This is a genomic window from Paenibacillus sp. J22P90 (assembly GCF_059692195.1).
The window spans coordinates 173,014-215,508 of record NZ_JCAUAY010000010.1 but is presented as its reverse complement, the minus strand read 5'-3'; the positions used below and the strand labels follow the sequence as shown (position 1 = coordinate 215,508).

At 45.2% G+C, this 42,495-nt stretch carries 37 protein-coding genes and 1 other annotated feature (1 of these 38 only partly in view); of the genes, 11 read left to right on the top strand and 26 right to left on the bottom strand.

The annotated features are described in order from the left end of the window. Positions 1-216: 216 nt before the first annotated feature. From AC58UX_RS27400 to AC58UX_RS27355, 10 genes are all read right to left on the bottom strand, one after another. Entirely contained in the window at positions 217-672 is a 456-nt protein-coding gene (locus AC58UX_RS27400) for a hypothetical protein (protein WP_497258658.1), read from the bottom strand. A 207-nt stretch (positions 673-879) separates the two neighbouring features. Further along, on the bottom strand, positions 880-1,161 hold the full coding sequence (locus tag AC58UX_RS27395) for a YciI family protein (RefSeq protein WP_497258656.1): 282 nt from the start codon (positions 1,159-1,161) through the stop codon (positions 880-882). Positions 1,162-1,295: 134 nt separating this feature from the next. Beyond that, the gene (locus tag AC58UX_RS27390; protein WP_497258654.1) at positions 1,296-1,751 is read right to left on the bottom strand and encodes a hypothetical protein; all 456 of its coding nucleotides are present in this window, start codon (positions 1,749-1,751) and stop codon (positions 1,296-1,298) included. Between the two features lie 142 nt (positions 1,752-1,893). Further along, a complete protein-coding gene (locus AC58UX_RS27385; RefSeq protein ID WP_497258652.1) occupies positions 1,894-3,435 on the bottom strand; it encodes a lytic polysaccharide monooxygenase in 1,542 nt (513 codons plus the stop codon). Positions 3,436-3,882: 447 nt separating this feature from the next. Continuing rightward, positions 3,883-6,963 (bottom strand): isoleucine--tRNA ligase, encoded by a 3,081-nt coding sequence (gene ileS, locus AC58UX_RS27380; RefSeq protein WP_497258650.1) that lies wholly within the window; start codon positions 6,961-6,963, stop codon positions 3,883-3,885. Between the two features lie 81 nt (positions 6,964-7,044). Next, positions 7,045-7,299, bottom strand: a binding site (T-box leader). Between the two features lie 151 nt (positions 7,300-7,450). Beyond that, positions 7,451-7,612, bottom strand: coding sequence for a hypothetical protein (locus AC58UX_RS27375; protein ID WP_497258648.1), 162 nt, complete (start codon positions 7,610-7,612; stop codon positions 7,451-7,453). A 277-nt stretch (positions 7,613-7,889) separates the two neighbouring features. Beyond that, a complete protein-coding gene (locus AC58UX_RS27370; protein ID WP_497258646.1) occupies positions 7,890-9,230 on the bottom strand; it encodes an LLM class flavin-dependent oxidoreductase in 1,341 nt (446 codons plus the stop codon). Further along, positions 9,227-10,228 (bottom strand): aldo/keto reductase, encoded by a 1,002-nt coding sequence (locus AC58UX_RS27365; RefSeq protein ID WP_497258644.1) that lies wholly within the window; start codon positions 10,226-10,228, stop codon positions 9,227-9,229. The genes AC58UX_RS27370 and AC58UX_RS27365 overlap by 4 nt, the downstream gene beginning before the upstream one ends. Before the next feature lie 36 nt (positions 10,229-10,264). Next, on the bottom strand, positions 10,265-11,143 hold the full coding sequence (locus AC58UX_RS27360) for an ABC transporter permease (protein ID WP_497258642.1): 879 nt from the start codon (positions 11,141-11,143) through the stop codon (positions 10,265-10,267). A 28-nt stretch (positions 11,144-11,171) separates the two neighbouring features. Continuing rightward, positions 11,172-11,951 (bottom strand): ABC transporter ATP-binding protein, encoded by a 780-nt coding sequence (locus AC58UX_RS27355; RefSeq protein WP_497258640.1) that lies wholly within the window; start codon positions 11,949-11,951, stop codon positions 11,172-11,174. A 383-nt stretch (positions 11,952-12,334) separates the two neighbouring features. Here AC58UX_RS27355 and AC58UX_RS27350 point away from each other — a divergent pair, with 383 nt between their 5' ends. From AC58UX_RS27350 to AC58UX_RS27335, 4 genes are all read left to right on the top strand, one after another. Beyond that, positions 12,335-13,690, top strand: a complete 1,356-nt coding sequence (locus AC58UX_RS27350) for an LLM class flavin-dependent oxidoreductase (RefSeq protein ID WP_497258638.1) — start codon at positions 12,335-12,337, stop codon at positions 13,688-13,690. Positions 13,691-13,715: 25 nt separating this feature from the next. Continuing rightward, a complete protein-coding gene (locus tag AC58UX_RS27345; RefSeq protein ID WP_497258636.1) occupies positions 13,716-15,068 on the top strand; it encodes an LLM class flavin-dependent oxidoreductase in 1,353 nt (450 codons plus the stop codon). Positions 15,069-15,145: 77 nt separating this feature from the next. Next, the gene (locus tag AC58UX_RS27340) at positions 15,146-16,228 is read left to right on the top strand and encodes an aliphatic sulfonate ABC transporter substrate-binding protein (RefSeq protein WP_497258634.1); all 1,083 of its coding nucleotides are present in this window, start codon (positions 15,146-15,148) and stop codon (positions 16,226-16,228) included. Between the two features lie 378 nt (positions 16,229-16,606). Then, a complete protein-coding gene (locus AC58UX_RS27335; protein ID WP_497258632.1) occupies positions 16,607-17,299 on the top strand; it encodes a Dph6-related ATP pyrophosphatase in 693 nt (230 codons plus the stop codon). A 47-nt stretch (positions 17,300-17,346) separates the two neighbouring features. On the opposite strand, the gene AC58UX_RS27330 is transcribed toward AC58UX_RS27335, so the two are convergent. Both AC58UX_RS27330 and AC58UX_RS27325 read right to left on the bottom strand, forming a co-directional pair. Then, positions 17,347-17,745, bottom strand: a complete 399-nt coding sequence (locus AC58UX_RS27330) for a VOC family protein (RefSeq protein ID WP_497258630.1) — start codon at positions 17,743-17,745, stop codon at positions 17,347-17,349. A 17-nt stretch (positions 17,746-17,762) separates the two neighbouring features. Then, on the bottom strand, positions 17,763-18,206 hold the full coding sequence (locus tag AC58UX_RS27325; RefSeq protein WP_497258672.1) for a GyrI-like domain-containing protein: 444 nt from the start codon (positions 18,204-18,206) through the stop codon (positions 17,763-17,765). Positions 18,207-18,544: 338 nt separating this feature from the next. Between AC58UX_RS27325 and AC58UX_RS27320 the strand changes: the two genes are divergently transcribed. Then, the gene (locus tag AC58UX_RS27320; RefSeq protein ID WP_497258628.1) at positions 18,545-19,528 is read left to right on the top strand and encodes a methyltransferase; all 984 of its coding nucleotides are present in this window, start codon (positions 18,545-18,547) and stop codon (positions 19,526-19,528) included. A 59-nt stretch (positions 19,529-19,587) separates the two neighbouring features. Here AC58UX_RS27320 and AC58UX_RS27315 read toward each other — a convergent pair whose 3' ends face one another. From AC58UX_RS27315 to AC58UX_RS27300, 4 genes are all read right to left on the bottom strand, one after another. Then, complete coding sequence (locus AC58UX_RS27315; RefSeq protein WP_497258626.1) at positions 19,588-20,448, bottom strand: phosphotransferase; 861 nt, start codon at positions 20,446-20,448, stop codon at positions 19,588-19,590. Positions 20,449-20,645: 197 nt separating this feature from the next. Further along, the gene (locus AC58UX_RS27310) at positions 20,646-21,068 is read right to left on the bottom strand and encodes a VOC family protein (RefSeq protein ID WP_497258624.1); all 423 of its coding nucleotides are present in this window, start codon (positions 21,066-21,068) and stop codon (positions 20,646-20,648) included. 131 nt (positions 21,069-21,199) lie between these two features. Continuing rightward, positions 21,200-22,372 (bottom strand): MFS transporter, encoded by a 1,173-nt coding sequence (locus tag AC58UX_RS27305; RefSeq protein WP_497258622.1) that lies wholly within the window; start codon positions 22,370-22,372, stop codon positions 21,200-21,202. A gap of 39 nt (positions 22,373-22,411) precedes the next feature. After that, the gene (locus AC58UX_RS27300) at positions 22,412-22,750 is read right to left on the bottom strand and encodes a hypothetical protein (protein ID WP_497258620.1); all 339 of its coding nucleotides are present in this window, start codon (positions 22,748-22,750) and stop codon (positions 22,412-22,414) included. 213 nt (positions 22,751-22,963) lie between these two features. On the opposite strand from AC58UX_RS27300, the gene AC58UX_RS27295 reads away from it, so the two are divergent. Beyond that, entirely contained in the window at positions 22,964-23,830 is an 867-nt protein-coding gene (locus AC58UX_RS27295) for an AraC family transcriptional regulator (protein ID WP_497258618.1), read from the top strand. A 73-nt stretch (positions 23,831-23,903) separates the two neighbouring features. Here AC58UX_RS27295 and AC58UX_RS27290 read toward each other — a convergent pair whose 3' ends face one another. The 3 genes from AC58UX_RS27290 to AC58UX_RS27280 all read right to left on the bottom strand — a co-directional run bounded on the left by AC58UX_RS27290 (position 23,904) and on the right by AC58UX_RS27280 (position 28,517). Further along, positions 23,904-24,653, bottom strand: coding sequence for a class I SAM-dependent methyltransferase (locus AC58UX_RS27290; RefSeq protein WP_497258616.1), 750 nt, complete (start codon positions 24,651-24,653; stop codon positions 23,904-23,906). 18 nt (positions 24,654-24,671) lie between these two features. Continuing rightward, entirely contained in the window at positions 24,672-25,259 is a 588-nt protein-coding gene (locus tag AC58UX_RS27285) for a GNAT family N-acetyltransferase (RefSeq protein ID WP_497258614.1), read from the bottom strand. Between the two features lie 162 nt (positions 25,260-25,421). After that, on the bottom strand, positions 25,422-28,517 hold the full coding sequence (locus AC58UX_RS27280) for an S-layer homology domain-containing protein (RefSeq protein WP_497258612.1): 3,096 nt from the start codon (positions 28,515-28,517) through the stop codon (positions 25,422-25,424). A gap of 521 nt (positions 28,518-29,038) precedes the next feature. On the opposite strand from AC58UX_RS27280, the gene AC58UX_RS27275 reads away from it, so the two are divergent. Then, entirely contained in the window at positions 29,039-29,737 is a 699-nt protein-coding gene (locus tag AC58UX_RS27275; RefSeq protein ID WP_497258610.1) for a hypothetical protein, read from the top strand. Between the two features lie 257 nt (positions 29,738-29,994). Next, positions 29,995-30,717 (top strand): NPP1 family protein, encoded by a 723-nt coding sequence (locus tag AC58UX_RS27270; protein WP_497258608.1) that lies wholly within the window; start codon positions 29,995-29,997, stop codon positions 30,715-30,717. Between the two features lie 46 nt (positions 30,718-30,763). Here AC58UX_RS27270 and AC58UX_RS27265 read toward each other — a convergent pair whose 3' ends face one another. The 5 genes from AC58UX_RS27265 to AC58UX_RS27245 form a co-directional block, all read right to left on the bottom strand. After that, positions 30,764-33,022, bottom strand: coding sequence for a helix-turn-helix domain-containing protein (locus AC58UX_RS27265; protein WP_497258606.1), 2,259 nt, complete (start codon positions 33,020-33,022; stop codon positions 30,764-30,766). Positions 33,023-33,164: 142 nt separating this feature from the next. Continuing rightward, the gene (locus tag AC58UX_RS27260; protein ID WP_497258604.1) at positions 33,165-34,706 is read right to left on the bottom strand and encodes an extracellular solute-binding protein; all 1,542 of its coding nucleotides are present in this window, start codon (positions 34,704-34,706) and stop codon (positions 33,165-33,167) included. Positions 34,707-34,770: 64 nt separating this feature from the next. Continuing rightward, entirely contained in the window at positions 34,771-35,643 is an 873-nt protein-coding gene (locus tag AC58UX_RS27255) for a carbohydrate ABC transporter permease (protein WP_497258602.1), read from the bottom strand. 1 nt (position 35,644) lies between these two features. Further along, the gene (locus AC58UX_RS27250) at positions 35,645-36,502 is read right to left on the bottom strand and encodes an ABC transporter permease (protein ID WP_497258670.1); all 858 of its coding nucleotides are present in this window, start codon (positions 36,500-36,502) and stop codon (positions 35,645-35,647) included. A gap of 266 nt (positions 36,503-36,768) precedes the next feature. Further along, positions 36,769-38,781: an MGH1-like glycoside hydrolase domain-containing protein gene (locus AC58UX_RS27245; RefSeq protein WP_497258600.1), complete on the bottom strand. Its 2,013-nt coding sequence runs from the start codon at positions 38,779-38,781 to the stop codon at positions 36,769-36,771. A 719-nt stretch (positions 38,782-39,500) separates the two neighbouring features. Between AC58UX_RS27245 and AC58UX_RS27240 the strand changes: the two genes are divergently transcribed. Continuing rightward, positions 39,501-40,079 (top strand): hypothetical protein, encoded by a 579-nt coding sequence (locus AC58UX_RS27240; protein WP_497258598.1) that lies wholly within the window; start codon positions 39,501-39,503, stop codon positions 40,077-40,079. Positions 40,080-40,158: 79 nt separating this feature from the next. Continuing rightward, entirely contained in the window at positions 40,159-40,881 is a 723-nt protein-coding gene (locus AC58UX_RS27235; RefSeq protein ID WP_497258596.1) for a YheC/YheD family protein, read from the top strand. A 54-nt stretch (positions 40,882-40,935) separates the two neighbouring features. Here AC58UX_RS27235 and AC58UX_RS27230 read toward each other — a convergent pair whose 3' ends face one another. Further along, a complete protein-coding gene (locus tag AC58UX_RS27230) occupies positions 40,936-41,259 on the bottom strand; it encodes a hypothetical protein (RefSeq protein ID WP_497258594.1) in 324 nt (107 codons plus the stop codon). Positions 41,260-41,517: 258 nt separating this feature from the next. Between AC58UX_RS27230 and AC58UX_RS27225 the strand changes: the two genes are divergently transcribed. Further along, entirely contained in the window at positions 41,518-41,871 is a 354-nt protein-coding gene (locus AC58UX_RS27225; RefSeq protein ID WP_497258592.1) for a MoaF-related domain-containing protein, read from the top strand. A gap of 127 nt (positions 41,872-41,998) precedes the next feature. Here the strand turns inward: AC58UX_RS27225 and AC58UX_RS27220 are convergent, their stop codons facing one another. Next, on the bottom strand, positions 41,999-42,495 hold the end of the coding sequence (locus AC58UX_RS27220; protein WP_497258590.1) for an alpha-amylase family protein. 844 nt of this gene lie beyond the right edge of the window; only the last 497 of its 1,341 coding nucleotides appear in the window; the start codon falls outside the window, past its right edge; its stop codon occupies positions 41,999-42,001.

The window sequence follows — 42,495 nt, the reverse complement described above, 5'->3', positions numbered from 1 at the left end:
ATTAAGGATAATGAGTTTTTCCGCAGCTCCATATTTTTTAAACATGAAAAAGCTCCCCTTACAGCAACAGGTTTTATTATTTCACCTGTCTACCGTAAGGGGAGCATATCATTTCTGGGCTGCCGCTTTTTATTTAATATGAGGTTCTTTGAAAAAACTTGTTTCTTTAATTGATCCGGGGATGGGAGTATTTCCCAAAAATCCAAACTAAATCAGTTACTTGTTTTCTGCCACCTCACGGTTTTTTAAATCTATTAACAGCCCAATACAAGTAATAATAAATGTAACAAGCAATATAAGACCATAAGCGGGAACGACAAGGTAGCCGCCAACAACTTCTGTTTCTGGATTTAAACTATATGCGAAATAGTTAAACACCAAGGAACTAACAATAAAATCGATTACATATAAAACCCCAGTTGTCGTATTTCCAATGATATATAAAGCAAAACCCGCAAATGAGATTGGCACTAAAAAAATGACAAAAAAGAAAGTATACTCATCTGAGTTTCCAGCGTACAAAGGCAGTAAAGAACCAGCTAATAATGCTGCCCAGATCAAAAATATACAAGTATATTTGTAAAACTTAAATCTTCGTTTCCCATTTTCAGTTACTATTTTCTTAATTAGTCGATACATTAAATAGATGAATGCAAGTGAAATACCAACCAAAGTGATTATGAGGAGTGGAATAAGAGCGGCCTCCTTCCATTTCAGATTTAAAAGCTTTTATATTACGAATCTGATTAGCTAGTTAATTTAATATTCCATATTTCACCAAATATCTCCTTTTTTTATCGTCGTACTCCTGTCAATACAAAAGGCTGCCCCGCGGCAGCCTCTTAAAGTGGATTATTCAACTATAAACCTCAAATAGCGTTATCTAGGTAGTACTGCCTTCATTGGGTAAAATTCCGTTGTCATAATTCCCGCCATCGTTGCAGGGTCTTCTGCAATCAGTGCTGGGACTTGAGCTGCACTTTCAACTTCAATGATCGCAAGTCCATGTGGAGATGCCGGATTGAGAACGGGGCCGAACACTAGCGCAATCCCCTGATTCTGCTTTTCCGTCCAATAGGCGATGTGTTGCATCATAATGTTACGTTCTTCTTCGGTCATGTCCTGATGAAAAGTTGTTCTCGGTGGGGTGGACCACAACATGAAGTGCATTTTTCCTGAATTGTTAGAGATGGCTTCTGACACTGCGATTCACTCCATTTTCTTAAAATGTATTTCCAACTTCACTGCGCGTTATTAATTATGTCATTAATTCCATCTAATATTCAATAAACACGCTATATCCACGTTATAAAAGATTTACTTACTATCGTTACATTGTTGTTTTTCGCCCAATGATTTAAATCCGAAGTACCACTGTCTTCATCCTCTGAAAACCTAAAAGTCATCTTCATCGGAACGATGTTTTTTCCATACGGTTTTATTCCAATAACGGGTCTGAAATAGCCTTTGGTCAGAATCACCTTTATTTCGCTGGCTTGAATTGTACGTCCATTTACTATGATTTTATCATCGAGCAGGTGTAACTCCCCTTGGTTCTTTAACGTCCTGTACAAAATAACTAAAAACGCGACTAAACTCAAAAAGAGCCAAGCATATATGGCATATACTACGCCTACGCTTTCCCTATCAGCAATGGATCTAAGCAGAAGAGATGAAATAATCAAAACATGAGCAATCATGCTTAGAATCGTTCCGATCCCCGCAGGACTTTTAACGTAATGCTTTGCCAATTTGAATCCCCCCATCCCCTTTCATATTACCATAAAATGGTGTTTGTGGTTCGAGCATACGCAGCATCAACTAAAAAAAAAGAAAAGGCCGTCCCAAAAGTAGAACACTCTACTTTCAAGACAGCCTCTTGGCATCATGCTTTTACTCGACCAATGTCCATACCCCAGCTTTGCCTGGGATCTCGCCTTTGGTCCACCATTTCGCCTTATAAGTGTGCCCGGCATAAATGACTTTATCTCCGCCATTGTATGCCTTCAATTCGTTCCATGTCGGAAGGACATTTGTGGATACAGCTTTCCAAACATCAGAGACTGCAGGCTGTTCGCCCTTTGTCCACCAGCCGGCAACATACTCGATACCGCTATAAGTAACTTTGTCACCAGCTAGATAGATCTTGGAGCTATCCCATGCTGGAGCCGTTCCAGGTGTAGGCGTAATCGTCGCCGATTTCGTTGTAACTGTCAGCGCAGCACTAGCCGTGGAGCGGTTACCGGCTGCATCTAGCGCAGTAACGGTATATGCGTATGCTGTCGCAGCATTCAAACCGCTATCCGAAAAAGTTCGTGAAGTCGTTGTGCTAACCAGCTTACCGTCGCGATACACTTCATATTTCGTCACACCGACATTGTCCACGGCAGCCGCCCAACTGAGTGTAAGTGCCGATTCAGTTACGTTACTGGCGGCTAATCCCGTCGGTTGCTTTGGCGCCTCCGTATCTGGCGCTGGTGTTACCACTGGCAGGGTGCTTGCCGATACTGGTGTACTAGCTGCCGAACGGTTTCCAGCATTATCTACCGCTACTAACGTATACGCATATGTGGTGTTAGCTGGCAAACCGTTGTCGGTATACGCCGTTTGTGTTGTTGTACCGACCAGTTTACCATCGCGACTAACTTCATAATTCTTAATACCTGCGGATGCCGTTGATGCCGTTGATGCCGTCCATGAAATCGTAATGCTGCTCTCTGTATGCGTAGAGCACCAGATACCGATTGGCGCGTTTGGCAACACGACTGGCTCCGGATCAGGTGTAACCGTGCCGTCGCCTTGTGTCAGATTGACATCGATCGCCTGATAAAAGGCATTCCCCGTGTCACCAATCTCCCACACGCCTAGGATGATATAATAACCAGTCCGATCCGTCGGCACCTGACATTTATGAGTGACTGTCATTTCCGGTTTCACATTGCCGCCATCCACTGTGCAGAAAGGCTTCGACTCCAGTTGATCGCGAGTAAGCGGCTTATTCGGGTCCCAGCCTTTTTTAGTAATGTAATATTTCCATTCCTTCGTCACGTGATTGGCCGTAAACTTCCAGGTGAATGCATTTTCTCCACCTTTCATCTCAACCTTTTTCCAACGATTCGACGTTTGAGCATCCAGTTCAAAATACTTGGCTGCTCCCGCAATCTGACCGTCTGCCGGCCCCGATGCTGGGAATCCACCTTTACCTTCTACACTTTGCGGTTCATATTGAATAGCTCCACAATTCGTGTTAGCCCCTTGGTTACATAACAGTGAGCGACTACTTGGCGATTCTATGTACCCATGAGCTGAAGCTTTACTAGAGAAGGTAAATAGGCAAGCTAGTCCTACTACCATAAATCCAAGCAAAATCGCTAACTTAAATAGGCGGGTACCTGACGTCAGGCTCCCCCATTCCGAATGTTGCGTTGCTGTCATATCGATTCTCCTCGCATTTTGTAAAATAATCTCATTTCCAATCTTAGACATTTGCCAAATGCTTAGCTAGATTCAAAAGACCCAAGGGCATATGTACCTCGTGTCTTCGGTATCTATTAGCAAAAACAACATCTAAAGCGTGATATAAGACCCATATTTTTCTACTTTTTGTATGAGGAATCGATCATTGTTGTTCATTCGTCATCATTTGGGTCCTACTGCAACGTAGGCAGGAATCAGCTATGACATGAGGCTTGTATGAGTCAGATTTTCTATCTTTTCTACTTCTCTGGTTCCACGGTCCAGCTTATTTCCATGCCAATAGTCCTTTATTCCATTCGGAAAAAGGGGAGTTTTTTCTACATTTTCTGCTAAAATGAATGGCTGCGCCGTCATAAAAAAAGCTGCCCAACATACAGGCAGCCTGTTACTCACTTTGATTTCACACTACTCAATCAACAAACCTACATGATTTTCCCCGATCAACACCGACTCCATCTGGGGTTCTTTGGCATAGCTAACACGTGTCAGCAACACGCTTTCCTGCAAAACATGCTCAAACCGCGTTAACGCCGCTTTCAACTTGTCATCCACATCGAGTACGAGATGTACACGTTGATCAATAGGGAGTCCTAGCTTTTTACGATAGTCCTGAACGGAACGGATGACCTCTCTAACCATACCTTCCTGCTCTAACTCTTCAGTGATAGTCGTATTTAAGGCGACTGTCATTTGGTAACCAGTTGCTGAGGCGAAGCCTTCATTTGCTTGTTTTTCCACAAGTAAATCATCCAGTAGGATGTGCAGAGCTTCTCCATCGACTGTAACATCCAGATAGCCGTTGTCGAAGGCAGCTTTCGCTTCCTGGGCGGACAGGCCTTTCAAATGATTTTGCACAGGACCCACGAATCTACCATACTTTTTACCCGCTGTTTTCAAGTTTAATTTAAAATTGTAGTGCACGAAACCGGCATCACTCTGCACGACTCGGATTTCTTTGACGTTGATCTCATCTTTGATGATGTCTTCGAATTGACTCAGATTACAGTCACGGTCAAGTGAAATGAGCAGCTCAGACAGCGGCATGCGGGTCTTGATGCCTGTTTCATTCCGAATATTGCGAGCTAATTCTACGATTTGCCGCACAGCTTCCATATCATTTTCAAGTGCTGGATCACGTAAAGCCTCGTTCACGACCGGATAGTCAGTCAGATGAACACTTTCCACGCCTCCTAAATTATCGTACAAATCATCTGCCATTAGCGGCGCATACGGGGCTATCATTTTGGCAAGCGTCAGCAAAACGTCCCGTAATGTTTGATAGGCTGAACATTTATCAGCGTTTAATCCATTGCCCCAAAAACGATCCCGAGAACGCCGGATATACCAATTGCTCATCTCATCTACAAAAGCTTCGATTTGCTTCGCTGGATTCAAGAAATCGTAGATCTCGAGCCCTTTTATAACATGCTGCAAGGTGCTATGCAATCTCGACAAGATCCAGCGGTCCAATACATGCACAGCGACCTGCCGCGGATGTTCTTCAGGTTGATACCCATCTATCGTCGCATACAGCGCATAAAAAGCATGCGTATTCGTGATCGTATCGATGACTTTAGACTTCGCTTCAGCTACGATTTGCCTGGAAAAACGTTTGCTATTCCAAGGTGCACTATCGGATAACAACGCCCACCGAAACGCATCCGCCCCATATTCGTTGATGATTTCCCAAGGATCAATGCCGTTGCCTTTGCTTTTGGACATTTTTTGACCATGCTCATCCAGTACATGACCTGTTGATAGAACAGCCTTATAAGGAGCTTTCCCATTATAAAGCGTGGAGACGGCCAGCAAGCTGAAAAACCAACCCCTCGTCTGATCAATCCCCTCGCAGATCATGTCGGCAGGATACTGTTCACGAAATTGATCCGTATGCTCAAAAGGCTGATGATACTGGGCAAATGGCATGGACCCGCTGTCGAACCAGACGTCGATCACTTCTGAGGTTCGATCCATGATACCTCCGCAAGAGCACCGTAGCTTCACATCATCCACGTAGGGTTTATGCAGTTCAAGACTTTCATCGATGGGATGGATGGACCGATCACGAAGATCCTGGTGGCTGTCCGGTGCATATTCCACTGAACAATCTTGGCAAACCCACACATTTAGCGGCGTTCCCCAATAGCGGTTCCGGCTGATATTCCAATCAACGAGATCTTCCAGAAATTTACCGAAACGTCCTTCACGAAGATGCGAGGGATACCAAGTGATCTGGCTATTGTTCTCAATTAACTGATCTTTGATGGCCGTCGTTTTGATGAACCAACTCTCTGTCGCGTAATAGAGCAGCGGCGATTTGCAGCGCCAACAGAAAGGATAGCTATGCTCATATCGTTCTTTGGAAAACAACAGATGACGCTCGGACAAGTTTTTGACAATATCCACGTCGCAATCTTTCACGAACCGTCCTGCAAAATCAGTGATTTGATCGGTATACCGACCTGCCGCGTTCACGACATTTACAAAATCCAATTCGTGCTGACGAACGGTACGATAATCATCTTCTCCGTGAGCTGGAGCGATATGGACGATGCCAGTACCGCTGGCGTCACTGACATAATCCGCATCGACAACGATATGTCCTTTGTTCACACGCAGATAGCCAAATGGCGCCACATAGGAAGTGCCTACAAACTCAGAACCTTTATGCGTGGATAGGATCTCATAGTTCTCTTTCATTACTTTTTCAACGAGCTGGCTAGCGACGATATACACTTCACCATTTTGCTTAACTTTGGCATAATCCAAATCTTTGTTCACAGCCAGAGCAACATTGGCAGGCAGCGTCCATGGCGTTGTCGTCCATGCCAGAAAATGCTCTCCACTATTCGTGCTAGTGAACTTCACGGTGGCACTCAAATCCTTGACATCTTCATACCCTTGCGCAACTTCGTGAGAGCTCAGCGTTGTCTGACAGTCCGGGCAATACGGGCTTACGCGATGACCTTTATACAGCAGCCCTTTTCGATGAATGGTAGCTAAAATGTGCCATACACTCTCGATATACTCGTTCGTCAGCGTCACATACGGGTTCTCCATGTCCGTCCAGTAGGCGATCGCTTCGGTCATTTCACGCCACTGTTTCTCATATTCGAAAACACTGCTTTTGCACTTCTCCACGAACTCGGCGATGCCGTATGTCTCGATTTCCTGTTTGCCGGAAATGCCTAATTTTTTCTCCACACCTAGTTCGACGGGAAGACCATGCGTATCCCAACCTGCTTTGCGGACGACGCGGTAACCGGACATCGTTTTGTAACGGCCAATGAAATCCTTGATAACACGCCCAAGTACATGCCCGATATGCGGCTCCCCATTTGCAGTCGGAGGTCCTTCGTAGAAAACAAAATTCGGCTTCCCCTCGCGGTTTTCAATGGATTTGCGAAATGTATTGTTTTGTTTCCACTGCTCGAGAACTCGAAGCTCGCGATTCCTTGCCATCTCTTTCACATCAACTTTTCTCATACTTCTCATCCTCCCGCTGGCTATAACTTGAAGTTCATTCATTGACGGATACATTGGAAAAACGCAAAAAAATCCCGCCCCATAAGGGACGAGATTTCATCTCGCGATACCACCCTAGTTCCGCACAGATTATGAAAAACATAATCCTACGACACCTCACTACGTACCATCATACGCGTCCTTTGTAACGGCAGGACCCCGGGTCAGCTTACATCACTTCTTCAGCTTTCCTTCTCGGAGAGGATTTTCGACTAAAGCTTGAACGTTGGCTTTCAGCGTGTGCCAACTCTCTGTGGAACAAGGGCTTAGTGTACTCTTTCTCGTCAATGAATTTATTCGAACATTCAGTTAATTTATTTTTGCATCAAAATGAAGAAATGTCAACCGTGTTCTAGCCTGCCATTATAGAAACAGGCTGCCGATGATGGATATCGGCAGCCTGACGAATTATTGTGCTATCATTTACCCGAAGTCGGGATACTCGGTTTTAAGCTTTTTTAATCGTATAAGAACCAAAGCGCTCGATTTCTTCAAGAGCCTTACGTCCAAAAGACTCTATTAACTCGTCGGCTCGAATTTTAGTTCCTCCAAGAGTAAGCCCGTCCCAGCGTACAATTTTACCGTCTTTTACCAAAAAATAATCATCCATACTATAACCTCCCAAATTAATATTTTGGAAATCGATGTGCGCTAGCATACGCAGAGTATGAATCTGCCTATCCATATTTTAGCACAATCTGTATGGGAAGCAAAAACAAGCTTTATGACTTCAGAAATGTTGCCGAACTGTGCTTGGCTACGCATCTATAGCCACTATTCCCTTCGCTCAGGTTGGCTTGCGTCGAAGCCTGAGCCGAGGGGATAGTGACCAGAAGCTTGGGCGATGAAGTCCTCTCCCGTGTCTGCGATATGTACTGTAAGACCCTTCAGGGTCTTACAGCTCCCGCCGCTCGCGCGTCACCCAAGCTTCGCACATTGCCTGGCCGCGCCAGCCCTAGGTTCTCCCGAAGGGTCTTCCCTTCGTAAGCTGTACGGAACAAGCCCCGATTCTGAAGCTCGGGGATAACCTTCTGCACGAAGGCTTCCAACCCGCCGGGGAACGTCTGCGGCAAAATATTGAACCCATCGGACGCGCCCCCGCGGAACCATTGCTCAATAAAATCGGCAACCTGCAGCGTCGAGCCGGTAAATGTAATATGTCCATGGCCGCCCGCATGGCGGTAGATCAGCTGCCGAATCGTCATGCCTTCACGGCGGGCCGCATCGAGAATGACTTCCTGACGGCTGCGAATGCCGTTGAACGCTTCAGCCGTCTTGGCTTTGTCCAGCGGAACGGGACCGTCCAGCGGATACGCTGCCAGATCGACATCGAAGCGCTCGGACATCGCACGCAACGCTTTAGGCAAATCCATTAACCCATTCAGCTCAGCTTCAATGTCACGAGCTTCAGCCCCCGTATCCGCAACGATTGGGCTGAGTCCGGGCAAAATATGCAGCTCATCAGCCGAGCGGCCGTACTTTTTCAGTCTCCCTTTGACATCCGAATAAAACGCCTGACCAGCACCAAACGTCTGTTGTGCGGTAAAGATAACCTCGGCCGTACGCGCAGCAAGCTCCCTGCCTTGCTCGGATGAACCCGCCTGAACAAGCACGGGATAGCCTTGCGGCGGACGCGGAATATTCAGTGGCCCCTTAACGGCATACACATTGCCTTTAAAGTTGATCTCACGAACTTTGTCCTCCGCAATGAGGATGCCAGCCTGTTTATCGTACACAAGCGCATCATCCTCCCAGCTATCCCACAGCTGCTTGACCACTTCAACGAATTCCTCTGCGCTGATGTAGCGCTCGGTAAGTTCAGGATGTTCGGATCGGCCGAAGTTGTGCGAAGCATCGCCAGCACCCGTCACGATATTCCATCCTGCCCGCCCTCCGCTAATGTGGTCAAGCGAAGCAAATTGTCTGGCTACGTGGAACGGCTCATTGTAAACTGTCCCAACTGTTGCAATGAGTCCGATATGACGAGTAACGGCTGCCAACGCAGCCAATTGCGTAAACGGCTCAAGCTTAGCCGTACGTCCGGCATAGCCGTCCGCTAAAAAAACCGAGTCCATCAGACCCCGTTCGGCGATCAGCGCCATTTTGCTCAAATAATGAATGTCGAGATCCCCTTCCGGATACACCTCCGGATGACGCCATGCCGCTTCATGATGACCGGCCGCTCGCAAAAACACGTTCAAATGCACCTTCCGCTTCGTCTCGCTCATCGGGTGATCAACTCCAATTGCTTGCCGCTTGTAATCGCGTCAATCTCATTAAGCTCCTCGCTGCTTAGCTTCTCGCCTAGAACCGGCAGCACTTCAGTAATATGCTGCGGCTTGGAAACACCGAGTATCGCAGACGTTATCGCCGGTTGGCTCAACACCCAGTTCAGCGCTAGCTGAGCCAACGTCCAGCCTCTCCGATCCGCAATCGGCTTCAGCTGCTCCACGATGTGGAAATTGCGCTTCTGCTCCAGCAGCACCTTCAGACGCTGCTCGCCTGCGGCTCCGCGCGACCCAATCGGCGGCTGCCCGCCGTAGCTGTACTTGCCTGTCAGCAGGCCGCGTCCAAGAGGACTGTACACAATGACGCCGACGCCTTCGGATGCGGCTAGAGGCAACAGTTCCTGCTCAATGCCCCGAGCGATGAGACTGTATTCCGGCTGGATGCTTTCGTATCTTTCCAGTCCAAGCCGAGCGGAGATGCCGTGCGCCTTGGCAATTTGCCAAGCGGCATAATTGGAAGCGCCGATATAGCGAACTTTTCCTTTTCGCACCAGATCATCCAACGCACGCAACGTTTCTTCCAGCGGTGTTTCTTCATCGAAGCGATGCACTTGATAGAGATCGATGTAGTCCGTTTTTAGCCTTTTCAAGCTATTGTCGATCGCACGTTCAATATGATATCGGCTCTGGCCCGCATCATTCGGTCCTAGTCCCACTCTGCCGTGAACCTTGGTGGCGAGAACAATTTGATGTCTGCGCGCGCCCAGCAGATTGCCTAGAATCGTTTCGGATTCGCCCGTTTCGAGCGGATTCCCTTTATCCATCCCTGAGCCATACACATCGGCTGTATCGATCAAAGTAATTCCTGATGCTAACGCCGTATCGAGCACCTCTGCCGATGCTTTCTCATCAATCCAGCGACCGAAAGCCATCGTTCCGAGACTCACTTCGGATACTTTTAACCCTGATCTGCCCAATCTTCTTTGTCCGATACTCATCTCCAACATCTCCTCACGATTAGTTAAATTGGCCTTTTAACCATTAAAGCTGTCTCGCCATTTGAGCAGCTTTTTCTCTAATACCCGCACCAGCGAATCTGAACCTTTTCCGACAAAAGCAAAAATTAAGATGCCGACGAACACAATCGCCGTCTGTGAAAACTGTCTGGCATCCATAATCAGATACCCCACGCCTTCGCTGGAGCCCATGATTTCAGCCACGACTAAGCCGAGCCAAGCGACCCCAATAGATAATCGCAATCCTAATAAAATGTTAGGCAGCGCTGCCGGAAGCACCAGCTTCGTTATTTGTTGAATTCGATTAAATTCCAGCACGCGCGCTACATCGAACAATTTGGAATCCACATTGCGGATGCCTAGAAACGTCTGTACATAAAGCGGAAAAAAGGCGCCTTTTGCAATTAATAAGATTTTTGAAAACTCCCCAAAACCGAACCATAAAATGAATAGCGGCGTAATCGCCAAGTGGGGAATCGTCCGCAGCATTTGTACCGAAGGGTCTACCGACTGCTCAAACTTGCGGAATAGGCCCACTAATAAACCGAATAGCAGCCCCAAACTTCCTCCTACCAAAAATCCAACCGCTGCGCGCCAAATACTGATTTTCAAATGTTTAAATAACTCCCCGGTAATGAGCAGGTCATAAAAGGCAACCCCAATTTCAGCTGGCGTCGGGAGCAGCGTCTTCGAAATAATGCCTAACGAACCGACAATTTGCCAAATGATAAGGACGGTTAACGGCAAAATCGATCCTCTTACGACGAGCAGCCACTTCGAATCTTTTTTCGCTGCTTTCAATGCGCTTTGGCTTTGCTGGGGAGACTGTGCTTCTTTGGGAGCCTTTGCTTGTACAAGTCCCTTTCCAACCCCTGTTACTACTTCTGCTTGACTCATACGGATTCACCTCTTCTCTTATTTTCTTTTAAATACCTGAGCTATCGATAAGCTCCAATTCTTCGACCCGCTCGAATTCACTCATCACGACTTTGCGCAATTCCAAAAAGGAAACCGACGCTTTCTTTCTCGGATGCGGCAGATCGACCGAAATAATGTTACGAATTGTACCTGGCCTTGCATTCATCACAACGACACGGTTCGCAAGGAAGACAGCCTCATCAATATCATGGGTAACCAGCACCATCGTCGTGCGTTTCGCTTCCCAAATGTTCAGAGCAACCTCCTGTAGATGTGATCGTGTAAAAGCATCCAGCGCTCCGAACGGTTCATCCAGCAGCAGCACTTTAGGATCACGCAGCAGAGCTCTTGCAATCGCCACGCGTTGCGACATTCCCCCGGATAATTCTCGCGGGTAAGCTTTCTCGAAGCCTTTCAGCTTGACCAATTCAATCAATTCATCGACTCTTTTGCGCACCTCAGGATCCTTTAAGGAAAGATCGGCGGCTATATTTTTCTCAACAGTTAACCAAGGAAATAAGCGATGCTCTTGAAAAATAAACCCTTTATCAATACCAGGCTTAACAACCTGCTGGCCATCCAGCAACACTTTTCCCTCATGCTCCGTATCTAGTCCTGCAATGATCTTTAGAAGCGTGCTTTTACCGCATCCGCTGGGTCCGATAATCGTAATAAATTCACCTTGTTTAATGCTTAAATGAATGTTGTTCAGAGCTTCAATCCGAGTGCCTTGAGGCGTGTGAAACCATTTGTGAGGCAGATCGATATCTAGTGTAATGACACTCATTGCTGCCCCCTCCTTACTTGCTTCTGCGAATGAATACTTGACATAACACATCACTCCTTCAGGAATCTTAAAAACACAAAGACTCCCGACCCGATTCTACGTAAGAATCGAATTGGAAGCCTCCAGTTGTCCGGTGGACTTATTCATATGAGATACAAAACTGCAAAAATCTTGAATGTAAAGCGATCATAACACCAGCCCTTTCATTGGGTCAATCATTATTTCTCATAAAACCCACTTGAATAATCGGGAATAACCTGATAACATGACTCCAACAACATAAATTAGCTCATTGGTCATCCAAAGGCTCCCTAACTGACAGCGTTTAAGACGTTGCTCATCTTACGGAGTCTTTTTTTATTTCACGAATTGGAGGCAAAAAAATGACTCATCATAATCAACGGCACATGCACCTTGGCGCATTTCTATTTCAGGTTGGTCACCACGTCGCCGCCTGGCGACATCCAGATACGGACGCGCACGGCATCCTGAAACATGCTTTCTATGAGAACTTTGCCCAGCTGGCGGAGCGCGGAAAATTCGATATGATTTTTCTCGCCGATACACTGGCTGTCGCAAACTACAATCAAGCGGGTTTTAAACATACCGTTTCTGTTAGACCTGAGCCATTGACCCTCCTCGCTTATTTATCCGGCGTGACGAAGCAGATCGGGCTTGCGGCTACGGTGTCAACGACGTATCACGACCCTTACAATTTAGCACGCGAATTTTCTACGCTTGATCATCTCAGTGGAGGTCGCTCCGCTTGGAACGTCGTGACATCAGGCCGTAATGAGGAGGCGCAAAATTTCGGTCTCACTGCACATCCTGTTCATGAGGATCGCTACGAGCGAGCTCGGGAGTTTGTTGATATCGTCAATAAGCTCTGGGATAGCTGGGAAGATGACGCGATTATCGCTGACAAATCAAGCGGACAATTCGCTGATCCCGACAAGGTGCACGAGCTTCATCACCGAGGTCAGTCCTTCTCGGTCCGTGGTCCGCTGAACCTCCCGCGTTCCCCGCAGGGCAGACCCGTGGTCATCCAAGCGGGCGCTTCGGAAACCGGAAAGCGGCTTGCTGCTGAAACGGCCGAAGTCGTCTTCACCGCTTGGCAGACGCTGGAAGAAGCGCAGCGTTTTTACCGTGAAGTGAAGTCTCTAGCCGTTGCGAATGGCCGCTCAGCGGATGATATCAAGATTATGCCCGGCATCTTTGCCGTCATCGGGGCAACCGAGGAAGAAGCGAGGGCTAAGGAAGCAATTCTTCAGGAACAAGTGCTGCCAGCTGTCGGACTTTCCATGCTTTCCGCTTCACTGAACGTCGATTTGACCGGCTATCCGCTGGATGGTCCTCTACCCGATCTGCCCGATCTTGGAGACGTCAATGGAGGCAAAAGTCGATTCCAGCTCGTCTCCGAAATGGCAAGGCGAGACGGCTTAACGATTCGCCAGCTCATTTATCGCGTGACTGGCGCTCGCGGGCACCGCACGATTGCCGGCACGCCGAGCCAGATCGCGGACCAGCTCGAAGAATGGTTCACGCATGGCGCTTGCGACGGCTTTAATATTATGCCGCCAACGCTGCCCGGCGGCCTTGAGGATTTCGTCGAGCACGTCATTCCTGAGCTGCAGAGAAGAGGCTTGTTCCGTACCGAATATACGGGCACAACATTGCGGGAACATCTCGGTCTCACTCGTCCTGTAAGCCAATTCGCCAACAGCGCATCAGCCATTTAAATATTCATTCGAGGAGGCATCCATTATGGGGAATACAAAAAAACAGCTTCATCTGGGAGCATTTATATTTGGCGTCGGCCATCACGTAGCCGCTTGGCGTCATCCGCATACAGATACCAGCGGTCTGCTCACGTTCAATTTCTATAAGAAGTTTGCGCAAATCGCCGAACGAGGCAAATTCGATATGATTTTCGTGGAGGATATCCCTACACTGCCAGAACGTCTGGAGACGGCTGTTCGACATACCGTGCCCGTTCGGGCTGAGCCTCTTACGCTGCTCTCGGCGTTGGCCTCAGTCACTAAGCATATTGGTCTTGCAGGTACCGTATCCACCACATACAGCGAACCTTTCCATGTTGCGCGCAAATTCGCTTCACTCGATCATCTTAGCGGAGGCCGAGCGGCCTGGAACGCGGTGACGACAAGCATGGAAATCACTGCGCAAAACTTCGGTCGGGATCATCACTTGGACCACTCGCTTCGCTACGAACGAGCCAAGGAATTCGTCGATGTGGTCACAGCGCTTTGGGACAGCTGGGAAGAAGACGCGCTTGTGATCGACAAAGCGTCAGGTATTTTTGCTAATCCGGATAAAGTCCATGCTGCGGCTCATCAAGGCACTCATTTCTCTGTTCGCGGTCCATTGAACGTCCCCCGCACCCCGCAAGGCAGGCCCGTCATCGTTCAAGCCGGTTCGTCCACGACAGGTCAGGCATTTGCTGCGCAAACTGCCGAAGTCGTGTTCACGGCGTGGCAAACGCTTGCGGAAGCGCAAAGCTTCTACGCCAGCTTGAAAGGTCAGCTGCCGGAGTACGGTCGCTCACCAGATGAGTTGAAGATTTTGCCTGGCGTCCTGCCAATCATTGGAGCTACCGAAGAGGAGGCCCGCGAGAAGGAAGCTGCTCTTCAAGATTTAGTTCACCCGGCTGTCGGCCTATCCATGGTATCCGGTGTACTGCGGCATGATCTATCCGCGTATCCGCTGGACGGCCCGCTGCCAGATTTGCCAGACTCGACCGACATTAACGGCGGCAAAAGCCGATATCAACTGATTCTGGATATGGCTAGACGAGAGCAGTTAACGATCCGTCAACTGATTGCCCGAGTAACTGGCGCACGCGGACACCGCACGATTGCAGGAACGCCTGTCCAAATCGCAGATATGCTCGAGGAGTGGTTTGTCAACGAAGCCTGCGATGGCTTTAACATCATGCCGCCCTATTTGCCTGAAGGCTTAGAGCAATTCGTTGACCTCGTAGTCCCTGAGCTTCAACGACGCGGATTGTATCGCACGGCTTATACGGGCCGAACGCTGCGTGAGCATCTCGGGCTCGCGCAGCCGAAGAATCGCTATACGAAGTCAGCCATTACATTATGAGATTTAATGAGATTTAATGAGATTTAATGAGATTCGATGAGATTTAACAACCATCATATATAAAGGAGTTTTTAACTATGTCTACTAAAAGAGGGTCTTTCAAGCACTTATCTGTTCTAGTCTTTCTCATTTTTGCACTGACCTTAACAGCTTGCGGGCAAGGCAGTACACCTGCCTCAGGATCTAATGCCGCAACTCCGGCCAATGCTGCTTCACCAAAAGCTGCTGCTGCAGAAACGGCAAAACCGAAGGAAAAAGTAAAGGTTAACATCGGTGTACAAGGAAAAACAGGCATTCTCGTCTACGCCCGTGAGAATAACTTCTTCGAAAAAGCATTCGCTGCCGTAGGCGCTGAGGTGACTTGGAACGAGTTCGCCAGCGGTCCTCCCCACTTTGAAGCGTTAGCTTCAGGCAGACTCGACTTTGGCAGCGTCGGCGGAACCCCAGTCGTCTCCGGCCAAGTAGGCGGCATCGACTTTAAAGCGATTGGTGTCACGAGTGATGGCAAGAAAGGTAATATGATTGTCATTCCGAAAGGCAGCCCGATCAAAGAGCTGAAGGATCTGAAAGGCAAAAAAGTAGCCGTTGCAAAAGGAAGCAGCGCGTATAACTTCCTTTACATGGCGATTGCTAAAGCAGGTCTGAAAGATGATGACATCAAGGTTATTCAACTGCAGCCAGATGAAGCTAGACCTGCGCTGGACAGCGGCGCTATTGATGCTTGGTCCATTTGGGATCCGTATGCAACCATCGCTGTGTTCCAAGCAGGTGCCAAAGTGCTAGTCTCTGGTGAGGATCTAAACATTAATGCGCCAGGCTTCCTCATTGCCAGAACGAAATTCACGCAAGAACACCCTGATCTCACGGTGCTGTTCCTCAAAACTTATGAGCAAGCTCGTAAATATTACTTGGAGCATCAAGATGAAGTAGCTGACAGCTTTGTCAAAACACAAAAGCTCGATAAACCTATTATCGAGACTGTTCTCAAAAACTCCTTCCCGCTGCTGTCACCGATCACGCCGGAATTCGCCAAAGCTCATCAGGAGCAAGCTGATTTCCTTTTTGGGCAAGGGGCCATTAATAAGAAGTTAGACACTTCACAAGTGTTGGAAAGCAAATTCGTTGAACAAGCGCTTAAGGAGTTAAGCGCGCAGAAGTAGGAGAAAGCCCAACGTGTCTTGCCGGCACGTTGGGCTTTTATGAGGGTAGGAGGATTCCAGCAGCTTCTAACAGCTAAGAAATGCAATAGTGCAACCTTTTTCTATTAATTAGACGATTTCAGCTAAAATTGATGCAAATAGGCATCAATTTCTGCGTTTTCAGCTTAGTTAGACATTTTCGCCGCCGAAAGATGCCTTTTTGCATTTATTTAAATCGCTTAAGTGAATTCCCCTGAAAAGGATGCTCTTTTGCATTTTTGCCACCAGTGAACTGAACATACTACTTCCCCTATTTAATTGATGAAGGAGATCGATCATTATTCCAAAGTAACTCGTGCTATAATGATCAGAGCTTACAAATAAAGGAGAACAATAGCAATGGACAACCTTGTGAACTGGAAAAATGGCGCTCACGGCCATAAATTTATAGCTTCTTTTAGCGGGGGAAAGGATAGCGTTCTGGCGCTTTATAATTCAATGAAGGTTGGCGAACCGATTGGACTGATCGTCATGCTGGAGGAAGAAGGAAAACGTTCCAGATCCCATGGCATGCCTCCGGAGCTTATCCGCGCCCAAGCTGAATCTATTGGATTGCCCGTTTATACGGCGGCTGCAAGTTGGGATGACTATGAAACTGTGTTTGTGGGGCTTTTGGAAGAAGCGAAACGTCAAGGCGCAGAGGTATTAGTTACAGGAGACTTGGATATGCCTATTGTTGGCTGCTGGCATGACAAGGTTACCCAAGCTGTCGGCCTAAATCTTGGCATGCCGCTATGGGGAATGGACCATGTTGAAGCTGTCAAAGAGTTTATAGATCTAGGATTTGTATCCATCCTAGTTACTGTAAATTTATCGTTAGGAATGCAGGAAGAAGATCTGGGGCGGACGTTAACTCACGACTATGTAAAAGAACTACAAGCTCGCGGTATTGACCCGTGTGGAGAAGGCGGCGAGTTCCATACAATCGTCATCTATGGTCCTCTCTTCAAACATCCTATTCCTGTTCAGAAAGGCAGTATTCTGAGGAACGGAAATTATGCCTTTTTACCTCTGGAGCTAGTAGGAAATTAACCTACGGAGTAAGGGCTGCCACGGGGCAGCCCTACAAATTGAAAACCTTATGATTTTTTACTCCCCGATCCGAAACCGATGATATATCCATCCAAATCTTGAACCGAAAAATCCTTCCACGTTCCCCAATCATATTCAGTTTCTATCGGTTCCGAAACAATAATTGCACCATTTGTTTTTAGCTCAATAAATAAAGCATCTAATTCATCGTGATTTTTTACATAAGCATAGGTATTCCAAGTACCTTTATTAGGTTTAACGTCTTCTATATTTGCTGCTTGAATTAATTTAAATCCTAATCCAAAATTATCTCGAATTGCCCAGAACTCGTTGACTTCACACCCCAGGGCTTCTTCATAATACTTCTTAGACCTTTTAAAATCAGATACCAGCAAGACGGTCAGAGAACTTTCAATTTTCGTTTTGATCGTTTCCAGATTAATCACTCCCTTTGGCTCATTTTTTATTTGGATGGAATGTACATTTCAATTTGATTATCTATGTTCTCTAAAGTATGAATGTCGTTCCAATATTCGATATCTATAGGTCTAGTACCATACGTTTTATTGATATAATCATATGTAGTTCCAATTTGGGATTCTGATCCTTGATGTATAATTTTAATAAATTGTCCAGCAGGTAAAGTGTAAGTAATCATATCATTAGGAATTCCCTCGAAAGTTGCCACCTCGTAGGCAATCACATGTTGATAGGGTACATCGGGAGTCCAGTGACCATCATGAGGATATATTTGAATTAAATACATCCCTGAGCTTACCCTATTTTCTATTTCAACCTTTCTATTCTCTAATTCCTCACGGAGATTTGCACCAATTTTCAATTCGATAACCTTGTTTAGACTCTCCTTTACTGAAAAACCAACCAACTTAATCTCTTCTCTCTCCAGAACGCTGACTTCGTAAGTTATGATAGTAAAACCTCCTTTTCATAGTAAAAATGTGCATTCGGATATGAGTCATTGCTTACTTCTATTTTAACATAATATTCCAATAAGTGGCCTAATTAAAATGAAAGAGGAGCTGCTTCTCAGCAACTCCTCCACTTATAGTTCAACACCATACCGGTTTATAAAAATGACATATAGACACCTTTTCCCTGCACTATCTCGAATCCGAGTTGTAAAGTTTGAAGATAAATTATACATACATGTTAAAAGAACCGAATAAATTTGATCTTAAATTCATCAAATGAAGGAGAGATCGCATGGCAGGTGAATCGCAGCAGTTGTACCAATTGATTTTTGGTGGATGGATCCAACAAGCCTTATCCGTTGCCGCGAAGTTGGGCATTCCGGATTTGTTAAAAGAGGCTCCTAAAAGCCATGAGCAACTTGCTATAGAAACAAAAACGCATGCACCTACGCTATATCGTTTACTGCGAGCGCTTTCAAGCGCTGGGATATTTAAAGAGTTGGACAATAAGTGCTTTGAAAATGGTCCGCTTGGTGTATTTCTACAAACAGACATTAAAGGTTCTGCCAGAGGCATCGCTATTATGGTAGGAGAAGAATGGGATAGGAATTCATGGAGTAATCTTCTGCATGCCGTTCAAACCGGGGAACCCGCCTTCCGGAAAACGTATGGCATCCCCTTCTTCGATTACTTATCGGAGAACCAAGAAGCTGGCGAAATTTTCAATAATGCGATGTCAGGCTTTTCAAAAGTAATTGGTCCTACGTTGGAAGTATACGACTTTTCTCTATTCAACAAGATTATCGATATCGGTGGCGGACATGGCCGATTGATGGAAGCCATTTTGTGCAAACATCCTCATGTTACAGGAGCCATTTATGATCTTCCAGCTGTCATTGAAGGTACAAAAACATTCATTCAGAGCATAGGGCTTAATAACCGTTGCGAATGCATCGCTGGAAGTTTCTTTGATTCTGTTCCTGAAGGCGCAGATGCTTACATTTTAAGAAATATTATTCATGACTGGAGCGATGAAGAGTCCGTTAAGATCCTTCAACATTGCAGACAAGGCGTACTGGATCATGGAAAACTTATATTATTTGAAAATGTCATTCAAACAGATAGCGCATCTGATCCCTTTCTTAATTTTGTTGATTTGGAAATGGCAGTGCTCTTAACTGGCAAGGAGCGTACGGAAGCAGAGTTTAGCGAACTATTTGAAAAAGCTGGATTTAAATTATCGAAAATAGTCCCTACACCAATGAACAATTTTATTATTGAAGGGATCCCCGTGTAAGGCTCATGCTAAAAGAAACAGCGGCAGCCCCGAACTCAAAAATAAAGTTATGGCTGCCTTTACACTGACTTCCAATATTCCCACGCTTTTAAGTAGTCCTCTAAATCATGTGGATGCAAACGTATACAAATTCCAATTCGACAATAGAGTTGAAAAATAACTTCTTCAATTAACCTTGATTTTTCAATAGGCTCATGATGGAGCAAATCAAAGGCTGCCATTAACGTTTCTAGGTTTAAATCATCTGGAGAAGAACAAAAAGCATAAGTAAAATCGTATAAGATAGGACCAATCATCGGTGATGGATCGATAACGCCAACCACTGCGTGTTCATCAAAAACAAAATTATGCACACCAGTATCCCCATGCAGCAAATATCTCACTTTTTGATCTTCATTTTTCGATATATTCTCAAATATGGCCTCTACCCTATTGTAATCTTCAATGGATAAAAGACTCCCCCAATCATGTCTCGTCCCCACCAAACTGCGGTAGTTCCACTCACGCCAAGATGTTCTCGGAGATTCTAGCCTTCCCCATTTGTCCCTTTGTACATATTCTTCGTAATTGTTAAAGAGTTCTTTTACTAAAATTGTCAGCCAATTTATTTTTAATCCACGATTATAATGCGTTGTACCTGGAATGTAGGTATATACGATATACCCTTTTGCAGAATCCGTATAGAGAATATCAGGAAAAAGCTTCAGGTGCCGGTACGTCCCCAGAAACTGTTCGGTCAAAGCAATTTGATTGGGATGGTCAATTTTCAGAACGTATTTCGGTTCATCCTGCTGTTCCAAAAAATAAACAATCCCATCCGTAGATCCTGTATTAATTTTAGTTGTAATTATATTGTTATCGATTATGCCTTTTTTACAAAGAGTATCGATGATACTTTTAACATCTGTATTTTCTAACATTGATTATTTCCCCTTAGTCCCCACCGTTAAATGGAATGTAAAATTTTACTATATGACCTTCTTAAATCATATGGTGGTTTTGGAGAGTGTACAAGTTAAAGTTTTTCTTTAATCAACTATGCCGATCACTCCTTGAAAGAAAAAAAGCTGCCACGCGGCAGCCTTTCGCTTAGAAATATTTTTTAAATCCTTTACTGTTATTTTATTCTCTTGGAAATAGGATGCTCTTCACTTAACTCTAGCAAATCCCATAGGTTCCCATATAAATCTTTAAATACGGCGACAATTCCATAGGATTGTTCTTTGGGCTCTCTAACGAACTCAATGCCCTTTGACACCATGTCATTATAATCTCTCCAGAAGTCATCCGTGCTTAAAAATAGAAAAACTCTACCGCCCGTCTGGTTTCCAATAAACATATCTTGTTCCTGTTTTGATGCTTTTGCAAGCAATAATGTGGTACCAACAGAACCAGGTGGAGAAATTACTACCCATCGTTTATCTTGTTCAGGTTGATAGGTGTCCTCAACTAAAGTGAAGTTCAGCTTCTTTGTATAAAAATCTATTGCTTCATCATAATCTTTTACCACAAGAGCGATATGAACAATGGATTGAATCATTCTTGACTCCTTCTGATAGAGTGAATTTTTTCAGGTAATACCCTTATTTTACCATATATCCATTAGTTAAGAAATCACCATGCAAACCTGCCCATTCTGTCAATATGCTGACATTCCCTTCAATTCCTTTTCTATTTAGCAGCTCCCTCAACTTCCATCTGTTCCTCATTATTTGACCTGTAGTAATACCAAAACAACGCCACGGCAGCAATGCAGATGAAGGAGCTGACAGCAAACCCTGAACGGATGCCGAACCAGCCCGCGTACAGTCCGCCTAACAACGAACCCAATGTACGACTAATGGCGTTCATCGTCAGTGAATTCATCATTTGGCCGCTTGCTTTCAACTCTTTGGGCACATGTGTGCTCACGTACTCGGCAAGACATAAGTAAAACAGCATAAACGTCCCGCCATGCAATACCCACGTCGCCAAATAGACAGCCGGACTTAGGGGGCCGCTGAATAGCAGCCAGCGCACGGCAAGGATTATCCCGGAGATGAGCAATATTTTAAAAATCCCAAACCTTCGGTAAAGCGGCTGAAAAAACAGCATGAACGGAAACTGGCTGACTGAACCTATACTGACACCAATGCCGATCAGCGCTGTGCTCAATCCCTGCTCCTTACTGTAGACGGCTTGAAAAGTTGTAAAAAATCCCAGCGTACAGTTTACCACCAACGTGTATAGGTAGATTAGAACAAGCTTTTTGCTTGTGAACAGCTGTTTCAGTTCCACCTTCGCCTTGTGCTGATGGCCTTCCACCTTAGGGATGCCCCAAGCCAGCAGGAAGGCGACGAACACGAGCCCAGAAAATAGCGGGAACATATAATGCAGATTACGGTCCAGCAACCAGCCAGCAATAACCGCCATCAAGGCATAACCGACGGACCCTGCTGTACGAATTCGTGAAAAGTTAAAACCCGATTTGCGAGAAATCTCCAGCGTAATCGTATCGCCGAGCGGGTTGATCACGCATTGGACGGCACCAAACACAATTGTGCACACAAAAAGCAACCAGAACCGATTGCCTGCCGCTGGCAGCGCCCAGACGAGAATAGCGGTCATCAGCAGGGCTATAAGGAGTAGATGGTTTTTGGATGCCGCTCTATCGGCGGCCAATCCCCAGCGTGGCTGAGCGATCATCGCGGTAATCGCTCCAGCGGTCGAGAGCAGACCAATCTGGAAATGATCAAGCGAGATGTCGTTGTAATAGATCGGAATATAGTTGCTGAACGCGCCTAGCGCCATAAAAACCAGCGAGTAATACACAGACATGTACACGTATGTTGACTTCCCTGCCATCGGATATTCGCCTTCCTCATTTGTTAGTCAGTATTGCCGTTACACGGAATGTGCCGTTCTTTTATAGTAAGATCTTACATATTCAAAAGCGTGCCATGCAGCTGCTTCATAAATCATTTTATTTGCAGAATGTTCTTCCTTCGTCACTAGTTTCATATGATTGTCCAGCGTATCCCTAATTCCGCTAATAATTTCATGAATGGAGTCAATGTACGAGGAATAATCAATTAACAGCTCTTGCGCTATTTCACTACCTTCATGAATAACGAGCATCGCCTCATCTTCTGTTATCTGATAACATTCTTTCAGAATATCTTTGACTCCATCTAATAACTCGATGTGTTCTTCATCTTTTAGAGTCGCAAAAACGAATGACATTTTATGCCCACCTCCGGAGGTCTGTGATCCTCTTTCTCTGTAATCATCATTGTCACTAATGATGACTACAACGTATAATTAGATGGTATCGACAATATTATCATAGCTTATTTTAGTGCCAGAATAGTTATATTCTTCCGTCACAAAATATCACTCAAATGATATTTTATAAAGCGGGTTGGATGGTGATCATCGTTGAAACACACAAGTCAAATGGATGAACGAGCACAAGTCTTCCATGTCCTCAACAATCAGGGGATACGACTCAAATATAGGGATGTGTCCTTGGAGTGTCCCCCCATTACCTACCATTACCATAAAGGGATCGAGATCTTATTTGTCCATCAAGGCAAGGGAACCCTGACCCTCAACCGCAAGCTTTATTACTTAGAGGCTGGATGTGTAGTGATTCTACAACCTTTCCAGCTTCACCGTATACAATTTAATGCCGATCCTGAAAATCCATATGTACGAACGGTTTTAACCTTCGAGCCCTCCATCGTTGCACCGTATCTAAAAAACTTCTCAGTGCTGTCTCGTTTTTTGGAGCAGGTATGGAAAGAACAAATGTCCAATCAGGTGTTCCGTGAGGAGCGTGGGTCGACTTATATGTTAGGCGTCCTCGAGCGATTCAATGACTTGGTTTCGGGGTGGAATGAAAGGGATGAAGACCACGAGGCTGCGTCCATGCTGATTCTTAACATTTTAGACTATCTGATCTCCTTACATATTGGAGGATTTGGTGGAGTCGCCCGTCCGGATAGCCCGGCTGAAAAAATAATGAATTGGGTCGAAGAGCATTATACGGAACCTTTTGACCTGATCGAATTAGCGAAGGAACTCCATCTATCTACGAATCATGTCTCTCGGTTATTTCGGAGTGAAACAGGGGGAAGCATCACCGAATATGTAATCGCGCGAAGAATTAGACAAGCCTGCTGGTTGCTAAAAACAGAATCAAAATCGATCGAACAGATCGGTTCTTTGGTGGGCGTACCTAATTTCCCTTATTTTTGTAAGATTTTTAAAAAGATTACGGGTTTTACTCCCATTCAGTATCGTAGAAGCCAGTTAAATTAGGCTGCCGATAATACCACCACTGACGCACCCTTGCGCACAAAAATTGTGCGCTAGGGCTGTTAATCGGCAAGCTCTATTTCCTCGCCACAATCATGAAGCGCTCCGTATTCGTCTTGATTCCCTTCTCCGTTTGATAGGCTTCAATAAACCTTTGAAGTATGTGAAAATCATTCTCCGTTTGCCCGAAATTAGGAATGACAGGGGTGTATTTTAAAAAGAAGACCAAATCCTCGTACGTCTGGAAATACTGCGTTGCATCAAATTCAAAAGACTGAATATCCGTAAATCCAGCTTCAGCTAGTTCTTTAAGGTATTTATCTTTTAAGAACCCAGGATCAGTTCCAAAACTCTGGCCTCTGCCAAATGCTTGTTTCATGTTTAATTTATCATTTTCGCTTACCTGTTGCGTTAAGAATACACCATTATTGGTTAATACTTTCGATACTTCACTCGCATAAAACTCACTGTGCCGACAGGACACCACATTAAAAAAGGACTCAGGAAAAGTAATATTCTCAGCTTCCATTTGTACGAAACGAATATTGGTTTTGTTTGATTTGTTTAAGTTTTCATTAGCGGACTGAATCATTCCTTCTGATTGATCAATACCTACAAGAAGTAATGCAGCATCAGCCATAGAAATTAAAGCCTCCCCACCGCCCGTACCAATATCCAGCAATAGATCGGACTTCGTACATCTTTGAGTCACTTCATGAAGAAAATTCCATTGTTCACCTTCAGAAGTCGTTTTTAATTTACTAAAATCCCACCCATTTAATTTTCCAACCTTGTCGTAAAAATCTTTGTAATCGGATCTGTTCATATATGTTCCCCCGTTTTTTTAGAAGAGCTTCTTTTGGAGCTGGTAATGATTATACTGCTCGTTTTCAATTTCAATAATATTTAGAAAATCAAAGCCGCATTTTTGTATAACTCTATTAGATGATAGGTTACGGATCAGAGCTATCGCGTTAAGCACGTCCACATTCGTATTCTCAAATAAATACTTGACTAAGCCATTGACCGCTTCAGTGGTATAACCTTTGTTTTTCTGTTTATTTGAGATTCCAAACACAATCTCTCTGTTGGGGGACGGTAATTCCTCTTTTATTCCAGTACAACACCAACCAATAAACTCACACGTCTCCTTAAGAATTATGCCTAAGCGTAGACGAAGTTCCTTTACATTCCCCCCTTTCGATACTGCCTCTAGAAACTGTCTATTCTCAACTATTTCGTAATTTACTAGCCAATCCAACCGATGCTCTTTAGGAACATTCCACCCAGGCAAAAATTCTATTATCTCTGGTTGCATGGTAATTGAGTAGAGTTCGTCCAAATCCTCTAATCTATACTCTCGTAAAATGATATCCTTGCACTCAATCTTAAAAATATTGTCTGTGGAGCCAGTCTGTCTATCTGGGTTCATATTCATCCACCTTTCTTGCCAAGATAACCGCAGTTATCCATATGATAACAAATAATAAAAATATATGATGGTAAATAATTACTTAAATAAAACTCCCGTTTAAAACGAAAAAGGGCCGCCCCAATGGCAGATTTGCCAGGGACAGCCCTTATTCGGAAAACTTTATGGATTGATCAGTTTTGCAGCTTGCAGCAAGCGGCGTACAAGAGCAGCCGTTTCGGCACGAGTCAGATTAGCGTCAACTTCCAGCTTGTCGCCTCGTCCGTTCATAAGGTTAAGGCTGACCACAGCAGCGACGTTCGTTCGTGCCCAGCTCGCTACTTCGCTGCCGTCCTTAAATGCTGACAATACGCGAGTAACCTCTGCAGCAGGCAATTCCGATTTCAGCTTTGCGATACTTGCAGCGCGTGCCAACACAGCCGTTGCTTCTTGTCGGCTAATGTTCTGATCCGGTCGGAATGTGCCGTCCTCGTAACCATCTATCAGCTTGTAGTTGATAGCGGCTTGTACCGTTCCCGCATACCAGCCGTTGATATGAACATCTTTTAAGGAGCCAGCATATGCAGCGTCTTGAATGCCAAGACTGCGTGTCACGATTGCCGCAAACTCCGCTCTCGTAATCGATGCGTCAGGACGGAATTCCGTTGGCGTCACGCCATTTACGATAAGGCGGGAGCTCATGTCGTTGACATCGACTTGCGCCCAATGCCCCTTTACGTCATTCATTTCACGAGGGCTGTAAACGACGGAATACGTGCTGTTGGTCAAGCTATTGATAATGGCGTATGTCTTGCCGTTCTCTTTCACGACAATGGTCGGCACATGAATCAGCTTGCCGTCTTCCGTCCATACAACGCCTGTAGTCACATCACTTGCTTCGGTTCCGTCAGGAAGGACAATCTTCCGTTCTACATAGCTGTTAAATTTGTTCGCCAGAACCGTCTGGGTTCCGTAGGAAGCAGTAACCTCGAAGTCAACCGGAGCTCCGACGAGTGTGTACTGATTTTGCTTAGCCGCACCCTCTACTTGAGTCGCCTTGTATTTTGGCGTTTCGGAGATTTGGATGTTGATGGTGATGTCTTCGAGCTTCACGTCAGAACCTACCTGAGAAGAGATGCTGCCGATATTGATTTGCGATGCCGGCAGCGTGTAAATCGCATTGTCGGTTACAATCTGGATTTGTGCATCCTTCGATTGCATGGATTTAACTAAGCTGGCGTTTAACTGGCCAACTACAACTTCGCGATCGCCGCCTACCGGAATGGTAATCAGCTTGTTGTTTTCTTTCTCCAGCTTGTCCGTTACTTTCTTGCTGTCTAGCGTAATCGTTGTAACGTTCTGACCGTTCACTTCCGTTTCTTGAGCGGTTGCCAGCTTTTCCTGCTTAACACCGTCGACGAAGATTTCAATACCAGGGTCAGCTGGCAGCGGTGAGCCGTCACCAGTTGAGTGCGTATTGACCGTTACATTCGCATGAGCCTCTTTGCCACCATATACGGCGGTAATGACCGTCTGTCCATCGTTGAGGGCAGTCACCAAACCAGTGCTGTTCACCGAAGCAACAGTCGTATTGCTCGAGGAATACGTAACACCAGAGGAAAGCGTGAACGTGCTGCCGTTGGAATAGACTGCAGTCGTTACGGTTTGGTGCGTCTGATTACGTTCTATTGTATAGCTAGTGCTGTCTAGCGTTATATCTGTTAAATCAAACAGATTCCATTTCGCATTAAAAGTGATGTTTCCTGTTATAGTGAAAGTACTATCTGGAGCATAAGTAGCTTCCGTTACATCGGTCGACTTGTACCAGCCGCCGAAGGTATAGCCTGTTTTTACAAGATTTCCGGTATTACCATAAACAGTAGCTGTCACGCCTTGTCTGTAAGCTCCACTATCAACAGGTACGCTTCCGCCCGTGCTGCCATTCCCATTGTACGTGACAGTTAACAGCGGAGACCATACGGCATATAAGGTCACGCTTTGCGTCAAAGTGATAGAATCTCCAGACACATATTCAGGAACAGTCGCATTTGAGGTGGTAGCCCAGCCTTCAAACTTATATCCTGATTTCACTAGACTGCCTGAGTTGCCTGCTACAATAGCCGACTCGTTCGGCTCGTACCCGACAAGGTCAATTGGTGCGGTTCCACTTCCACCATTTGCGTTATAGATCACAGACGCCATCAGCTTGGAAACGTTGCCGTAAGAGAGATTTGGGATGTAAAAGTAACCAGAGCTGTCTGCGGCCACATCAAATCCAATTCCAAATACAGAACTGGATGTAATCGCAATGCTGCTCCAATCGCTCTGCCCCCCATTGTACCTCAGTTTGTACACACCGCTACCAAAGCTTATTGCATATACATTATCGAATTTATCGACACTGATGCCCATAGCAGCAAACGAGTTGGCTTGCCCTATTAGAGGTGCGACATTCGTCCAGATGTTACTTCCACTAGGAGTGGGAGAACCAGGAGGACGCTTTTGAACTATAGAGTAGCCATTCACAGGCGAAGAATCACTTACGAATACATTCCCTTCGCCATCGGCCGCAATATCCCACGGAACATAGAACGACGTGGCTCCACTAATATTAAACCATGAACTTCCGCCGCTAGGCAGCATAAAAACATTCCCACTAGGTGATGATGGGGTGCTAGTTCCACTGTATTCCGTGGCAAAAACATTGCCATGGTTATCTACCGCAATGCCTAGTGCAAATCTGAACGTTTGTGTGCCTGTAATGGGTTCCCATGAATTCGTTCCATGAGGCAGCTTTAGGATTCTGCCAACGTTGCCTGAGACCCCGAGGGTGCTATTATCGGTAACGTAAACGTTTGCGTCTTTGTCTACCGCTATCCCACGCGGATTAATCAGATTGGCGTTGTAGGTAATGTCAGTGACCGTCTGGCCGTTGTCGGATATTATCTCCACCACACCGGTCGCAGTGTTTATACCTGTAGAAGTTTTTTGACCTACCGTATAGATGTTATCATTGTCGTCAATATCCAAGCCAATTAGAGTATAATTGTAAGTCCCTGGAAGTGGAACTACACTGTTGTTCCTCGGAGCGGAATAGTGATTCCAGCTCAAAGCTCCTGTGTAGCCTGGTGTTACTTCTGGAATTGGTTCGTAGGCTCCTCTGGCAAAAACCTTGCTTCCGCCCGCTACAAATGGTACTAGTGAAAGAATGACTAACAAAAAACTCATCAGTACGGCAACCGCTCTCGTATGAGCTGAGTTGCGTCTCGTAATCAACATTATCTCTCTTCTCTCCTTATAACTAATATATCTCGACTAAATGAATGCTCTAGCCCCTGATCGATTGCTTACAGCCACAGGTCTTTAAAACCATTACTTACAAAGTTCTTTTTTCCTACAAAACCTCCCTGACTAGACTAAATTGACTATTAAACTTAGTTCTTACTGCTTACCGCTTCATTTATTTTACAACACTGTATCTCAACAAAATCTCAACAAGTGTGTGAGTACACGCCTGTAGAATACCGGTCAACTTTCCAAAAAAGTTTTAGACTGAGCTTAGATATTGAAACAGCGACAGCCAAGGACATGGTAATTAACTCCTAGACTGCCGCTGTTTTATTGAACGCTAATCTTAGCTGTTTAATGCAATCTCCGATCTTTTACCTCCGCCTTCCATTTCCCATTACATTTATTACCAATAAAATTATAGATTTTCCTAGAATAATTTAAGGTACACATTTCTACTTTTCCTATAATTAGAGTTATAACGATTAGTCACGCAAAGAGGAGGAAGCAATTTGCAAAGTCAGCAAATAGATCTCGATCTAGCACTTGTCAAAAAATATGCGCCACAGCTGTTATTTGATCGTTTGGAGCCATTTTTCCCTGTTCGTGTTGGGGTAACGATATTTGATCAGGACGGTCAATCTCCTTCCTTTCGTCGTATGATCAGCTTTGAGTCAGATGCTAGGATTGAAAAGGTCATTGAATATGCCATCTACTGGGATTATGATATTGAGCACTTGTACGAGCTGGAACATGTATGGATTTATGTAGGGCGTGACGGCAGTGTTATCAATTGTGAATGCAGCTTCCATGGCAAATTTTTTAAAGGGCTGCTTAAGGATCGAAGCAATATAGCTGAAGACAAGCCAACCCAGGTCAAGCTGTACTCCCAGCCTGGAAAACACGCTTTTTCCCCACTTCTCACGATGCTTGAGCTCGTCCCGAATTTAGATACGTGCACCTATGAGACAGCGGGTCGAGGAGGTCTATTAGTCCCTGACATGCTGCGAAACCAAATGACTGCAGATGAGGAAACGAACCAATTAGTGGAACGTTATTTGCAGACACTTCGGTTTCGACCAACGATGGAATTTATCGAATATGCTTGGGACGACGATTCGCTTTTCGTGACGTGGCCTGAGCTTATGAACGAGATTCCACAGCGTGTCAACCAAGAGTTAGTTAAAATCAGAGAGCACTTTGCCATCTAGGGAAACGATATATGTTCTTGTTCCGCTAAAGACAAGAACATATATCTTTAAATAAAAAGTTCGCGCTGCGCGCGAAACCTTGTCCCTCGACACGAATTTGAGGAGGTGAATGAAGCGAAAACATAATGAAATACGCAAATATTTCAATGAGGTTATGAAGTGAGCTTTTTGATTCGAGGATTAAAAAAGTTTTGTTTTACTACATTGATATTCATTTATGTATTTCCATCTTACAATCAAATGGAGGTAAAGATTACATGAACAAGAAAATGAAAGCACTTACACTAGCATTAACACTGATAGCATCTCTCAACATTGTTCCAGCAGCTAGTGCAGCTGTCTTAGCTCATAACGCAGTAGTAGGATTTGCCGAAGTGACGCCTACCACGACGACTCAAATAGCGGCTAAGCTTTTTCAACCAACTTTGAAGGTTACTACGGGATGTGTGCCTTTCCCAGCAGTAGATGCAGCAGGGAATACAAATGGAGGTTTAGCACCTAGTGGAGCAGCTAATGGAAATTGCAGTTCCAGTACGGGTCAAGTATATGCACGTTCAGGATGGTACAATGGCGTATGGGCAATTATGTACTCTTGGTATCAACCTAAAGATTCACCATCCTCAGGATTAGGCCATAGACATGACTGGGAAGGTGCTGTAGTTTGGATCGATAATCCAGCAGCTGCTTCTCCGCAAATTCAGTCCATTTCCTATTCTCAGCACGGTGACTGGTTAAATGTAGCTAAGAGTGCAACAAACACAAATGGAACTCATCCAAAGATTGAATATAAGAGCGTTTGGCCGCTTAACCATGCCTTATATATCACGACTACAGCCGGTGGATATCAACCATTAATCGGTTGGGACGACTTAACTGCTGCGGCAAGAACTGCATTAAATACAACGAGTTTCGTAGATGCCAATGTTCCTTTTAACGACTCGAATTTTACTAATAATTTAGCTGCTGCTTGGTATCAATAAGAATAGTAAAGGGCCAGGGAAGATTACTTCCTTGGCCTCTTTTCCGCTATTTATTTAAATTCTTCTCACGGTACTGCCCTGGCGTAGTTCCCTCTAACTTACGGAAATACCGAATGAAATTGGCAGGTGTATTATACTTCAGCTTCTCCGCGATCTCGGATATTTTCATATCCGTTTCTAACAGCCATCGTTTGGCCATGTTCATCCGATACTCCGATAAGTAATCACTGAAGTTAACACCCGTTTCCTTGCGGAACACTTTGGTCAAGTAATTCGGGCTGTAATTCATGCGGCGGGCGCACACCTCTAGTGACAGATCGGTATCGAAGCCGGTTTCTATCATATAAATAATTTGACTGGAAATGCTCTGATACTGCTCATCTAGCTTGTGTTCCAAGTGAATTAAGAACGGAAGCATCACCACATCCAGAAACCACCGTTCAACCTCACTCACTGTTTTCAATTGAAACAATTGTATAAACAAGGTTTGTTCATCGGGGTATAACCGTTTAGGCAATACGCCTGCATCCTTAACAGCCTGAAGCATTTGTACTAGCAGACGGACGAAGGACATGAAATATTCTTCATGTGTTCGCTCATCGACAGCAAGCGCTGTTATGAATTGATGAAGATAGCGCGTAGACTGTTCCCGGTCTGCAAGCTTCAAGGCATCAAGCAGCTGCCGTTCTATGGTATCTGGATAACTCAACTGCATGCTCTTCTCTGGTTGTACATCCTCAATGAATAGGATCGATTCTTCCCCTAGGTTCATCCGGTACTTCAAAGCTTGCAACGATTCACCATAGGCATGACGGATTTGCTTAATGTCGGTAAACACATGGCTGAAGCCAATGCTCACTTTTAGCTCCAGGTAAAGTTTGATCATTTGCATAATTTGATGTGCGGCCGTGTCTAGAAGATTCTTGAACAGCTTGGGATCCGTTTCAGCCCCTCCTAGCAAAGTAACCTGCGAGTCCCCCATAACGACTGGTGGCAGCCTCTGCTCATGCAGGATGAGTTCAGAAACGATATTGTTGATAGCGAACAATAGTAAATCCTGATCCTGTTCTTCAAAACGTGTATGGGATAACGAATCGATTTGAATCGTCATGACACACATGCTGTTCCACGCCGTCGGATGCCCGAAAGCCTCCAACTTATCCTGCGCCTCTGTCCTCGCCATATCGCTTTGGAAAAGTTTGAAAACAAAGTACTCCCTCATTTGATGGGACTGTCCCAGAACCTCCTGCAGCAAACTTGACTCCCTTTGCATCAATCCTCGAAAACGCTCATTAATAAATTCAAATTCATCGGTTGCCGTATCCATGCCGCCGGTTTCGGGTGAATTGCGCACGACTTCATACAACTTCCGGATCGGTTTATACATCTTCCTTGAACCTAAATAAGAAACCAGAAGAGCTATCAATAAAATGCCAAGACAAATATAGAGGGTGAACCATCCTATCCCCTGCGACTCCTTATTCAGCTCATCGATGGATACCACCGATAAATACATCCAACCGTTATAATTGGACTTTCGGTAACTAATCCCGACTCGTTCCCGCTCCGAACGGGTTGTGTAGAAGCCCTGCTCCGCAGCAGGTATGGACTCATTCAAGCCAATCGCTAGTTCTTGAAACTGTTTGCCAATCAGATTAACGGCATTGCCAGCGAAGACAACCTGCTGATCGTCCAGCAGCAAAACGTTGCCCATAGCAGTATCCTTGCTAATTAAATTATTGACTTCATAAATCGGAATCGTCATGATTAGCAGCCCCGACGGGGTGGGGGAATAAGCCGGAATTTTCTTGATGAGTTTCATTCCGGTTGGACTTGTAGACCAAAACGACGTTCTAGGATCTTTCACCCATCCCGCATAGCTTTCAACAGCCTTCGTTTCCAGCATGGACAAGCCCGTATCGTTAATGGACCATTTGTTGGTGATGCTTATGAGTTCCATGCCCATTGTACCGAGCTCATTGCTTTGCAGCTTACTCATCGATTCGAGCAGACTCTTCACCTTCTGAACGTATCCGTCCGTACCGGCTAATTCTCCCTTAAGAGCATCAATCACTACTGGTTGATTCATATATTGAATAGCCGAGTAATCAATGAGTCTCAGCAGTTGTTCAATTTGTGATTCTGTCTGTTTCAGCATGTGCTGATTGCTCTCATAGACCTTGGTTTGTACAGCGTCGGATGCCTGATAATAGGAAAAAGCTCCCAGTATCATGACTGGAATCGTCGCGAGCAGCAGCGTAAACCATATGAGCTTGGATAAAAAAGTAGACGCACGTAATTTCATAAACAAGCCCCCACTGTTCTTGGACTAACCATGACTTCATTACATCGGTTCTTTACATTTATCAGTAATTACACGAAAATGTCAATAATTGCGGCGCCTTTCCCCAGAACTACACGGGGAAAAACGCCGCTTTTCAAAATAATTATTTTTGTTGAGCCTTTTTCTGTTCGGCAGTAAATTCTTCTATGATTTTATCGCCGCCTTTTTTGAGCCATTCTTCCGTAATCTTGTTAAAGCCAGCCTCATCGATCTCTCCCATGATGAAACGAACACGAGCATCGTTGATCAGCTTATCCAGCTCCGCGCCCAGTTGGGTTTTGGTCGGAGAGAGAAACGGCTCGATGACACTTGGCACGGCATTAGCTACCCCTTCTTCATATAGCTTCTTCACCTTTTTCCCCATATCCGGTTCTGTCGGCCAAGCCAAGGTTGAAGGTGCTATGCGAAGCTGCCCCAGATCACCAACCTGGTCTTTATACAACTGCTCGTTGGTGAATACGGGATTACCGTTCTCTGTTTTATAATGAACGCCTTCTACACCCCACGCAAACGTTTTCAACACATCGTCCTGTAGATTCTTCTCAAAGTAAGTTAGTATTTCTTTCAATTCCTCTTCCGTCTTCACACTGGATTTAGGGAACATGAATACGCCGGAATAACCTGAATTCGCTGGCAGCTTAACTCCCTTCGGCCCTTGCAGCCCGATGACGAAATCCATCTTAGCCTTTGGATTTAATTTGTACAGATCAGCATGCTTATTAGGTGCGTCATCAATACTTGCCAGATAAATACCGGCTTTGCCTGAGTTAATGTTTTCGTGAAGTTTAGTTCCTTTGATGGCGCCGAAGTCCTGATTAATCAGCTTCTCATCATACATTTTTTTAAGCAACTTAAGCGAATCCATGTATTCTTTGGTCATAAAATCAGGTATCACCTTGCCGTCCTGCACGCCCCACTGATTAAAACCGCCTAAAGCAGTAACAAGGACAAGACTCGCGTCGGTAATCAAATTATCATCCGTCAAAGTTAGACCGTACGTATCATTCTTGCCGTTCTTATCCGGATCGTTCAATGTAAATGCTTTCGCAACGTTATACAAATCGTCCACCGTTTTCGGCTGTTGCAGACCTAGGTTATCGAGCCAGTCTTGGCGGAAAATGATACCTTTTCTAGCAAATGGACGGTCACGGTAGAGTCCATATATTTTACCATCTACGGAAATATTGTTGGCGATCTTGTCATTCCAGTATTTCTTGATTTTCGGAAAATCTTTAAGGTACGGGCCAATCTCCCAGAAAGCGCCGGAACGGACAGCATTAATAATTGCCGAGTTCTTGGTATCCAATACGACCATCGCTTGTGGAAGTTTGCCTGAGGCGATTGTCACATTCAGCTTATCATTATAGGATGAACCAGGGACGAACGTTATTTCCAGCTTGCTATTTGTCTGCTCCTGAATGGCCTTGAAAGCAGCATTGGTATCATCTGTCGCCGGTGGCTGCTGTCCATAGAAAGGAGACATCATGCTGAATTTAATTTGTTTCTGAGCAGCAGCGCTAGTACTCCCAGGGGTACTCTTCGCACCGTCACTCACGGAATCTCCCCCTCCGCAAGCCGCTAATAGAGACGCCATCATAACTGTCGTGCAAGTAACCGCTAACCCTGTTTTCAATGTTTTTCGCATACAAACCCTCCGTTATTTAATTTTATTGTATAGAAAGAAAGACGACCTTACCAGACTTGACCGTCTAACCTTTAACCGAACCTAGCAAAACTCCCTTGGCGAAATGTTTCTGCAGGAATGGGTATAAGAGCAATATCGGGACAGCCGCTACGACGATAACTGCGTACTTGATGCTCTGAGGTGGAGCTGCAATTTCCGATGCTGCACTCGCATCCGTAAAACCGCCTGCCGACAGAAGGACGATTTGCCGCAGCCACACTTGAATGGGCCACATTTTCGCATCATTAATGTACATAATGGCCGTAAAATAGGAATTCCAGTGCCCCACCGCATAAAACAGCGCGAACGTAGCCATAGCCGGTAAGGATAATGGAACCACGATTTTGTATAAAATTTGCAAATCATTGCAGCCGTCCATTTTCGCTGATTCTTCCAAACCCTCGGGCAGCTGCTGGAAAAAGTTTTTCAACAAAATCAGATTGAACGCACTGATCGCGGAAGGGATCCACAGGGACCAATATGTATCCAGTAATCCAAAGCTTTTGACTACCAAGTACGTGGGGATCAAACCTCCGCTGAAGAGCATGGTGATGACGATCAGTAACATGAATTTACCCCGACCGCGCAAATTTTTACGTGCTAGTGGATAGGCCATCAGCGTGGTAAGCAGCAAATTGATTAAGGTTCCCACAACAGAAATGAATATGGTGATTAATAAGCTTGTGTAAATGATTTTGGTAGAAAAAATAAATTTGTAGGCATCTAGTGAAATCTTCGTAGGGAATAGCACAACCTTCTTGATAAGCAGCTCCTCCGACGCTACGAGCGAACCGGATACGACATAAATGAACGGGAGAACCGTAATTACCGCAACGATAAAAAGCATGAAATAATTGATTGCGTCAAACGCTTTGCTGCTCATTGTACGATCTCTCATGCTAATAAACCCCTTCCTCACCGTATTTCTTAGCCATTGCATTTGCAGAAACGACCAGAATTAGGCTTACGAGAGATTTAAACAATCCCACAGCCGTACTGTAACTGAATTGCGCATTGACCAGACCGGACGTATAAACGTACGTATCAAACACTTCAGCTACTTCCCGGTTTCCGGAATTCAACATGAGGAAAATTTGCTCGAATCCGGTGTCCAAGAAACTGCCCAGTCTTAAAATAAGCAACAGCACAATCGTCGTTTGGATAGCTGGTAAAGTAATATGCCACAGCTGATGCCACCTGTTAGCTCCATCCATTCGCGCAGCTTCATAAAGCTGCTGATCGACTCCGGAGAGTGCCGCTAAGAAAATAATCGTTCCCCAACCGGTTTCCTTCCAGATAACCTGCGAAGTAATCATAGATCGGAACCAATCTTTACTTAATAAGAAATTAATTTTGTCCCAGCCTAAGGAAGCGAGGGCTTCATTAACAATGCCGCCCTCCGTTGTAAACAGGGTGTACGTCAGCCCTGCCACGACGACCCATGATATAAAGTGGGGGATATAAATGATGGTTTGCACGAACCTTTTGAAAAACTCCTTTCGAACCTCATTCAGCATTAAAGCTAAAATGATCGGCAGCGGAAAGAAAAAGAGCAGATTATAAACAGCAAGCACAAGTGTATTTCTAAAAAGCTTCCAAAAATCTGGATTCGTGAAAAAACGCTGAAAGTGCTGCAGGCCGACCCAATGGCTTTTTAAGATCCCGGCAAAAGGTTGATAATCCTGAAATGCGATAACCACACCAAGCATCGGCAAGTACTTGAACAAGACGAAAAATAAAAGACCTGGAATCAGCATGCAGTACAGCAGCTTTTCTTTATTGATATCCCGCAATAGCTGCTTCAGATATCCAGGTTTGCGCGAGGCATCCACTGAGGTCGCCGGGTTCAGCCAACGTTTTCTCTGGACTGTTGTTCTATTCATAGGTCAATCACATCCTCCAACAATCGTTTGCTACATTTATGTTAATGGCCTCATGTTGTTTCCGTCGATATTCATTTCGTTGTATGTTTCTAAGCGATAATCATTTTCTTCCGTGCCATTGTCATCTGCTATCTTTTTCGCTAAATGATATAGGAGGAAGGAGCGCCACTATATACGGTCTTTCCATTACAAACAATCGTGCAATGGTTCGGCTTCATATGGACGTCAATCTGTTGGTCGCGATATTGATATCCGGAAATCGACACACTTCCTTCATGAGGTGGCTGCGGAAATATCTCCAGCGTGCCATCCAGCTTCGGTTTGATGCCCGCCATACCAAATACCAGTGCTTCGGTGCCTGTGAGACCTGCTATGATATTGCCCCGCTTATGGCTCGGAACGGCAGGCCGGTCGCTATAGTGCTCCTGAGGAAAATACGGCAGATGCTTGCCCATCCAGAACAAACGCTTCAAGACATCCCAGGCTAGTGCTGGCTGACCCTGTTCCCACAAAGTAAGCGCGAGCGTCGGACTCTCACCTGTATAGCTGCCTCCACCGGACCAATCGGGATCGTTCAATTCATAATGCAGTGAATCTTCAGCGGATATACTGCTCACACCGTAAGGTCCAAGAAAAGCTCCGTCTTTTAAATGTGTCAGTAGAGCCTCTGCCATATCTGTGTTGCAAACACCCATTCTTAATGTGTCAAATGCCTGAATCGTGTACACCCGCTCAACGTGCCCGTTCGGGTATTTGCATAGAAACCATCCGTTCTCTGGATCCCATAGGTGATCACGAATGGCAGTGCGGATGCGGCTGGCTTTATCACGCCATGTTCCGGATTCGTCATGTCCAAGACGCTCTGCCATATCGGCTAATCGATCATAGCACCACGCTCTTTCGGCGTTGGGGCTGGATACGACATGCTCATGGGCAGCGCTCCTCATTTCGAGTAGATTGTGCTGCTTGCCGTAATCCAGCAATTCGCCCCAGGCTGGCAGCCTTTCTTCATCATGAAGCAGTAAATGTTTCATCAAATCGTACAATTCCAATCCTTCGCCGTACTGTGTCAGATTGCACCAAACTAAATTGAAGAAGGACCATAGACTGTACGAATACGGAACATCCTTACCCAGACCGCTAGGAGCGAATCTCGAATGCCGCTCAATGCCGCTTCGCGCCATCATGTGGGCCAGCTCGATCACTTTTTCACTTCCCAACATCAGTCCTAGCATCCGCGCTGCATAACCTCCAGTATCCCACGGATAACAGCAAATGCCGGCGCCTTCCATCCCTGCTACGACTGGAAAGGGCTGCATCGTAAAGTCGGGATGCTCCCATAGACAGATCAGACCGCTGACAAGCGAGCGCCGATAGTACTCTTCAAGACCGGGAATGTCACTGGTCAAACGAGGGACAGACGCGCAATTGCGCTGAATTCGATTCTCCCAGACGTCATACGTTCGCCGTTCCCATCTCGCTAGGGTTTCATCCATGTATACCGATTCTCCAACCTTCGTCAGCAGGATAGCCACTCGGTAAACCGCCTCTTGCCCAGGTGCTACTAGCGCGGGTTCTGTCTCCTCTTGCAAAAACGTAACCCTAACTTCATCGTTCTCCCATATGCCTCCACCGACTTCTTGCATCTGTTCTCCCATAGATGGATGGCCGAAATCCCAATCGTTCAGAGCTTGGATACCTGGACGTCCCGGCGAAACCCTCGGAAGGATGTTAAGCTCCATGCTGCGCTCCGTCCGATTGACTACCCGTACCGCTAGTACAAATCCAGCACGATCCGCAAGCGGAACCAGTGAGCTTTGTACAGAGAGCGAAATCAAGTGTTCCTCCACGAAGTAATGGTAAGTTCCTGTCCGTTCGATACGATCCGGCCGCCATTCGGCTCCTGCGTACAATAGACCGCAATCCCCTTTCCCGCGGTTTCCTGTATCACTCACGCGATGTCCATCCGCGGTCAAATCAAGCAGCACTTCAACATCTTGCGCGGCAAACGGTGGCGAGAATAAGCCTCTGACGCCGGCAACCGTCCCCTCTATTGGGGCAACTGTACTGAATCCGCTGCAGACCCAAATATGATTAGCTGGAGCCACACTGGCACGCAAATCGAATGCAAAGTCGTTCAAATGATAATTCATGTTTTCACCTGTCCTTTTCCTTGTGCCGTCACAACCTCATCTTAAAGAGCGTACTCCGTTTCCGTCGATATTCATTCTGTTGGTTCCTTTGCTTATGACCTTGATTTGTTGACTAGACAAGCAAAAAGTAATCATTAGCTGTTATTTCATTATCATTTTCTGCAGATAATAAAAACGCCTTCGTTGAAATGATTTCAACAAAGGCGTTCTTTGAAAGCTATGTATGTTTCGGCTTATATACGCGAAAAGTCTATATCAATATAGGGTGTGTTCTTTAGTAAGTTAGAATAGCAGAAGCGTCGAGCTTGTTCATCCCACTCACTCCAATCAGGAGCATTAAAATCTCTGCTTCTATACAGCGCGGATAACACCCTGGCTTGTCTCAAATCGATAAATAAAGGTATTTTCTATGACAAAGATCACCTTTTAATTCAATCATGGAATCTTCCCGTATACCATAACGTTCTGCAGCTTGTCTCAATATATCTTGATTGAAAAGCTTTTTAATCTCTTTATGCATAGTATTCTTCGATCACACTCCAAAGGTAATATAATCCAATTCTATTCGAAAGCAATTGTTTGCTGTGAGTAAAAGAATGATTTTAATTAAATTTTCCTGCTGGTTGGAGGTTTGCACTGTAAATTATTCAATGTCCAAACCTTATGGTTAAGAATCTCATATTTTGTTGTAATGATTCTAATCAAGGAGGGCAAATCGAATGCAGCATAACAAAAAAGCTGGCGCAAAAAGACAAATGGACACTCTTCAGACTCTCCCAATTACCGTAAAAAGACTTCGCAGCATATCCCGTCGTATATTACCTCTTTATGAACGCATAGCAAACGACCGCCTGTATGCGATGCGACTGATAGGCGCCATGAAGAAATTTGATTTAACCCGAACCACAAGATTGATCCAGCAGGTTCTGCCAAGCGCAGAGGCCTCTATTGGAGCCGGTTTCAGCGTAAGCTATAGTCTTAGAACCACACAAAAGTCGCAGGTTTATTTAAACACTGGTATTTTTAGCCCGGGCCAGCTACTAAATATACAATCCGAGGATATCCGTAGAGTTAGCCTAATCATGCTACAGCTGCTGCGTAAACTTGCCAACGATCGCATATTTGCAGCACGGTTCATCCGGCTCGTGAGAACAGGAAAACAGGCTGAGTTACTGCAGTTGGTTAAGAACGTCAATTCAAAGCATATAGTTTCTGCCACTATCGGCGAGTACGGTCCATTATTTGTTGTCAGCTTATCTAATGGAAAGCGCTATAATCTTACTTTTGAGCTGTCTTGATTCGGTACTGATCTCCATAAAGCTTTAGTGTACGTAATGCACGAATTACCGCAGAAGATTGAAAAAGGCTGTGATTCCAGTGTTGATCAAAAGAGACAAATGGTTGCAGTATCGCATCCTTCGCAATGGGACCTCTCTCTCCCGACGGTTGCCAAAAACAAAGTTGCTTAAGAAGAACGCTTTATCGAAAATGCTGCTTCAATATCAACGTGTCGTACTAAAGCCTCGTGACGGGAGTTATGGTAGGAATATCGTGTTCATTAAACGGAACGGTGCTAACGCCTATCGGATTCAAAACGAAAATAACGCGGTCACCATGCGAGACACCGATAAGTTACTCAAATGGCTCCGTAAAAATAACAGAGGTCGTGGATTTATTGTACAAAGGCGTCTGCAGCTTGCTCAAATTGGGCACAAGCCGTTCGACATTCGGATAATGACTCAGCGCAAAAAAGGCTCTTCATCCACTTGGAAGGTGACAGGCTCATATGCGAAAGTGGCGGCGCAAGGATATCTAGTCACGAATGTGACTAGCCGTACCATTCCAGTGCTTGAGGCGCTACAATTAGCCCGAATCAGAGATCGGAGCTTGCTCGTCAAAGCGGAACGGATCGCACTATTGGCTGCCAAACGACTGGGAGCGCGTTACCCCAAGCTCAGACAAGTCGGGTTCGATATAGGCATCGACAGGAAACGTCGGATTTGGATTATCGAAGGCAATTATAAACCGGATTTACGCCCTTTCAGGCTCTTAAAAGATTCCTCGATGCATCGCAGAATATTATGGTATAAGAAACATTAAGCAAAAAAATAGACGACTCGCCTATGATCTTTGGCCAGTCGTCTTTTCATGATTTTACTTACGTCTTTTGGCACTTACAACGCGCGTCACTTGGAACCGATTTACCCCTATCTGTATAATGGCAAACTGGCTGTAAGAAGTGCCGGAAGAAGTGTAAGGCTCCGCTTCAATATTTCCACTCGGCGTTATAACCGTTGCGGAGATTCTAGTCAACAGACAGACTCCACGGCTAGAAGCTCTCCAAGTCTGATCACGCTGAACACTATAATTATCGTCACTACAAAAGATGGATGCATATTCAACTCTCCCAAACGCATTAAACGTAGTGGAGTTAGTAATCTGAACGGGGTCATAACCCCCAGGTCCTCTATTTCCCATTCTCAAAACCTCCCTTTTATTTGATATAGTTTATTAAATGCAAATGATTCGTTTTGGTAAGGTATAAATGTGGACAAGAAAAAAAAGTACGTTTGTCCGGTGCTCACGAGAATACCGCAGCTTTTGATGCTTTACCTCAAACAAAAAGAACCACCCTCGTAGTTAAAGAGGTGGTTCAATTGAGAGGGACAAAAAAAGCTGACATTAGAGCATACGCCTAGTTTTTGCATATACTGCTCATAAAAGGAGGAGTATTGTATGCATTATCCCAATTTTTATTATGTACAACATTGTCATCAAATTCCTGTTTACGCTGGAAAGACCTATAGATATGACTATGTAGATGGCAATGTCTTTATCATTCATTTCTTCGACCCCACCCATCGACATGATGAAGGAGTTGCTGGGCAACATACAGGTCACAAAGGTTACTATCAATTTAATTACGTGGAGATAGCCCCTTGTATTTACTTTATGTATTGGTTGGAAGAAGCCTATACAGTTAGCCAAATTATTGATCTTAATAGAATGGTTGTATATACCCATTACACCTATGATAAAAGTGGCAAGCGAGAAAGTTTGTTCCATTTTGGTACTATAACTCAACAATAAACACTTAATTCCAACGCTTTTGCTCAACTATCCTGCACTTTACTTTAATGGAATCAAAAAAGAGCTGCTTAAAAGCAGCTCCTCGTTATAGTTCAATATTTGTTTAATTTGTCAGAAGTGATTGCCATTATTCATATTTCAAGAATAACACGCCGTCAGCCGGCAGAGTTACTTCCAATACACCCTTGTTTATGGCATACGGAAACTCATTCCAGATATCGGAAATGCCGGCTCCATCCAGATGTCGCTCGCTCAATCCTAACCGTGTGATTGGAATTCGTAACTTCTTCGGTACTGCCATTCGGTTGAAAATCCCAAGCCACCCTGCGGCGTTTAAATCTTTGTGCGGTGTTATCCAAATATCGATCCCGTTCTCCCGATGAATCAAGCTTCCCATGATCCCGTTCTGATTACATGCAATCATGTCCCGATTCGTAATTAACTCGAACGAAAACTCATCCGAGGTCGGCAGATCCCCTCCCATGAATAACGGGGATGCAGCCAGCGCTCGCACCGTGATAAAGGTGTATTTTTGCTCCCGGGACAGGCCTGACATCCGTTCGAATCCTTTCCCGCTAAGCTCTTCGTTTCCATCGTCGGCTTCGGCCCCTCGGTTGCTGCGCG

Excerpts from the sequence above, each read along its gene's own strand:
- AC58UX_RS27395 (WP_497258656.1), bottom strand. The coding sequence starts at position 1,161 with ATGTTGTGGTCCACCCCACCGAGAACAACTTTTCATCAGGACATGACC.
- AC58UX_RS27385 (WP_497258652.1), bottom strand. The coding sequence starts at position 3,435 with ATGACAGCAACGCAACATTCGGAATGGGGGAGCCTGACGTCAGGTACC.
- ileS (WP_497258650.1), bottom strand. The coding sequence starts at position 6,963 with ATGAGAAAAGTTGATGTGAAAGAGATGGCAAGGAATCGCGAGCTTCGA.
- AC58UX_RS27375 (WP_497258648.1), bottom strand. The coding sequence starts at position 7,612 with ATGGATGATTATTTTTTGGTAAAAGACGGTAAAATTGTACGCTGGGAC.
- AC58UX_RS27370 (WP_497258646.1), bottom strand. The coding sequence starts at position 9,230 with ATGAGCGAGACGAAGCGGAAGGTGCATTTGAACGTGTTTTTGCGAGCG.
- AC58UX_RS27365 (WP_497258644.1), bottom strand. The coding sequence starts at position 10,228 with ATGAGTATCGGACAAAGAAGATTGGGCAGATCAGGGTTAAAAGTATCC.
- AC58UX_RS27360 (WP_497258642.1), bottom strand. The coding sequence starts at position 11,143 with ATGAGTCAAGCAGAAGTAGTAACAGGGGTTGGAAAGGGACTTGTACAA.
- AC58UX_RS27355 (WP_497258640.1), bottom strand. The coding sequence starts at position 11,951 with ATGAGTGTCATTACACTAGATATCGATCTGCCTCACAAATGGTTTCAC.
- AC58UX_RS27350 (WP_497258638.1), top strand. The coding sequence starts at position 12,335 with ATGACTCATCATAATCAACGGCACATGCACCTTGGCGCATTTCTATTT.
- AC58UX_RS27345 (WP_497258636.1), top strand. The coding sequence starts at position 13,716 with ATGGGGAATACAAAAAAACAGCTTCATCTGGGAGCATTTATATTTGGC.
- AC58UX_RS27340 (WP_497258634.1), top strand. The coding sequence starts at position 15,146 with ATGTCTACTAAAAGAGGGTCTTTCAAGCACTTATCTGTTCTAGTCTTT.
- AC58UX_RS27335 (WP_497258632.1), top strand. The coding sequence starts at position 16,607 with ATGGACAACCTTGTGAACTGGAAAAATGGCGCTCACGGCCATAAATTT.
- AC58UX_RS27315 (WP_497258626.1), bottom strand. The coding sequence starts at position 20,448 with ATGTTAGAAAATACAGATGTTAAAAGTATCATCGATACTCTTTGTAAA.
- AC58UX_RS27310 (WP_497258624.1), bottom strand. The coding sequence starts at position 21,068 with ATGATTCAATCCATTGTTCATATCGCTCTTGTGGTAAAAGATTATGAT.
- AC58UX_RS27305 (WP_497258622.1), bottom strand. The coding sequence starts at position 22,372 with ATGGCAGGGAAGTCAACATACGTGTACATGTCTGTGTATTACTCGCTG.
- AC58UX_RS27300 (WP_497258620.1), bottom strand. The coding sequence starts at position 22,750 with ATGTCATTCGTTTTTGCGACTCTAAAAGATGAAGAACACATCGAGTTA.
- AC58UX_RS27295 (WP_497258618.1), top strand. The coding sequence starts at position 22,964 with ATGGATGAACGAGCACAAGTCTTCCATGTCCTCAACAATCAGGGGATA.
- AC58UX_RS27290 (WP_497258616.1), bottom strand. The coding sequence starts at position 24,653 with ATGAACAGATCCGATTACAAAGATTTTTACGACAAGGTTGGAAAATTA.
- AC58UX_RS27285 (WP_497258614.1), bottom strand. The coding sequence starts at position 25,259 with ATGAACCCAGATAGACAGACTGGCTCCACAGACAATATTTTTAAGATT.
- AC58UX_RS27280 (WP_497258612.1), bottom strand. The coding sequence starts at position 28,517 with ATGTTGATTACGAGACGCAACTCAGCTCATACGAGAGCGGTTGCCGTA.
- AC58UX_RS27270 (WP_497258608.1), top strand. The coding sequence starts at position 29,995 with ATGAACAAGAAAATGAAAGCACTTACACTAGCATTAACACTGATAGCA.
- AC58UX_RS27265 (WP_497258606.1), bottom strand. The coding sequence starts at position 33,022 with ATGAAATTACGTGCGTCTACTTTTTTATCCAAGCTCATATGGTTTACG.
- AC58UX_RS27260 (WP_497258604.1), bottom strand. The coding sequence starts at position 34,706 with ATGCGAAAAACATTGAAAACAGGGTTAGCGGTTACTTGCACGACAGTT.
- AC58UX_RS27255 (WP_497258602.1), bottom strand. The coding sequence starts at position 35,643 with ATGAGAGATCGTACAATGAGCAGCAAAGCGTTTGACGCAATCAATTAT.
- AC58UX_RS27250 (WP_497258670.1), bottom strand. The coding sequence starts at position 36,502 with ATGCTGATTCCAGGTCTTTTATTTTTCGTCTTGTTCAAGTACTTGCCG.
- AC58UX_RS27245 (WP_497258600.1), bottom strand. The coding sequence starts at position 38,781 with ATGAATTATCATTTGAACGACTTTGCATTCGATTTGCGTGCCAGTGTG.
- AC58UX_RS27240 (WP_497258598.1), top strand. The coding sequence starts at position 39,501 with ATGCAGCATAACAAAAAAGCTGGCGCAAAAAGACAAATGGACACTCTT.
- AC58UX_RS27230 (WP_497258594.1), bottom strand. The coding sequence starts at position 41,259 with ATGGGAAATAGAGGACCTGGGGGTTATGACCCCGTTCAGATTACTAAC.
- AC58UX_RS27225 (WP_497258592.1), top strand. The coding sequence starts at position 41,518 with ATGCATTATCCCAATTTTTATTATGTACAACATTGTCATCAAATTCCT.